Source organism: Marinobacter sp. DUT-3, assembly GCF_050379435.1.
Lineage (GTDB): Bacteria > Pseudomonadota > Gammaproteobacteria > Pseudomonadales > Oleiphilaceae > Marinobacter.
Window position 1 is genome coordinate 57672 of record NZ_JBNRMG010000005.1, and the last position, 57671, is coordinate 115342.

Here is a 57671-nt window from a genome sequence, read left to right on the forward strand (position 1 = left end):
GGGCCAGAACCGGCTGCCAGCAGGCGCTTCATGTGATATTCCGGGGAGGTCTGAAGCCAGCCACCGGCAACACCGCCGGCCACGGCCGTGGTATTGGCGGAAATACCGTCCAGATTGGGATCCGTTACTCCATAACGACCCAGTACCGGTGTTTCCACTTCCAGCACCCCCCTTTGCGCAAAAAAGCCGCGCACCCAGGCTAGCTGGTCTGCGCGGCTTTTCAGGGCGCTTAGTGAAGCCGAAGGCTGCCACTCGAACGCTCGGCTCATAACAATGGCCTTCAGCTGCTTTTGACGCGGCTGACGTACTCGCCGGAGCGGGTATCCACTTTCAGCACTTCACCAATGGTGATGAACAACGGCACGTTGACCACGGCGCCGGTAGACAGGGTAGCCGGTTTGGACCCACCCTGGGCGGTATCGCCTTTCATGCCGGGATCGGTGTCTACCACTTCCAGCTCGACAAAGTTAGGAGGCGAAACGGAGAGAGGTGCGCCGTTGTAAAGGGTGACCGTGTACACATCCTGCTCTTTCAGCCACTTCACAGTATCGCCTACGGCCTTGGCATCGGCAGGATACTGTTCAAAGGAACCGTCGGTGAGCATGAAGTGCCAGAATTCGCCGTCGGTGTACAGATACTCCATGTCCTGATCCATGACATCAGCCGACTCCAGGCTTTCGCCGGATTTGAACGTGCGCTCCCACACCCGGTTGCTCATCAGGTTACGGAGTTTTACCCGGTTAAAGGCCTGGCCTTTACCCGGCTTTACGAATTCGTTCTCAAGAATCACGCAGGGGTCGCCATCCAGCAAAACCTTAAGACCGCCGCGAAATTCGTTGGTAGAATATGAAGCCATGAAATGTTCACCCGAAAAGATGCGATTAAAAATTCAAGGGTCGCTATGATACAGCGAACCCCCACCCGTATAGAAGCCCGCCTGGCCGATAACGACTCCCGCAGCTGGCAACAGCTGCTGTCGGAGTCCGTGACCACGCCGGAACAGCTGCTCCGGCGCCTGGATCTGGACCCCGGGCAATGGCTGGCCGGCGCCGAGCGCGGCCACCGGCTGTTCCCCGTCAGAGTGCCGGAACCCTACCTGAACAGGATGGCACGGGGAAATCCCCGGGATCCGCTGCTACGCCAGGTACTGCCGCTGGCGATGGAAGACGAGCCCGCTGACGGTTATGTATCCGATCCGCTGCAGGAGTCCGACGCGCAAGAAACCACCGGGCTGATCCGCAAGTACCGCAGCAGGGCCCTGCTGATGGTGACCGGCCAGTGCGCCATTAACTGCCGTTACTGTTTCCGTCGGCATTTCCCCTATGATGAACATCGTATGTCAGCGGCCGACCGGGACCATGTCATTGACACGCTGGCGCGAGACTCGCAACTCAACGAAGTCATTTTCAGTGGCGGTGATCCTCTGGCCGTCAATGACCGGCTGCTGTCGGCCTGGGCGGAGGCGATCAGCACCATACCCCACATCCGGCGGTTACGGATCCATACCCGGTTACCGGTGGTGATTCCGCAGCGGGTATGTGACTCACTGCTGTCCTGGCTGTCAAAGACCCGCCTGCAAACGGTCATGGTTCTTCACGTAAACCACCCGGCGGAGCTGGACAGCCAGACCCGTCAGGCCCTTGGTCACCTGCGGTCGGCGGGCGTCACGCTGCTCAACCAGAGCGTCATTCTCAGGGGCGTCAACGACAGCGCGGACACCCTGGCAGAACTCAGCGAACGGCTTTTTGATTCAGGCGTGCTACCCTACTACCTTCACGCTTTTGATCCCGTGGCTGGCGCCCATCATTTTGATGTCAGTGACGAGCAGGCAAGAGAGATTGTGCGCACCCTGCTGGCGACACTGCCTGGTTTCCTGGTGCCCAGACTGGTGCGTGAGATTCCGGGCAAAGCGGGAAAAACGCCGATTGACCTGTTCGCGTGATCTGTTTGGCAAAGTTGGCCTGAATTCACTTGTGAAAGTTTGTCAACTCGTGAATTTCTCGCTTTTTGTTAAGCCTTTGCTATTTTACAGTTCAAAAAAACGGCTCTAACTAATGGAAGGCATCATCCTGAAACCCAATCTCCGCGTTCCCGAGCAAAAAACGGCGAGCCTCTCGTTCTGCGAGACGTCCCCGAAAGCTTTCCGGGACTGGGTGAACCAGTTGCCGATGGCCAATATTGGTGAAGCTTCGCGTCAGCTTTACCACGCCATCATCGAACTGAACCACCTTTTCATTGCACCTCAGCAGCGCTTGCAGTTCCTTGAAATGATCCGCCCGAAAATTCATTTCGTGTGCACGGAACTGTCACGCCACTATCTCGGGCTGTCTGTTGCACTGCCCGAAAAACAACGCAAGATCGCGAACCTGTCCCAGGCCCTGCAATTACACTCCGCCAGCGGTTACAAACTGTGCGTACTGGAGTTCCTGGACAACGGAAGCCTGGACAAGAATCGCAAAGCGGTTGCCACGTCGGTTCACCGCGCAATATCCGAACTGTCTGCCACCATCGTGCGCGCCCACCAGCTATACTGCCCGAGCCCTGCACACAGCTGGCTGGAATGCCATCGCCTGTTCCGTTTCGCCTATCGCAACAGGCTTGCTGGCATCAGCATTGACGATGACACCCTGAGTCATCGCCACAACAGCACCGTTGAGGATTGCTATAAGCGCATCCTTCTGCTCGGGTGTGCACGCCCAAACCAGCTGCGACAGAATGAGTTGCAGCACACATACGAACTGTTCGAAACCTGGACCCGGCACGTCGTCTGCGATCCTCACCCCGGCGAGGAAAGTCTGTTCGCGGTCAACATGGAGAAGGATACGCCTCCGGTCTATCGCAGCCTTCTGGAGCACGGCCCCGATGGGGACACCTTTGGGTTCGACACCCGCGAGTTATCGCGAATGCTGTCAGAAACATTAGGCGCGAGAGGGTCCCGCGGTCAGGGCAACAATGACCTCCAGCTTCCCCCCAGAGTCAATGAAACACTGCTGCAGCATCTGAGCCAGGCGCTGGGCATCCTCGCCAAACGCAACTTCAATCGCATCTCCAGCCAGGGCAAGCTGGAGGTCTGCGTCGGGCTGACTGCCGCGCATTACTTTGTCTCGGGCGAAAAACCGTTTAACGAGTTCATCAAGGGCAATGACAACGGCCAGCACGATGAGGAAAACCTGTTCATCCGCTCTGCCCGCCAAAAACAGGATGTCTGGGCCAGCGCCCACGATGCCGGCCCCGTGGACGATGTCCCCCGCTCGGCGGACACCCCCATCAACTACCGTGGCGCTTCCGCCAGGGCACCGCTGGCGGAAACCGGCAAGAATCGGCCTCAATCCCACCAGGCGCTGCTGGTCAATGCCAGTCCCGGCGGATATTGCATTGCCTGGGAAAGCAACGTTCCCCCTGCCCTGCAAACCGGTGAGGTTCTCGGGGTACGGGAACATTCCAGCCATCCCTGGAGCATTGCGGTGGTCCGCTGGATTCGCCAGGTCAAGCACAAAGGCACCCAGATCGGTATTGAACTACTGGCGCCCAGCGCCGCTCCCTGCGGTGTCCGGCTCATCCAGAAAGTGGGAGCCAGCAGTGAATACCTGCGGGGACTGCTGCTGCCGGAAATCAGTGTCGTCAATCAGGCCGCAACGCTGATCATTCCCAGGCTGCCGTTCCAGTCCGGCAGCCGTATCACACTGCTCCACGACGGCCGTGAAGACCCTGGCCAGCTGTCGCGGAAACTGTCTGCCACCGGCAGCATCAGTCAGTTTGAGCTCAAACTCCAGAATTCCGAGGCTCTCAGCGTCGGCACTCCCACTCCCACGTCGGGCACCAATGAGGATGAATTTGACTCTCTGTGGCCCTCCCTGTAGCTTCAGCATCGGTGCCGACCACGGGGGAGGCAATGCCCATGCGTATCACGAGACGTCTGACGAATGCAGAAAAAGAACGCCACCGTACACCTTCTGATTCTTGATCCCTCACAGAACGATGCTGAATCTCTGGTCAGCCTGCTGAGGAACTCCGGAAAAGCCACCAGGGCTCACCGCATCACCTCCGAGGAAGACCTCGAAGAAGCCCTTAAAAATGGCAACTGGGACCTGTTACTGGCCCGGGATATCGAACAGGAATTCGGCGCTGACGACGCACTGGCGATGATTCGTCGTATGGACAAGGATATTCCGTTTATCCTGTTAAGCGGCGAGTATGACCGGGACCGGACCGTATCAGTCATGCGTGCGGGCGCTCAGGACACTGTACCGTTTCAGTATACCGATCAACTGGTTCTCGTGGTGAACCGGGAACTGGCAGCCCTGGATGATCGTAGACGCCGTCGCGTCCTGGAGTCACATCTGCGGGAAGCCGAACAGCGGTGCCAGTTATTGCTGGAGAGCTCAAAGGATGCCATCGCCTATATCAACGATGGCATGCACATCTACGCCAACCAGTCCTATATGGAATTTCTCGGCTACGACGACATCGACGAGCTGATCTGCATCCCCGTGCTCGACACCCTGACCCCCGAAAGCCAGGACCGGTACAAGGAATTCATGAAATCTTTCGCCGAGAGCGGTAAAGATGGCATGACCATGACCTGCGTCGCCCGTCGCAGCGATGACAACGAGCTCAACGTGGTCATGTCGGTGTCAGCCGCCACATACGATGGCGAAGCCTGCACCCAGATCGTATTGCAGCCAGAACACAGTGACGCTGAGCTTGAGGAGAAACTGCGTCAGATCAGCAGCCAGGATCTGCTGACCGGACTCTATAACCGGCAATACCTGATGGACGCACTCGGTCAGGCGGTTGCCAACGCCGGCAAGAACAACGAAACCGGCGCCCTGGCCTACATTGCCCTGGATAATTTCATGAGCCTGAAGAGCCAGGTTGGTATTGCGGGCGCTGACCTGCTACTGGGCGACCTTGCCAACATGCTCCGCGAACACGCTCCCGAGAAGGCAACTCTGGCCCGTATGAGCGACGATGCCTTCTGTTTCCTGTGTCAACCCGGCGATGAAAAAGCACTGGCAAACCAATGTGAAGCACTGTGCAAAACCATCGAAGACCACCTGTTCGACATCAACGGCCGCACCGTCCAGCTGACGCTCAGCATTGGCGTGGCAGCGATCACCGAGAATTCGCCGAAAGCGCCGGACGTTCTTGGCCGGGCCCACACGGCCTCTGCCGAGCTCAGGAAAAAGGAGGGCCACGCCCACGGCAACGGTGTATTGGTATACAACCCGGCTGATTACGAGGCCCTTGATGACAACAACTCGGCGGAAGCCATCCAGAAAGCCCTGGACGAAAACCGCTTCCGTCTGCTGTTCCAGCCCATCATCAACCTCCGGGGTGATGGCGAAGAACACTACGAAGCCTTTGTACGGATGCTGGACAAGGACGGCGAGGAAGTCTCCCCGTATGGTTTCCTGCCACCGGTCGGCCCTACCGACATGTCCATCAAGATTGACCGATGGGTCATCCTGCAGACCATCAAGCAACTGGCCAGTCATCGCTCCCGGGGTCATGATACCCGTCTGTTCCTGAACATCACGGCGGAAACCCTGGAAGACAAGACCTTCACCTCCTGGCTGAGCGTTGCCCTCAAGGCCGCCAGGCTGCCGGGCGACTCGCTGATTTTCCAGATTCGCGAAGGGGACGCCAACAATTACATGAAACAGGCCAAGGAATTCTCCAGGGCCATTCATGAACTGCACTGCAAGATTTCCATTTGCCAGTTCGGCTGCGCCCTCAATCCGTTCAATACACTGAAGCACATCAATGTGGATTACGTGAAAATTGACGGCTCCTTCACCGAGGAAATCCAGAAAAGCGATGAAGCCAAGGAAAAGGTCAAGGAAATGGTCAAGAGCCTGCAAAGCTCCGGCAAACTGACGATTATTCCACTGGTGGAAAATGCCGGGGTGCTGGCAACGCTCTGGCAGGCCGGAGTGAACTACATCCAGGGCTACTACCTGCAGGCGCCGGTGCCTGAAATGAACTATGACTTCGGGGATCACTGATCCCCGTCGAGGGTTACTCCCTGAACTCGGTCTTGTCCAGACCGTGTTTCTTCATCTTGTCGTAGAGGGTTTTCCTGGCTATCCCGAGTAGCTCCATCGTGCCCTTGATGCTGCCCTGACAGGCGTTCAGGGCACTGGCAATGACCGAGCGCTCGAATCCATCCACCATCTCCGCCAGGCTCTGCTGACCCGCCACATCGGGTGCCAGCCCCTCGTCACTGCCCGCCAGGGCAACCGGTCCCATCAGCACGTAACGTTCAGCCAGATTCCTCAGCTCACGGACATTCCCCGGCCACTCATACTGCATCAGCCGGGCGGCCTGGGCAGCGCTGAGAGGAATGCTCTCACGGTCATGGCGGGCAGCAGCCACCAGCGCAAAGTGATGAAACAGCACGGGAATGTCTTCCTTGCGCTCCCTTAGTGGCGGTATGTCCACCTGGACCACATTGAGGCGATAATACAGATCCGCGCGAAAATCGCCGCCATCGCTCAGTTTTTTCAGGTCTTCCTTGGTGGCGGCGATCACCCGCACGTCCACATCCATCGGCTTATTGCTGCCCAGGCGCTCGACCTTGCGATCCTCCAGTACCCGCAACAGCTTGACCTGCAGGGCCACCGGCATGCTCTCCACTTCATCCAGGAACAAGGTGCCCTTGTGAGCATACTCGAACTTGCCGATCCGGGCCTTGTCGGCCCCGGTGAATGCGCCCGCCTCGTGGCCGAACAGCTCACTTTCGATAAGATTCTCGGGGACCGCGCCGCAGTTGATGGCGACGAATTTTTCCTGGCTGCGGGGGCTGTTTTCGTGGATGAAGCGGGCAATGGCGTCCTTGCCGGCCCCGGTCTCGCCCTTCAGTAACAGGTTGGCGGAGGTCGCCAGCACTGGCTCAACCCTGGCCAGAACGCCGCGCATGGCGGCAGACTCACCAAGCAGTCTTGGTCCAGGGCTCGCAAGGTGTCGCAACTGGGCTTTCAGGCGGCGGTTTTCCAGGGCCAACTGGCGCTTCTCCTGGGCATGGCGCAGCAGTTCAATCAGCTCATCATGGTCAAACGGCTTTTCAATAAAGTCATAAGCCCCCTGCTGCATGGCATTGACCGCCGTGCTGATATCCCCCTGCCCGGTCAGGATGATCACCGGGATGGCCTCATCCCGTTGGCGGACCGCCTCAAGTACCGCCAGCCCGTCCATGTCTGGCATGTTGTAATCACACAGCACCACGCCGTCAAAGTCAGTGTCGATATCAGCCAGCCCCGATTCCCCATCGGCAAAGCACGCCACGGTCATGTCGGCAAGGGCCAGAGTCTGGGCCATCACCTGCCGGATATCGGGATCGTCATCGATAAACACCACTGCTGGCCTGGTCATTCCAATGCCTCTCGCTTGTCCACTGTCAGGATGAATTCCGCACCCTGGCCGTCCTCCCGGTTCTGTCCGATCAGGCGACCGCCCAGGGCCTCCATGATCTGGCGGGAAATGGACAGCCCCAGCCCCAGTCCCTGCTTCATGGATTTGGTGGTAAAAAACGGTTCAAAAATCTGCTCCGAGTTGCCGGGAAGCCCCGGTCCGTTATCCCGGACCCGGCATTGCCAATCCCCTCCACCATCCTCTATATCAATCCGGATGAGCGGGGCGGACGCGCCTTCCACTGCATGAAGGGCGTTGGTCAGCAGGTTCACCATCACCTGCTCGATGCGAATCAGGTCACCGTGACATAATACCGGGGAGTCGGGACGCTGCCACTCCACACTGACCCCATCACTGGTTTCCTGTGCCCGGACAATCTTGAGCGCGGCGTCCACCGCCTGCCTAAGATCAATACTGGCGGGACGCCCTTCGGATTTTCGGGCAAACACCTTGAACTGCCGGGTGAGCTCCGCCATTTTGCCACACAGAGTCTGAATTTCCGTCAGGTTGGCGTTGACGGTCTCGGTATCGCCGCGCTCCAGGAACCGCTGGCTGTTACGCGCATAGGACTGAATCGCCGTCAGTGGCTGGTTCATTTCATGATTCAGTCCAGCCGACATCTGCCCCAGAACGGCAAGCTTGGCCGCCTGGATCAGCTCCTGCTGGATCTCCCTCAGCTCCTTTTCGGCCTCTTCCCGCTGGTGGATCTCCCTGATCAGCTTTTGATTGGATGCCTCAAGGTCGGCCGTGCGTTCCGCGACGCGCCGTTCCAGCTGGATGCCTCGCTGGGCCAGTTCCTTCTCCCTTCGGTAGCGCTCCTTGAGGTAAAGCCACGTCAGCACGACGCCCAGATACAACACAAGCCCCATTGCCAGGAAACGCAACTGGCTCCAGAGTACCTGACGCGTCCCCAACATGACCTCCAGCCCCCAGTCCAGTTCCGGCAGGGGCGTGTAGACACTAAGGTATTCCCGCCAGCCATTACCATCGCGAATGCGCACCCGCTGGGACTGCTCGGACACCCCGAACGGGGACCCGAGGTACTCGATAGCCATTGGGTTCAGCGGTTGCCCGGGGTACCGACTCTTTACCCTCGCCATATCCGCCTTGCCAACGTGGTCCTGGGGCATAAAATTGCGATAGAGCCATTCCGGCCTGCTGGAGAGGAAGCTGAACCCACTGCTGTCCAACACCACCATTTCCGCATCGGCAAAGGCTGCCGGTCGCTGCCATTGGGACTCCAGCTCGGTCACCGGGACTTTCGCCGCAACCACACCCAGCACTTCCCCTGTTCTGGACTGGATTGGGTAGGAAAAATACAGACCGCGAACGTCGGAGGTAGAACCAAGGGCAAAGTACAGGGCCGCCGCACCACTGTTAACCGCCTGGTAAAAGTAGGGGCGATAATCGAAGTTGCGGCCAATGAAGCTGTCCGCCCGATCGTAGTTGCTGGCGGCGATGGTGAGGCCGTCGCGATCCATCAGATACACGTCCGAACTACCAACGATCTCCGCCATCCGCTTCATCCGGCGGTTGGCGCTGGCGATCCGGCCGGGATCGCCGGGGCTATCCAGGGCTTCCCGCAATGCCGGATGTTCAGCCATCAGCCCCGGGATGGGGCGATAGCGCTTCAGCTCCCGGTCCACCAGCTGACTGTAGCGGAAGGCCTCCTTGAGACTTTCCCGCTCCAGCAACTGGTAACCAGACCAGGTTCCCAGTTGCCAGGACAGGATGGCAACGACCAGGAACAATCCAGCCAGCCAGTATCGTGCAGTCATCAATCAGGTAAACCCGGTTGCTCGATCATGGCTGACATTATGCAGGTCGCTCGCGGCAAGAGCCACAAGCGACCTGCCAGCCGTCATACCCGGGCCTCAAGACCGGGACTGGCCAGCTTCTTTTGGAGCAGGAAGGCTGCAATGGCAAAAGCCACACCGCCAAGGTCCGTCGTCAACCCGCCGGCGATCATCATCATTGCCGCCACCAGTAGCAACAGACGAACCACAGTCGCCGCCTGATTTCGCAGGAACCAGCCCTGCACGGCACAGGACAGCAGATAGACTCCCACCAGGGCCGTCATCAGGGCCCGCGCAATATCCAGCACACCGGCATCCATCAACAGGGCACCGTTGTAGAAGAACATGAACGGTACGATGAACGCAGCCAGACCAATGCGGAACGACTCCACCGATGTCCCCATGGCGTTGGCCCCGGAGATCCCCGCTGCCGCGTAGGAAGCCAGAGCCACCGGGGGCGTAATGGCGGATACCACGGCGAAGTAGAACACGAAGAAGTGTGCCGTAAGCGGATCAATCCCCAGCTTCACCAGGCCCGGAGCTACCACCGAAGCAGCAACAGCGTAGGCGGCCGTGGTGGGCATGCCCATACCCAGCAGCACCGAAATGCCCATGGCGAAGATCAGCGCCAGCAACTGACTGGTTTCGGCAACCCCCAGCAACAGGGATGAGAAACGTGCGCCGACGCCAGTCAGTGAGATAACCCCGACAATGACGCCGGCACAGGCACACACCACGATGATCTGCACCGACATGATGCCCGACAGCTCCAGCGCCTTGAGGATGGAACGAATGCCCATCTTATGGGGCGACAGCCAGCTCACCACCACCGCGGATGCCATGGCCAGGGTGCCGGCACGAATCACCGAATAACCCATGAACAGGGAAACAATCAGGATCAGGATGGGAGCAAACAGATAGGCCTGCCGCGCCAGCCGCTTCAGGGATGGCAGTTCATCGGAGCGCATGCCCCTCATTCCGGTTTTTGCCGCCTCCAGGTCCACCATGAAGTAAACCGACGCAAAATACAGGATGGCCGGAATGATGGCCGCAATGGCAATCTCGGTGTAGGGAATACCGGTGATCTCCGCCATGATGAAGGCACCAGCACCCATGATCGGGGGCATGATCTGACCGCCGGTAGAGGCCGCCGCTTCCACCGCGCCCGCGGTCTGCTTGCGATACCCCACTTTCTTCATCAACGGGATGGTAAGGGAACCGGTAGAAACCACATTGCCGGCGCTGGTGCCGTTGATCATGCCCATCAGCCCGGACGCGAAAATGGATACCTTGGCAGGCCCACCCCGGGAGCGCCCTGCCGCGGCAAAGGCAAAATTAACGAAGTAGTCACCGACCTTCGACGCCTGCAGGAAGGCCGCAAAGATGATGAACAGGATGATATAGGTGGAGGACACCGCAGTGGTTGGCCCCAACACACCGGCATCGGTATATACCTGACTGAAGAAACGCTGAACCGACAGTCCCGGATAGCTCAGGAAGCCCGGCAAATACGGCCCGGCGAATACATAACCGAGAAAGATCAGGGCAATGGCCACCAGGGCAAGGCCCGCCACGCGGCGGGTCATTTCCATAATCAGGGCGGTACCCGCGACGGCGGCGAAGGAGATTCCCAGCGGCGCAAACGATGTGCCCGTGGTCATTCGCATGGACGTGTTGTAAACCACCAGCAGGTAGCTGGCGACCGCAATGCAGCAGATCACCAGAACCAGATCCGGAACGCTGAACCGGGCCCGGTCACGGCGATGGAACCAGCTCACCAGGATCCCCAGACCGGTAGCCGCCAACAGCGGCCACCCAAAGTGCCAGGTCTCAAGCTCCACAGGCAGTCGCATGGCGCCGCCCTGCACCATTTCATACATCCGCCCGGTCTGCACCAGGGCGTAGATAGCAGGCACCAGTAACACACCCGCCGCCAGGGTGGTCCAGCGCCGGCCAGCGGGGGTGCGGCCTTCAGTGAAAGCCGCGCCCGAGAACAACAGGTAGCCCAGAATCAGCGCGCCACACACATGCACGATGCGGAAGGACCAGGTTTCCAGAGGTGAAATATTCAGGGTATACAGGTGAAACGCCGAGTACACGATTGCAAACAGCGTCACCGCCCAGAGCATCCAGCGACGGTAAAGGCGACGATTCGCCTCCACCGCTTCGTCATCCACTCCATGGACAAGCAGTTCATCCTCGGCACCGGTAGTCGCAACCGGCGCCTGGCTTTGTTGTGATGAGGTAGTCATAGCAGATTCCCGGATGAGATTACTTGATCATGTCAGGTTCGATGGAGTAGCCGTTCTCGGTGAACCAACGGGCAGCACCGGGATGCCAGGGCAATACGGTGTTGTTGACATGGTTTTCCGGGACGCTGGTGCGCGCCGCCTTGTGGATGGACACCATCTTGTCGTTGTTCTCCATGGTCAGCTTGGTGATCTCATACACAAAGCTTTCCGGCATCTCACAGTTAGCGGTCGCAAAGTTCCACATGGAGACCGCCTGGGAATCGTCCGACAGGGACTGGTAGGTGCTTTCAGGAATGCTGAACGGCGATACCGGGAAGGCATCGGTGACGGCCTTCAGTTCCTGTTCATTGAACTCGATGATATTGATAGAGGATTGCACTTCCAGCTGGCTGACGGCAGGAATCGGAATACCGGCGGCGAAAGCCACCACATCGATCAGGCCGTCCTGGAGTTGCCCGCCCAGATCGGACCAACTGCCGTTGCGGCGTTCAAAGTCTACGCCCAGGGTTTCCATCATCCGGGGAAAATAGGAATCCGATGTGGAACCGGCGGGACCGAAACCGATGCGGGCACCGTCGGGAATGTCGGAAATGGAGGTGATATCGGAATCCGCCAGAACGGTAATGGAGAATGGCGTCTGGTACATCGGGAACATGGCACAGACGTTGTCCATCTTCATCCCGGGCATAAGAGGGCTCTTACCGTTGACGGCCTCGCTGGCCGGCCCCATGGTAACCAGGCCGAACCCAAGGTCGCCGGTATGCACCAGGGCCATGTTCTGAACCGGCCCGCCGGTAATCTCGGCGCCCCCGGACACTCCCAGGTTTTCAGCTATGAAATTCGCCCAGCCTGACCCATAGGCGAAGTAGGTGCCGCCCTGACTGGCGGTGCCGACCGTGAAGTTTTCCGGCCAGTCCGACCGGTCCTGAGCCAGTGCGGACCCGGTCATCAGGGCGGTGGTGGTCAGGGCAATGAAGGTGTGGTTCAGACGATTGCTCATGGCGTGCTCTCCAAATGATCGTTGTTGTGAGTATTCCGGAGTCGAACAGGACCCCGGCCAACCATTCAAAGCAACCGCCAAGCCAACTATATATCACATTGATATTTTTCGTTTTTTTGGATTTATTCGGGGAGTTCTGGGTGGATAACCACCCAGGCAGGAATCCGCAATGGGTGGAAACCCACCCATTGCCGGATCGTTACTGGTCTTCGCTTTCCCGGTACCCGATCAGATAGAGGATAGCGTCCAGCCCCAGGGTGGATATGGAATGCCGGGCCGACTCCTTGACCAGGGGTTTGGCGCGGAAGGCGACGCCCAGGCCGGCCTGACTGAGCATGGGCAGATCGTTGGCGCCATCACCCACGGCGATCACCTGCTCACGGGAAATGTGCTCCCGCTCGGCAATCTCCAGCAGCAGTTCAGCCTTGCGCTTACCGTCGACGATCTGACCGGACACACGACCGGTTACCTTGCCGTTCTCGATTTCCAGCTCATTGGCATGGATATAATCGATACCCAGTTTGCTCTGCAAATGACGGGCAAAATAGGTGAAACCGCCGGACAGGATCGCGGTGCGATAGCCCAGGGACTTGAGGCGACTGATCAGGTGCTCTGCCCCCTCGGTCAGTCGCAGGCGGCTGGCAATGCCCTCAAGCACTGATTCGTCCAGTCCCTTGAGCAACGCCAGGCGCTCGGCAAAACTCTGACTGAAGTCCAGTTCACCCTGCATCGCGCGCTCTGTGATCTCCGCCACCTGATCGCCGACGCCGGCCTCAAGGGCAAGCTCGTCAATGACCTCGGCCTCAATCAGTGTGGAGTCCATATCGAACACCACCAGACGCCGGTTTCGGCGGAAAATCGAATCCTCCTGGAACGCGATATCCACGTTCATTTCGCCGGCAATATGCAGGAAGTCTGCCCGCAGCTGCTCCAGGTCCGACGGTGTTCCCCGCACGGAGAATTCCACGCAGGCAATCCGGTTCTCGATCGGGTTCAGGGAGGGCCGTGCCGACAGGCGGGTGATATTGTCAATGTTCAGACCATGCCGGGCCGTGATGGCCGATACCCGGGCAATCTGCTCAGCCTTGATATCCCGGGACAGCAACGTGACGATGTAGCAGGCCCGGTTCCTGGCCGCCGCCCAGGTCTGGTAGTCCTCCTCCGTGATCGGCGCGAAACGCACCTGCAGGTCCAGGGCATGCAGGCGAAACAACAGATCACGAATCACCGGAGACGACTTGGAGGCATCGGGAATCTCAATGAGAATCCCCCACGTCAGGTGATCGTGGATCACCGCCTGGCCGATATCCAGGATACGGACATCATACTGCCCCATAATCCCGGTGATTTCCGAGGTGAGACCAGGCTTGTCACGCCCGGAGACATTAATCAGGACCAGTTCACTCACTGTCGGAGAACTCCTCTTCCACGCCATTGCCATCGGCCGACGTCACTTCAATGGAATCCACACGCTGCAGACCCCGCGGTAATTTGTGGCCACGACGGCCGCGCTCACCGAAGTAATGCTCGAGATCGCTGAACTGTAGCCCCATCTTCCGCTTTCCGGCCCGGATCTCGAGAGTATCATCCTCCGCAAACACCGCCACCGCAACGACGTACTCCTCGCGGTTCTGCACCCTCGCGGACGGAATACTGATGATCTTGTTACCCTTGCCCTTGGCGAGTTCCGGCAGTTCGTTCAGCGGGAAGACCAGCATCCGCCCTTCATTGGAAATCGCCCCCAGGAACAGCGGCCTGTCGGTCGCGGGCACCACCACCGGAGGCATAATCTTCGCGCCCTTGGGAACGGTAACCACCGCCTTGCCATTGCGGTTCTTGCTGATCATGTCTTCGAGGGAGGTCACAAATCCGTACCCCCCATCGGTGACCAGCAGGACTTTGCGGGCTGGCTCGCCCATCAGCAGTCCGGAAAAGGTCGCTCCGGATGGCGGGTTGATGCGCCCGGTCAGGGGTTCACCCTGGCCGCGAGCGGAAGGCAGGCTGTGGGCCATCAGGGCATAGGCCCGCCCGGTAGAGTCCAGGAACAACGCCTGCTGGTTCTGCCGGCCCTTGGCCGCCATGGCAAACCGGTCACCGGATTTGTAGTTCAGCCCCTCCGGCTCAATGTCGTGACCCTTGGCAGCCCTTACCCAGCCTTTTTCGGAGAGCACCACAGTGACCGGATCGTTGGAAACCAGGTCGACCTCGCTGAAGGCTTTCGCCTCCTCACGCTCGACAATGGGCGACCGCCGGTCATCGCCATAGGTTTCGGCATCCGCCTGCAACTCGGCCTTGATCAGTTCACGCAGACGATCCTCGGATCCCAGGATAGCCTGCAGCTCATCCCGTTCCGCGGACAGCTCGTCCTGCTCACCGCGGATCTTCATTTCCTCGAGCTTGGCCAGATGCCGCAGTTTCAGTTCGAGGATGGCTTCCGCCTGCTCCGCCGACAGCCCGAACCGGGACATCAGCTCAGCCTTGGGCTTGTCTTCGGTGCGGATAATTTCAATGACTTCGTCGATGTTCAGGTAAGCGATCAACAGGCCTTCAAGGAGGTGCAGTCGCGCCAGAACCTTGTCAAGGCGATGCTGGAGGCGACGGGTGACCGTGGTGCGGCGGAAACTCAGCCACTCGGTCAGCATGGTCTTCAGGCCCTTGACTGCGGGACGGCCGTCGTTGCCAATGACATTGATGTTTACCCGGTAGGTTTTTTCCAGGTCGGTGCTGGCGAACAGGTGGGCCATCAGCCCTTCCAGGTCAACCCGGTTGGAGCGCGGTACAATCACCAGGCGAGTCGGGTTTTCATGGTCCGATTCATCCCGCAGGTCCGCCACCATGGGCAGTTTTTTCGTCTGCATCTGCTGGGCAATCTGTTCCAGCACCCGCGACCCGGACACATGGTGTGGCAGATCGGTCACCACGATCTCACCGCTTTCGCGGATCCAGCGTGCCCGCATCCGCAAGGAACCGCGACCGGTCTCGTACATCTGGCGGATGTCTTTTCTCGGGGTAATGATCTCGGCCTCGGTCGGGAAATCCGGCCCCTTGACGTGTTCACACAGGTCATCAACCGTGGACTCGGGCTGATCCAGCAAGCGAATACAGGCCGCTGTCACTTCCCTGACGTTGTGGGGCGGGATGTCGGTGGCCATACCCACCGCAATGCCGGTGGTGCCGTTAAGCAACACATGAGGCAGCCGCGCCGGCAGCACCGAGGGTTCTTCCATGGTGCCGTCGAAATTGGGCACCCAGTCAACTGTGCCCTGCCCCAGCTCACTCAGCAGTACATCAGCAAACGGCGCCAGGCGGGATTCGGTGTAACGCATGGCGGCGAAGGACTTGGGGTCATCCGGGGAACCCCAGTTGCCCTGACCATCCACCAACGGGTAACGGTAGGAGAATGGCTGGGCCATCAATACCATCGCCTCATAACAGGCGCTGTCGCCGTGGGGATGGAATTTACCCAGCACATCACCCACGGTGCGGGCAGACTTTTTATACTTGGAGGTGGATTTGAGACCGAGCTCGGACATGGCGTACACGATTCGCCGCTGAACCGGTTTGAGCCCGTCCCCGACGTTTGGAAGCGCACGATCAAGAATGACGTACATGGAATAGTCGAGATAGGCCTTTTCCGTGTAGTCCCTCAGTGAAACCCGCTCAAAGCCTTCATCCGTTGTCTGGAACTCTGGCATGGATGCCTCTTTTACCTGTTGTGAATTCTACTGACTCGTCTGCCCTTGACCGGATCTGTCCGGTTCGAGTTTGAGGGCACATTATATGGACGCGGGCAGCGATACACCAACAACCACAACGCAATATATCCACGGCCACAGGATCGGGAAGGTATGAACGCCGGTTTCCAATAGCGGAATTCCCGCATGGAGACTGTGTAATGGTGGCCGTATGCTCGCCTGCAGTGAGTAGATGACCGTTTTCACCTTTGAGCAAGCGGAACACTATGAAACCGAATATGAAAGCCTGTGGGCAGGCCATGGTGACCGCCATGGTCAATGCGGTGCTCGCCCTGGCACTGATGTTACTGGTCGAGTTTGCCATCAGCGGCACGCTTCACATGGCAGAGCCCTATCTGTGGGCAGGGCTGTTGATCTGGCTGGTTATCTTTGTTGCCCAGTTCTGGAGGCAGCGCCATCTGTGCCGCTGCGGGGAAGAGAGGAACGCGGGCTGACGCAACGCCAGCCCACGCAGATACCACGATTACTGACGGATACCTTCCACCGAAATTTCGATTTCAACCGTTTCAGACGCTTTGCCAAGATCCATGGGAATACCGAAATCGGACAGCTTCAGCTCGGTTTCAGCCTCAAAGCCCATGCGATAACCACCCCAGGGGTCTTCACCATGGCCCAGCAGTTCCGCATCCAGGGTAATTTCCTTTGTCACGCCGCGCAGGGTCAGGTCACCGATAATATCGGCCTCATTGCCATCATCGTCCAAAACCACGCGCTTGCTCTTGAAGGTAGCCTGCGGATACTCATCCACGTAGAGGAAATCCTCGCTGCGCAGGTGCTTGTCACGTTCTGCATGATTGGAATCGACGCTGGCAGGGTCGATGGTCACCTCAACAGAGCTGTTCTCGGGGTTCTCGGCATCAAAGACAAACTGCCCGTCAAAATCGTTAAAGCGGCCATACAGCCAGCTGTAGCCAAGGTGCGAAATCTTGAACGTTACGAACTGGTGGTTCCCCTTGGTGTCAAAGGCGTATGTGCCACTGTGCTCTGACGCTTGGGCGCCTGCAATCATGGACATGGAAACGGCTGAAGCCAGCAATACTTTTCTCATAGTGATCTCCTGTGTGAAAAAGCCCGATAGAGGCCAAAGATAATTTACATACCGGAGGCGGCACTCAGTGGCCAACCCCCAACATACGGCGCAAGGTATTGTCCTTGTCCATAATGTGATGCTTGATCGCGGCCAGGGCGTGGACACCCGCCAGGACTACGATGGCCCATGTACTCCAGTAGTGGACATCGCCGGCTACATCTTCCATTCCCTTTATCTGGCCAGTCACGGAAGGCACTTCAAACCAGTTGAACACACTGATCGACGACCCATCGGCGGTGGAAATGAGATAACCGCTCACCATGGCTACAAACAACAGGATGTAGAGCAGTCCGTGGGCAAGGTGGGCAGATATGACTTCCCAGCGGGTATGGCTGGGCAATGGGCGGGGAACCGGATTAGCGAGCCGCCAGACGACCCGGAACAGGACAACGATAAACAACAGGATCCCGATACTCCGGTGAATATCCGGCGCCTGGCGATACCACTCATCGTAGTAGGACAGACCGACCATGTAATAGCCCAACCCAAACAGCCCGAACACGGCAAGGGCTACCAGCCAATGCACAATAATACTGACGACGCCAAACTGGCTGGACGAATTGCGGACTTGCATGGTCTGGATATACCCCACTCCCTGATGAATCGAAATTCCTGAACACAGTCTAAGAACCAGCCACTTTAAAGCCAACCCAAATGTTTTGTACGCCAACGTCAGATTTTCTGACCGAGATCCAGGCTCAAAGTTTCCGGCCACCCCGAATTAGCCAGACGGGACACCGCGAGCGGGCAGTCAGAACTATGCCTTTGGTCTGATACGGGTTTTACGGATTGTTGATAACCTGAACTAAGATAGACTCAGTACATACTTAACCACCCCCCTGGCACACCCGCCGGGTGACTGACTGAACAAGAGGCATGAACATGGAACTTGAATTCGACGAAAGCGTAGTCGTACCGAGCAATAACTGATCCCCTGGCGGCCCACCCATGGCCGCCGGATCCTTTTTTTCCAGAATGACAAAACGCCCGATCAGGCCCGATTTTCCGTTTTTTCCATTAATCAGTGGCAAAACCACGGTGTTTTTGGCAACCTTCCCGTCATCACAGGGCCAACCTCTCAGTTTGTGACCAGGCACCTGTAATCTGTATTTACAGTTCGGTCAGCTTATGTACAGCGACCGATGCATTCGTCTATAGATTCAGTACAGCCTATGTCGCGATCCCTTCCTGAAAAGCTGGCAGCGCCGGATGTAGATTTGCTGTCCCCCATGCTCAACAAGGAAGGTGACTCATGGACAGCGGACTATCAGGGACTGACCCTGAAAACCGCACTGCAGCCTATTTACAGTATTTCCCATAAACGGGTGGTGGGTTATGAAGCCCTGATCCGGGCCTTTGATACGGACAACGCCGCCGTACTGCCAATACACCTGTTCCAGCTGCCCACGTCCAACGCCGAAAACCTGTTACTCGACAGGCTCTGCCGATATCTCCATATCCGCAACTACACCGGCTTTCATGACCAGCTCAACTGGCTGTTCCTGAATGTTTCACCACAGGTGGTCACCAGCGGCACTCAGGCTGATTCCTTCTTCGGGCAGTTACTGAAAAAAACCGGCTTGCCCCCGCACCGCATCGTGATTGAAATTGTGGAACAGCCAACGGACGATGCCGACAGGCTCCGGGAAACGGTGGCGTACTACAAAAAACTTGGTTGCCTCACCGCCATTGATGACTTTGGCGCCGGTCATTCAAACTTTGAGCGTATCTGGAACCTGTCTCCGGACATCGTGAAACTGGATCGCAAACTGCTGACACGGGCCACCGAAGACGACAAGGCGCGGCAAATCCTCAACGGTATTGTTTCTCTTTTACACCAGTCCGGCTGCCTGGTACTGCTGGAGGGCGTGGAAACAAGAGATCAGGCTCTGATGGCCATTGATGCCGGCGTGGATTTTGTGCAGGGTTACTACTTCAGGAGGCCGAGCATTCTGCTGGAGGAGATTTCAACCAGAGCAGCGGACATTGACCGACTGCTCAGCGAGTACAAAAGCCAGAGCCTGGTCACCAGTGACCCTACCCACCAGTTGATTCACTACTTCTCCGACGACTTCCGCGAGGCCATCGCCAGGCTGAACAAGGGTACAGGAATGCAACAAGCCTGCCTGCGACTGCTTGAACACCCGGCCGTTTCCCGGTGCTACCTGGTGGATGACAAGGGCGTCCAGATCGAGGACACCCTGATATCCGAAACCACGGCACGCAGCCTGGATCCGCGGTTCCGTCCGCTGGAAAGCACCACCAGTGCAGACTGGTATCGCCAGCAGTATTTGCGACAGGCTCTGGCGCAACCGGAGAACCTCCAGGCAACCACCCCCTATCTCTGCATCACGGGTGCCTATATGTGCGTCACGCTGTCTCTGGGCTATTACTACCGGGGGGAATTGAGGGTACTGTGCTGCGACCTGATCGCCAATTCAACCCGCGGCATCAGCCAATCGGGCTGATGCCGTATACCAGGCCGATGACCGCTACGGTCAGCAGGCCGATGAATACATTCATCGGCAGCCCAACTTTCACGAAGTCCATAAAACGGTAACCACCGGGGCCAAACACCATCATGTTGGTCTGATACCCCAGGGGCGTGGCAAAACTGGCCGACGCCGCCATCATCACAGCAATCACAAACGGTTCTGCGGGAACGCCAAGTACGCCGGTCATCGACAGGACCACCGGAATCACCAGAACTGCTGCCGCATTATTGGTAATAACCTCGGTCAGCACCGACACGGTGAAATACACCAGGAAGATGGTCAGCAAGGGATGGCCATTGCTCAGCCCGAGGATCCCCTCCGCCATATACCCGGCCGCCCCGGTCTGTTCCAGGGCCGCACCCAGGGCGAAGGCTGCCGCAATGGTCAGCACCACCGGAACGTCCACCGCTTTCTGGGCCTGGCCAACAGAACAGCAACCGCTGAGAATCATCAGGGCGGCGCCCATCAAGGCGGCATTCAACATACTCAATACGCCAAAGGCCGCAGATCCGACCAGCACCAGCAGGATGCCCCAGGACAGCCAGGCCCGGTCATGTCTCGGGGTCTCGGTTTCCAGGTCATTGATCAGCAGGAAGTCCTTGTTGTAGCGCTGCCGGGTCACAAAGGCCGGACGGGCTTCAAGCAACAGCACGTCTCCGGGTTTCAGGCGGATGTTGCCCAGGTTCCCCGATACCCGCTCACCGCCCCGGGCAACCGCCAGTACCACCGCACCGTAACGATCACGGAAGCGGGCGTCGCGGATGGTCAGGCCCAGCACCTCGGACTGCGGTGACAGCGCCGCTTCCACCAGACGACGCTCTGCCCGGTCCTTGCTCAGGCTCGGCTCATCATCGTGTACCGAGGGCACAATACCGTTAATTCGCAACAGGTCTGAAATCGCCTGGGTATCCCCGGCAAACACCAGCCGGTCCCCGCCCTGAAGCCGCTCCTCGGACGGCACGGCGGTCACCACGCTGCCATCACGCTCGATTTCGACCAGGTACAACCGCTCCAGCTCCCGCAGGCCCGCCTCGCCGACACTCTTGCCCACCAGGGGCCCGTCGAAGGCCACCGCCACCTCCAGGGTAAACTCCCGCATGGAACCAAACTTCTGCTGGTCCTTGCGATCCGGCAACACGCGGGGCAATACCAGGAGCATCACCGCCACACCGATCGCCGCGACCGGCAGGCCGACGGCGGTGATGGAGAAAATCGAAAAGCCCTCTTCCCCGGTCAGCTGCTGGTACTGGCCGTTCACCACCAGATTGGTGCTGGTACCGATGAGTGTCAGGGTGCCGCCGAGAATCGCCGAATAGCTCAGGGGAATCATCAGCTTGGATGGGGAGATTCCAATCTTGCGGGACCAGGCGTGAACCGCCGGGATCATCGTGGCCACAACCGGCGTGTTGTTGAGGAAGCCACTGAGAAGCGATACCGGCAATGCGATGCGCGCCTGCGCGGAGCGGACGCTTTTGGGGGAACGCAGAAGATAATGGACCACCAGGTCCACACCGCCGGAATGATGAATGCCGGCGGCCACCACAAACATGGCAACCACCGTAATAAGGCCGCTGTTACTGAACCCTGCCAGAGCCTGGTCGGCTGTCACCACGCCACTGGCACTCAGCACGACGAGCACTCCCATCATCACCAGATGGGGGCCGAACCGTCCTACACTCATGAGCACCAGCGCCACGCCCGCCAGGCTCAACGCAAACCAGCCCTGCCAGTCCATAGATCCTGCTTCCCAAAGTTAAAGGGAGCAGGATAACGACTTTATGGAAGACTGAGAAAGAATAAAGGATGCTGTTTAAAGCACTATTAGCAATATCAGACCGCAATGTCCGCCATGTTGCCATAGGTTTCCAGCCAGGAACGCCTGTCCGACGCGCGCTTCTTGCCCAGCAGCATATCCATGCGGGAATCGGTATCGTCACCGTCTTCAATGGTAAGCATCACCAGACGGCGGGTGTCCGGCGCCATGGTGGTTTCCCTGAGCTGGAGCGGGTTCATCTCACCCAGACCCTTGAAGCGGGTGACCGAGATTTTGCCTCGACGGTTCTCCGCTGCCAGCCGGTCGAGGATGCCCTGCTTCTCATGCTCGTCCAGGGCATAAAAAGTTTCCTTGCCCAGATCCACCCGGTACAACGGAGGCATGGCCACAAACACGTGCCCCGCGCTTACCAGCGGGCGGAAGTGTTTGACGAACAGGGCGCACAGCAAGGTCGCGATATGCAGCCCATCGGAATCCGCGTCTGCAAGGATACAGATCTTGTTGTACCGCAGGCCCGCCAGATCGTCGGAACCGGGGTCCACGCCGATGGCCACGGCAATGTCATGGACTTCCTGGGACGCCAGAATTTCCCCCGAATCCACTTCCCAGGTATTCAGGATTTTACCCCGCAGCGGCATCACCGCCTGGAATTCCCGGTCACGGGCCTGCTTGGCGGAACCACCTGCGGAATCACCCTCAACCAGGAACAGCTCTGACCGGTTGGTATCACTGCCGGAGCAGTCCGCGAGCTTGCCCGGCAAGGCCGGACCCGAAGTCACTTTTTTACGGGCAACCTTTTTCGAGGCCCGCAGGCGACGCTGGGCGTTGTTGATAAACAGTTCGGCCAGGATCTCCGCCACATCGGTATGCTGGTTCAGCCACAGGCTGAACGCGTCCTTGACCACCCCGGAAATGAATGCGGCTGCTTCCCTGGAAGACAGGCGCTCCTTGGTCTGCCCGGAGAACTGCGGCTCCTGCATCTTGAATGACAATACATAGGCGCAACGCTCCCAGATATCCTCCGGAGACAGTTTGACGCCACGGGGCAACAGGTTGCGGAACTCACAGAACTCCCGCATGGCTTCCAGCAGGCCGGTACGCAACCCATTGACATGGGTACCGCCCTGGGCGGTCGGAATCAGGTTCACGTAGCTTTCCATCACGGCTTCGCCACCTTCCGGCAACCACTGGATCGCCCAGTCCACGGCTTCCTTGTTACCGGAAAAACTGCCGGTAAACGGATCCAGCGGAACCGCTTCGATGTCCGCAAGGGCGGTGCGCAGATAGTCCCGCAGCCCTTCCTCATAACACCATTCGTCTTTCTCGCCGGTCTTTTCCTGTACGAACGTCACCGTCAGACCCGGGCACAACACCGCCTTGGCCCTGAGGTTATGACGCAGGCGACTGACCGAAAAGTTGGGGCTGTCGAAATAGCTGGCATCCGGAGTGAACTTGAGACGCGTGCCAGTGTTGCGCTTGCCGACCGTATCAATGACTTCCAGCTCGGAGACCTTGTCACCGTTGGCAAAGCTCATACGGTGTAATTGGCCGCCACGCTTGATCGTCACTTCCAGGTGGGTAGAGAGGGCATTCACCACGGACACCCCTACCCCGTGCAGACCACCGGAAAAGTTGTAGTTGCCCTGGGAAAACTTGCCGCCAGCATGCAGCCGCGTGAGGATCAGCTCAACCCCCGACAACCCCTCTTCCTTGTGAAGATCCACCGGCATGCCACGACCATCATCCTCGACGCTCAGGGAGCCATCGGCGTACAGCACCACATCAATCCGGCGGGCGTGACCGGCCAGCGCCTCGTCCACACTGTTGTCGATCACTTCCTGCGCCAGATGGTTTGGACGACTGGTGTCGGTGTACATTCCCGGGCGCTTGCGGACGGGATCCAGACCACTCAGGACTTCAATAGCGTCGGCGTTATACTGTTGCTGGCTCATAGGCAGGAAGAGACTCCGCGGATTTGTTATCAAACTGGCCCATAGCTTAGGGATTCACGGAGAAAGATCAACGGTTGTTTTGTGCCCCGATGACAAACCCGGCGCAGGCATACTCCGGGCAGCATCGTCAGGGGCGACGGGGAACTAGCGTTTGCGGGTCAACGTCTCCATTCCCCTCCCAGACACCTGCAAACGGTCCCAGGCATCCGGAGTGACGGCGATGACCGCACAAGGCGTTGTCAGTGCCTGGGTCACCATGGCTCCAGCGGAAGGCTGCCGGACGTTAACCGCAAGCTCCAGGACATCATCGTTGATGGCAGACGAATCAAGGGTAACCCCGTAACCGCCCGTCGGCTTCTGCCCCAGCCCAACCAGCACCAGATGCTCCCGTTCAAAGTCCACATTGGCCAGGGCATCCAGCGCCAGATTCTGGGCAGGCAAACGGGATAACCGCTCCAGCTGGTCGTAACGTTCTACATAGACCACCCCGGGCGCGGTCAATCCGCAATGGTCTGACTGGGTCACCTGTCGGGCCAGAGGCGCCCCTTCTGATGTTTCAGAACGACTGACAGTAGCGGCACACCCCGCAAACAGCAGGACGCTTACCACGAAACCAACTCTGGCATAACGTAACTTCAACGATCTGTCTCCACTTGACGTACGGGCTCATCCTGATCACCTGAATCAGTTTTCAGGCGGTACCCCTCGAAACCGTATCGGGGCATGCCCATAGCGGCAATGGTGGGGCGCCTGAAACTGGTGTTCAGTGTGACACCGGACAGGGGCTCACCGCCAATGACGATTTTTTCAGGCAAACCGTTGACCGGATACTCGGCGCAGGCTTCGCCGTTTTCGCAGATCAGTCCGTTGTTGTCCATGTCGGTGCCCGCCACCAGGAAGTACTCTCCGGGCGCCACATCATCGAATGCAAACTGATACTGACCTTCTGCCACGTTAACGACGGTCTGTGCAATGGTTTCCCGATCGTCGTCGGTGCTGACCAGCAGGACATAGTGGCGCCCTGCGTCCAGATCTTCCGGTGAACCGCCAAACTGCAGTGTGACCGGGATGGTCAGAGGGCTTACTGTAGGTTCATCTGAATCATCTGTGTAGGATATCTCAATGTCAGCCCTATACGACTGGGACTCATCCAACCCGGACGTGTCTACCGATACGGAGACGGGGTCGGATGTATTCACCGACACAGGCAGCTCACCCAGGTCAATACTGAGCCATGAAGGCAATTCAGCCACACTGTTAATCGTGATGCCCGCATTGGAAGGATACTTGGCGAAGGTGAATTCCTGACGGTTGACCACTCCGTTGAACTGCAGACTTGAGGGGCTTGCCGCCAGTATGGTTGAAGTGTCGCCATCAAGAGCCGCGTCCACCGCTTTAAGAGCGTCGATCAGACCTGCGCCGTATTCTGTGCGATTCGGTGGCGGGCTCGTCAATTGGCCACCCGCAAGAAACTGGAAGAAAAGATCGGGGGTCATGTCCGCGTCCACGGATTTCATCAGGGCATAAACCCCTGCCACATGGGGCGCTGCCATGGATGTGCCCTGAAGGCCAGCATATCCGGGTACGAAGTTACCTCCATCATCCGTTCCCCAAGTACTTATAATCAGTCCATCATTGCTACTTGCATTCCCGCCTGGCGCGACCAGATCGACAGACGGCCCGACATTGGAGTAAGGAGCACGCTCACCCGACCGCCCCACTGCACCAACACCCACCACATTGGCAAATGCCGCTGGAAAAGTGGCTTCGTCGGTTCCCTCATTGCCCGCAGCCGCGACAACCAACTTGCCAGCCCCGTAAGCCCGGTCAATGGCGTCTTCAAGGCTCTGGCTCGGGCCTAGCCCTCCTAAGCTCAGGTTGATAACATCAATCTCGTTTCGGCCAGCCGCCCAGTTGACGGCAGCGATCAGGTCAGCGGAATTTCCGAAGCCTTCCTTACCCAGCACACGCACCGGCAGGATATTGGAGTTCGGGGCTACGCCAATCCCTCCTTCACCGTTGCCATCAACGCTGCCAGCAATTCCTGCCACATGGGTACCATGGAAGTTGCTGCTCTGGGACTTGCCATCGCCGGGATCCGCGGGATTGGTGTCGCGACCATCCGGATCGCCAAAGCGGTCGTCTATATCCAGCTCGGCAGACACATAGTCCATGGTCGCATTCAGAATCAGCACATTGTCGTCTATGTCAGGATGCCAGTTATCCCTGGTTCCGGGCGTTGCGGTAAACAACCCAGTATCCATCACTGCAATACCAATGCCCGTGCCGCCATCCGGAGCCACCTGCCACGCTAATGGCAGGTTAATCAGTGGGTGATTCCACTGGCGTGAATACAGCGGATCGTTATTCGTCTGGATCTGTTGTGCGTGATAAAGGTAATTTGGCTCCGCCACCGCTACATCCGGGCTCTCGCGAAGTTCCCGAATCCAGGTAACTGTGTTTTCTCTCGACTGCTTCGAGGATTGCGCCGAGAAAGCGGATACAGGAGCCCCACTATTCTGGCGGACGCGCCAAGAGCCCCCTCCCAGACTATGGGCCTGGTTGGCCGACATAGCCCTTGCCACGGCTTCACTGCCGGTCTGCGGCATTAACGATGGTTTAAAGGTGACGATGGCCTCGCCAAGCAGGAAATCCGGTTCCACATAACGAGTGTTCATCACACTCGCCGCGCCTTCATCGGCCAGCGTCAAAACATAACGAAAAGGCGCTCCCCCTGACGTGCCTACTTCAAGGAAATAGCCACCTTCCGGAAAGCTCTCAGGCACCGTGTTTGACTGCCCAACGTCCAGATCCTCTTCCAGAGATCCATCTGAGCTGACCAGCTTCAGGACTGGCTGGGGAGGCAGAGTACCAAAGGAAAAATATGCGTCCGGCGATTCGAAGACCTGAAGAGCAATGCGGTCTCCCGGCGCCAACCTGACGGCATAGATATCGGTCCGGTCTTCAAAATACTCAAAAACATCCTGTGTTCCGGTGTTGTAACGACCCGATGACGCGCTGAGATAACCGCCGGTCACGGTGGTGCCCGGCAGGTCCTGAGCGGCGCTCCGGGAATCGTTGGTTACGCTTTCACCAACACGGATATCGTCTGCGGTATCCAGATCAACCCTTGTGCGGCTCTCCAGTGATATCACACCAGATATATCGGGCGCCGCCTCGTCGGAGGAACTACCGCCGCCACCGCCACCGCCACCGCCACAACCGGATAACAGTCCAGCCAGGAGTAAACCACTGATTCCCAAACGCTCTGTCGCCATCTGCACCCACCAGACTCCTGTCATTGATACGTGTTTCGTATTAAAGCATACAACACAGTGTCGCCAGTTATCTGACGATTTCTGTTGCCATTACGTTCCCAAGCGAAACCCGGATGCAAAAAAACCGCCGGCAGGTTACCCCACCGGCGGTTTCTGATGCATAACTACACCCACTTTACAGGGCGTAGAACAACATCGGCACGAAGGCTGAAATCAGCAGCGTCGGCACCATGACCGCCAGGGGCAGCAACAGGCGCTCGTAACGGTGCCAGAACGAGCCTGTACGTTCCGCAGCCAACACTTCCGTTTCACCGACCACCTGACGGGTCAACAGATGGTTCAGTGCTACCGGCGGACTGAGGTAACCCAGCTCGAACGCCACCAGGCAGACAATCCAGAAGTGCAGCGGATCAATACCCAACTGAATGGCTGGCTGAGCAATGGTTGCCGACACCAGGACGACCGCGCCGAATGGATCCATCACCATACCAATGACAGTAAGCATGATCACAATCACCAGCATGGCTATCCACGGACTTGTGAGGTCTTCCGGGAACAGGGCGTGAACAATGTCAGACCGTTCCAGAATCCCCCCCAGACAGATGGAGAAACCGATCAGTGCCAACAGCGCACCAATATGAACCGCGGCATCACTGGCCGCCGCGGTGCTACGGCTCCAGAACGCCTGGGATCGACTTTCTCCATCGTTCCGGCTGTCCTTGCCGGCGTCCAGATAGACCAGAGCCAGGATCACCAGCGGCATGATCATCGGGGCACTGTACTCATTGAAGCCCAGTCCCAGAATGATCCAGATGGCCAGAATCACGCCGATAGCCACTGCGGCATAAGGTACCAGTGGCCGGAATTGCTTCAGCGCTTCCCGGAAGGCGCCCGGTGCAGGGCGTGGCTTCCAGTTGCCCTGAGTCTTGCACACAATGATAGAGAACAGCGTGGCTGACATCATGAATACCCAGAAGCCCCAGCCATACATCTCGGTCGTTGTGACTTCCTTGTTCAAGGCAGCGACCACAACAATCAGCAGGCAAGGGTTCAACACCACACCCAGGCTTCCTGACATGGCAGTCGTTGCCAGAGACAACTGACGACCGGCGCCGGCGCGCCGCAGTTCATCGTAGACCACACCACCAACAGCGAGAATGAAGATACCGGACGCCCCGGTAAACGCTGTGGGGAATGCCGTGGCAAAGATCATCACAGACGCCAGCATGGGCGCAGGCAACTGGAACGGCTTGATGATGTTCAGCAACAACTCAGGTATGCGCGTCTGCTTCAGTGCCATACCCACCAACACGTACAGACCGATGTTGATGAACATGGACGACAGATTGGTCATCATGCCGAAGTAGATGGCAAGCCCCGAGGAGTATCCGTCCACGAAGAAGAAATAGCTCATCGCGATCAGGCCCATCGCGCAATAGAGCGGCAGAACCAGGCCAGAGGATGCTCTCAGGCTGCCCGCCTTCATTCGCTCCGGGACATTGATAAAGCGCGCCAGGTTAATCACCATGAACAGCCCGAATACAGCAGCCCAGGCATTCTGAAGTACGATGTTATCTTCCGATCCGGGCGAACTCTCCAGCTTCCCGACGTACGAAAGCAGGGAGAAAACCATCATTCCGTTAACGGCCAGCTGCACACCCTGACTCAATCGCCATTCCGCACGGTTGCGAGGCAACCTCAAAGCAATGTGATCGGCATCCAACGCGGAAATCGCGGCGGCCATCGCAAACATCGCAATGAACAGGAACTTGGTCAGCTCGATGTTTTCCAGCAGGAACGAAGCGAAGCCCTGCTCCACTGTCTTGAACACCGACAGGGCGGCCGTGGCGTTCTTCTGATTCTCGGCGTACACCTGAAACTTCTGTTCGCAAAGCGCCAGATTCCGTTCCAGGGATTCCCGGATGGAGGCTGCGTTCGGCGGGGAACTGAATAGATCGTCGGGATCAGGCTCGTAGGCATCAATCCGCTTCTGCACCTGGGCCTCGACATCCATCGTCCTGTCACACGTGGGTTCGGTCGCGTCCGGATTAAGCAGATAGTAGTTCGGCCAGGTCTGCTCCCCCACCCAGAGCATTCTGGAGTGGAGGGAGTTCCCCATGCCGAGGAGAAGTGTGAAGATCAGGAGCAGCAAGAGTATTACCCCATGCATACGATGCATGGGGTAAAGGGTCTTGGCACCTGCTGTCGAAAGCGCTTGCCAGTTCATGAAGGATCAGCCTTGATGTTATTTTATTATTCGCGATCGCTTGCGGTGCATTCAGACGCAGACGGGTTACTGGAGCAGCGAATCTTGCTGAGCAGGCTCATCATCTTGGGATGGTAAACCTTTTCTGCACCATGGCTGCCGTCACGAAGCTGGAGACGGTTTTCGCGGAACATTTCCTGGTAACCCTGAATGTCTTTTTCAGGGATGCGAATCCACTTCTCCTCGGGAATGGCTTCTTCCTGGCTCTGAATCAGGTCCATGGCCTGACCATACATACCCCAGGCCACTTCACGGGATTTCTGAGCCGTTTCGTCATCCAGAACACCTTCACGGGCAATCACCTGGATGGTGAGCTGGGCCAGCGGGTAATCGACAATACCGCCGTCTTCCCCGATGCCCTTGTACAATTCCAGGGCCTCGTAGGCGAATGCGGGGGCGTATGCGGTATCAACAGAACCGTTGTTGAACTTGCCGGCAAAGTTGGTGATATCGGAGGGAACCACCGTGGCTTTTACGTGGTTAACCATGTGAATGGCGTCTTTCTGGTAGTCCAGGGTCGCCATCCGCTTACCGGCTAACTCGCCCGCGGTATCGATACTGCGATCGTTCACAAACAGGTAACCGGCACCGGCAGGCACAATGCCCAGCACTTCGTAGCCGTTCGACTCCATCAGTGGGGCGGCCTTGGGGGTTGCCAGGGTTGCCAGCGCGGTCTTCAGATCACCGTAATCCGGAATCGCGCCAACGGCACTGAGGCTACCGGTGAACCTGTTGAAAGGACGAGTACGAAGGTCCGTGGCCGCAACCGCATCACACTGGCCGGAGTTGAAGTCACCTACCGCGACACCCTCATCGGTGTAGGGGCGCAGTTCAAAATCCACACCGTGGGCTTTCATCTCAAGGGCGTAGTCCTTGACCATGTTGAACATGTCACCGTTGGCGCCGATGACATCAAACACGCACATCTTGATAGGCTCGGCTGAAGCAAACGGTGCAGCAGCAACGAGTGACAAGGCAGCAAGGGATTTGCGGATCATAACTGACCTCCGGGTCATTCTTGTGTTTGTAAGGGTCTTCATTGGCTGAAGCTGGACGCCTGCTTACAGCAGATCGTCCAGGTTCATGGTTTCAACTTCTTCTTCGCTCTCCGGACTCATCTTGCCGAAGTGGCGACGGGGGGTCCGGTAGCCGTACTCGGCTGTCCAGTGCTTGTCGGATGAGAACTGAATGACGTCACGGGCGACTTCATCCAACAACCGATAGTCATCGTTGACCTCAATGGTGTTGTCTGCCTCTGCAAAACGTGCGATCAGATCTTCCAGAACTTCCGGCTTACCAAAAGTTTCCGCGGCCACGGCTTCCAGCGCCATGGAGATCCGGAAACCAGCTTCGACGGAAAGCCTGGAGCTGTTTTCCAGAACTTCCCACGGGTCCGGAGACAGCGCCGGCCGGGTATCCGGCAGCAGCAGCCAAACCAGACTGCGAATGGCGTTCGGCGTTCCACCCCACTTTTCATTATCCAGGCAGGTTGCAGCGCGTTCAGCCTGGGGCGCAATATTGCGGGGCACACCCGCCATGGCGCCAGAGTTGGCATCGTTGACAATCGCCTGCAGACCGGTCAGAAGTCCGACCATGAATGTCAGTTCGTCCTGATCTTCAAACAGGAACGGACACTCCAGCTCTTCCGCAGCGGGATCAAAATCATAGGCGGCCATGGCACGCTGGAACGCGATGTAACGGCGCTTTGCGGTTTCCGCGTTCAGGCGTTTCGCCCGCTCACGGGCATCCTTCGCCGCAGGCACATTGCCGGCGTAATCCTCACGCAGGTATTCCAGCTCGGCTTCCCATGCCTGGTATTCCGAACAGTTACCCGCCAGCAGCATCAGCAGGGAACCGGTACTGTCCGGTGCGGACGTGACTCGGGAAAACGAATACAACAAGGGATCAATGCCTTCACCCAGGGCACAGGCCATTTCCGGGTCAGACATCTGCAGTACGTAAGGAGTTGCTTCTCCTTCCGAGTAGCTGGAGAGCACCACGCCTGTGGTGGAATAGATCGGGTTCGCCGAGCAGCCGGCCAGGAAGGCCAGAGCGGCCAGAATCATCAGCTTGTTGCGCATGGCGACCATGCGCCCAAGGGATTTAACCAGTGAAGAGATCATAATTCGCCCTGTGTTCTACGTTGTTTTTATAAGTCCGGGGTGACTCGTAACCACCCCGAGTATCTTCATCGATATGAAGAATGCGGTGAATCTTGTCAGACAAAAATGGCTCGAATGCCGATTTGGTTATGCCGATCAGGCCAATGGCCCGCACTGAAAGAAAGAATATGAAATTATTTTGATAAAAAACAAGGAGTTTGAAAAACACCCTGTTCGAGTACATTTGTACCACCGACAGAAGTTCTGCTGAAAGTTCTACAGAGAGTTCTGGCGAACGGTTCGTTTTTATTCCGCCAAACCCATCATCGCGACGACCTGATCGGTCAATCCATCCAGGCTCATGCCACCATCCGGCCGATACCAGGTCACCGTCCAGCTTAGAGCGCCGGTCAGCATCCGGCGCACCACAAACGGATCGGCCTTCAGCTGCCCTTCACCGTTCATGGCCCCCAGCACATCGAGCCATAACTGTTCATAGATGTCCCGGAGCTCCAACACTTCCGCCCGGGCCCCTTCGGAGAGGCTGCGCCACTCAAATACCAACACGGCCATGGCCTCGCCAGTCTGGCCATTGATGGACTCCAGTTCGGCGCGAATAAGGGCGCGAAGTTTGCCGCGATGGGTTCTCTCTGCCTCCATGGCGGCCTGCATCAACGCGGTATTGAGACGAATGGTTTCCACCATCACCGCTTTGAGAATGTCCTCTTTGGTGCGGAAATGATGAAACAGACTGCCAGACTGGATACCGACCGCGGCCGCCAGGTCCCTCACTGTCGTGCGCTCATAGCCTTTGTCACGGAACAGCCGGGCGGCCTCCCGCAAAAGCCGGCCGCGGGCCCCAGCAGGGTCAGAAACCAGGTTTTCAGCAATAAGGGAACGGAGGATGGCGTCTTGGGTCACAGGCTTTTCCAGCAATAGAAACAATTTCGTCATTCTACCCGCAATTCTCCTGTTTACAAACCAAGCGCTTGCTTGGTATTGTCATTTTTATCATTGGAGAACCCCGTCGGGTCTCGTCACCCGAACGGCCACAAAGAACAAGGCAAACACCATGGCAGATTCCCCGAAAGCCGTTCGCATCGGCTGCTCCGCCGCCTTCTGGGGCGACACTGAGACTGCAGCAGCCCAACTGGTCCGAAAAGGCAACATCGATTACCTGGTGGCGGACTACCTGGCCGAAATCACCATGTCCATCATGGCTGGCCAGAAGATGAAGGATCCCTCCCAGGGCTATGCGCGGGACTTCGTCCAGACGGTCATGGCGCCACTTCTGGGTGATATCAAAGAGAAAGGCATCCGGGTGCTGGCCAACGCCGGCGGCGTCAATCCCGTGGCGTGCCGCGATGCCCTGCAGGCGTTGTGCGAAAAAGCCGGCGTGGAACTGAAGATTGCGCTGGTGCTGGGCGATGACCTGCTGATGAAGAAGAAACAGCTGGCGGAGACCGGCATCACCGAAATGACCACCGGCCAGCCCATGCCGCCAATGATGGTCAGCCTCAACGCCTATCTGGGTGCACCCGGGTTGGTGGCAGCCCTGGAACAGGGAGCCGACATTGTGATCACTGGACGCGTGGCGGACAGCGCTCTGGTACTGGCACCGCTGGTACACGAATTCGGCTGGAACTGGAGCGACTACGACAAACTTGCCCAGGGCAGCCTAGCCGGCCACCTGCTTGAATGCGGAGCCCAGTCCACCGGTGGCAACTTTACCGACTGGCACGAAGTGGCCGACGGTTACGCCGACATGGGCTTCCCCATTGCCGAAGTCAGCGCCAATAGCGATTTCCTGATCACCAAGCCCGAAGGCACCGGAGGCAAAGTCAGCCGTGGTACCGTGGCTGAACAGCTGGTGTATGAAATTGGCGATCCCCGCGCTTACCTGCTCCCGGATGTGACCTGCGACTTCACCGGTGTGGAACTGACCGAGACCGGCACCGATCAGGTCACGGTACGCGGCGCCCGTGGGTTGCCACCTACGGACAGCTACAAGGTATCGGGAACCTGGCCGGATGGCTTCAAATGCACGGTGACCTTCCTGCTCGCCGGCATTGACGCAAAAGCCAAGGCGCAGACTGTCGCCGATGCCATTCTGGCCAAAACCTCCCGCATGTTCAGCGAACGCGGTCTGCCGGATTACACCGAAACCAGCGTTGAATTGCTGGGCACGGAAGCCACCTATGGCGCCCACGGCCAGCGACAGGATTGCCGGGAAGTGGTGGTCAAAATCAGTACCGCTCACCCCAAGAAAGAAGCACTGGTGCTCTTCTCCCGCGAAATCGCCCAGGCGGCCACGGGCATGGCACCCGGCATTACCGGCATTGTCGGCGGCCGTCCGACTGTGTGGCCAAAGATCCGCCTTTACTCCTGCCTGGCGCCAAAATCCGAACTGGCAGTAACCGTTGATCTGGCGGGTGGCAACCACACGGTAGACGTCAACACCGAAGGCGGCTTCGACCCGGCCCAGCTCACCGAATCGTCCGCACATCCTGATCTGCCGGACACCGACACCACTGTACCCCTGATCGACCTGGCCTGGGCCCGCAGCGGTGACAAGGGCGACCACAGCAATATCGGCGTGATAGCCCGCCACCCGGACTTCGTGCCCTTTATCGAAGCGGCGCTGAGCGAATCCGCCGTGGCCGACTGGATGGCCCATACCCTGAATCCCGAAACCGGCAAGGTGACCCGCTGGGCCCTGCCCGGTTTTCATGCTTTCAACTTCCTGCTGGAACACAGCCTTGGCGGCGGCGGCGTCGCCAGCCTGCGTATTGACCCGCAAGGCAAGGCCTTCGCCCAGCAATTACTGGAATTCCCTGTGCCCGTTACCCGGGCCGTTCTGGAAAAAGGACAACGCTCATGAGTTATCAATCCATCTTTCACCCGGACCTGTTCAAGGGCCAGACCTACATTGTGACTGGCGGTGGCTCCGGCATCGGTCGCTGCACCGCCCATGAGCTGGCCGCCCTTGGCGCCCATGTCGCGCTGGTAGGCCGCAAGGCCGAAAAGGTTGAAGCGGTGAAAGGCGAGATTACCGAGGACGGCGGCATCGCCACCGCCCACGTCTGCGATATCCGCGAGGAAGAGTCCGTTAAAACCACGGTGGCCGAGATTCTCGAAGAACACGGCGGACTCAATGGCGTGGTCAACAACGCAGGCGGCCAGTTCCCCTCCCCGCTCGCCGGCATTAACCAGAAAGGCTGGGAAACCGTGGTACGCACAAACCTCACCGGCGGCTTCCTGATGGCCCGCGAGGCCTACACCCAGGCGCTGTCCAAAACCGGTGGCGCCATCGTCAACATCGTTGCCGACATGTGGGGCGGCATGCCCGGCATGGGCCACTCCGGCGCCGCCCGGGCCGGCATGGTGAACTTCACCCAGACCGCCGCAGTGGAATGGGGAACTTCCGGGGTGCGTGTGAACGCTGTCGCCCCGGGCTGGATTGCCTCCAGCGGCATGGACAACTACCCGGAACACATGAAGCAGTGGATTCGCAGCCTGGGCGATAACGTGCCCCTCAAGCGCATGGGCACCGAGGCCGAAGTCAGCGCCGCTATCTGCTTCCTGCTGAGCCCCGGCGCGGCTTTCGTCAGCGGCGATTGCCTGCGCATCGACGGCGCCGCGTCCCAGGGTGGCCGGGTATGGCCATTCCCGAAGGCGAAGAACAACGAACCGTTTAACGGCTTCCATCGGGCCACCACCCCCAAAGTGCTGGGCGAAGACTGAGGAGTAAGCAATGCAGGTCATTGAATCCACCGTCAGCCCGCAATCGGACGACTTCCGTGCTAACAGCGAAGCCATGGAAGCCCACATCACTACGTTCCGGGATGTGGAACAAAAGGTTCTGGATCTGGCGGAAGCGGCTCGGGAGAAGTTCACCAAACGGGGCAAACTGCTGCCCCGGGATCGCATCAACCGCCTACTGGACCGGGGCACCCCGTTTCTGGAACTGTGCTCCCTGGCCGGCTACAAGATGCACGACGACAAAGACGGCAGCCTGTCCGGTGGCGGCATCATAGCCGGCATCGGCACCGTCAGTGGCATTCGCTGCCTGGTGGTCGCCAGCAACAGCGCCATCAAGGGCGGCACTATCACGCCTGCCGGCCTGGACAAAACCCTGCGCCTGCAGCAGATCGCCATGGAGAACAAACTGCCGGTGGTGTCCATGTCTGAAAGCGGCGGCGCCAACCTGAACTACGCCACGGACATTTTCGTACTCGGCGCCCGCGGCTTCGCCAACCAGGCCCGCATGTCCGCCGCCGGCATTCCCCAGGTAACCGTGGTCCATGGCAACGCTACCGCCGGCGGTGCTTATCAGCCGGGCCTGTCTGATTACGTCATCGCCGTGCGCGACCAGGCCAAGATGTTCCTCGCCGGTCCGCCGCTGCTGAAAGCCGCTACCGGTGAAGTGGCCACCGACGAAGAACTGGGCGGTGCGGAAATGCACGCCCAGGTAGCCGGCACCGCCGAATACCTGGCCGAAGACGATGCCGACGGCATCCGCCAGGCGAGAAACATCCTGGAAGCCCTGCCCTGGAACGAACAGTTGCCGCCGCAGCGGGAATTGCAGTGGGAAGACCCGCTGTACCCGGCGGAAGAACTGCTGGGCGTGATCCCGGCGGATTCCAAGAAGCCCTACGATGTTCGCGAAATTCTGGCGCGCATTGCCGATGGCTCGAAGTTCATGGACTTCAAGAACGAATTCGACGACCAGACCGTCTGCGGCACCATCCGCATCGAAGGTCATTCCGTCGGCATCATCGGCAACAACGGCCCGATTACCCCGGCCGGTTCCGCCAAGGCAGCCCAGTTTATCCAGCTCTGCGATCAGGCGGGCACGCCGTTGCTGTTCTTGCACAACACCACCGGTTTCATGGTGGGCACGCATTCGGAACAGAACGGCATCATCAAACACGGCTCGAAAATGATTCAGGCGGTGGCCAATTGCCGGGTGCCAAAGGTCGCCATTGTGATCGGCGGTTCCTATGGTGCCGGTAACTATGCGATGTGTGGTCGCGGTCTGGACCCGCGTTTCATCTTCGCCTGGCCCAACAGCCGCACAGCGGTCATGGGCCCGGCCCAGGCCGGCAAGGTGATGCGCATCGTGGCGGAGGACAAGCAGCGCCGGGGAGGCATGGAGCCGGATCCGAAGACGCTGGATTTTCTGGAGCAGGCCACGGCCAAGAAACTGGAAGATGGATCGACTGCCCTGTTTGGCACAGCCCGGTTGTGGGACGACGGCCTGATCGACCCGCGGGATACACGGCGGGTGGTGGCTCTGGTTCTGGATGTTTGCCGGGAGGCTGAGGCAAGGCAGTTGCGGCCTAATACCTTTGGTGTGGCTCGCCTGTGATGGGGGGAGCCCGCCTCTAGGAGATTTAAGTTTGGAGGTGGAACCGGTTGGAAGTGAGTGTCCAAAAACCGCTACGAGCACATCCATGTGCGCTTCTCTCGGGCCATCCTTGGCCCTCGAAATTTTTGGACACTCACTTCCAACCGGTTCTTCTGAGCCAAGCGTTATCGCCGTATTGGAGCATGCTTTTCCAAAGGGCACGACAGAAAAACAAACGTAGGTCGGATTAGCCGCAGGCGTAATCCGCCCAACACAATCCGCCAATCTGTCGGATTACGCCTGCGGCTAATCCGACCTACAAATGAACAAAACTTTCAGCAAACTGCACCACATTTGCAGACAAAAGCGGGTGTGGGGGACCGATTCCAGAAAATCTCGGAGGCCATGGATGGCCGGAGCGAAGCGCACAGGGATGTGCTCGTAGCGGTTTTCTGGAATCGGTCCCCCACAGCCGCCACCCAAGCTAACAAACGTGCACCAATCCAACGAAAGCACGAACTTTCTATCTGTAGGAGAACAACAACATGAAATTCACACCCGAACACAAGGCCCTGAGGAAAACCGTCCGCGATTTCGTCGAGAAAGAGCTCAATCCTCACATCGAAGAATGGGAAGAAGCCGGTGAATACCCCATCCATGAAGTCTTCAAAAAGCTAGGCAACCTTGGCCTGCTGGGCATTCAGAAGCCTGAAGAATATGGCGGCATGGGACTGGATTACAGCTATAACCTGGTGGCGGCGGAAGAGTTCGGTCGCACCCTCTGCGGCGGTGTGCCGCTGTCCATCGGGGTGCAGACTGATATGTGCACCCCCGCTATAGCCCGATTTGGCTCCGATGAGTTGAAACGGGATTTCCTGGCTCCAGCCATCGCGGGGGACATGGTGGGCTGTATCGGCGTCAGCGAGGTCGGTGCCGGCTCAGACGTCGCGGGGCTCAAGACCACCGCGAAGAAAGATGGGGACGATTACATCATCAACGGCTCCAAGATGTGGATCACCAACTCACCCAAGGCCGACTTCATCTGCCTGCTGGCCAACACATCCGACGACAAACCACATAAGAACAAGTCCCTGATTGTGGTTCCCATGAACTCACCGGGCATCAGCTTCAGCAATCACCTTAACAAGCTGGGGATGCGTTCCACGGAAACGGCCCAGGTGTTCTTCGACGATGTCCGAGTGCCACAACGCAACCGCATTGGCGCGGAAGGCACCGGTTTTATGATGCAGATGATGCAATTCCAGGAAGAGCGCATGTGGGCCGCCGCCAACATGATTCTGGCTCTGGAAGGTTGCATCGATAAAACGATCGAATACTGCCGCGAGCGCAAGACCTTTGGTCAGCCACTGATCGACAACCAGGTGATCCACTTCCGCTTCGCCGAGTTGCAGACTGAGATCGAGGCCCTTCGCGCCCTCACCTATGAAGCCTGCGAACTCCACATCAACGGCAAAGACGCAACGCGCCTGGCTTCCATGGCCAAGCTCAAGGCTGGCCGTCTGGGCCGCGAGGTAACCGACAGTTGCCTGCAGTACTGGGGCGGCATGGGTTACATGTGGGACAACCCCCTGTCCCGCGCTTACCGCGATGTTCGCCTGGCGTCCATCGGCGGCGGTGCCGACGAAATCATGCTGGGCATCATCTGCAAGATGATGGGAACCCTGCCGGGTAAACGCAAAGACTAACATTTGGTGCCAGACCGGCAGCGCGGTATCACTGCCCAGGACACGCCTACAAGTACGTCCCTGTAGGGCTCGATTCGGGCCATCCCTGGCCCTCAACGGTCCTGGACAGTGATACCGCGCTGCCCGCCCCAGACAATATACGTGGAGTCATTTGATGGACCAGCTACCACATTGCGAAACGCTGCTACTGGAAATCCAGGGCCCGAACCTGCACGTCACCATCAACCGCCCGGACGTGCGCAACGCCATGAGCCTGCAAATGGTGGCGGAACTGTCGGCGGTATTCGCACAAATCGAAACCGACCTCAGCATACGCGCTGTGGTCATCCGGGGAGCCGGCGGCCACTTCTGTGCCGGCGGCGACATCAAAGACATGGCCGGCGCCCGTGGACAGGACGCCGGTGACGGCGAAGCCGATCCGTTCTACCGCCTGAACCGGGCCTTCGGCCAGATGATCCAGCAGGTCAACGAATCCTCAAAGGTCGTCATCGCCATCACCGAAGGCGCGGTGATGGGCGGCGGATTCGGGCTGGCCTGTGTATCAGACGTAGCCATCGCCGGGCCGACCGCCAAGTTCGGTATGCCGGAAACCTCCCTCGGCGTTATCCCCGCACAGATCGCACCGTTTGTGGTCGAGCGCATCGGCCTGACTCAGGCCCGTCGATTGGCGTTGTTGGGTCTGAGAATTGATGTGGAAGAGGCGTGCACGCTCGGGATTGTTCACCAGGTTGCTGCTTCGGAGGAGCTGATCGACGAATTACTCGGCCAGGCCCTTGAGCGCGTTCGTCACTGCGCACCAAAGGCAACAGCAGAAACGAAGGCGTTGCTCCACCGTGTTGGCCACGAATCCATGAGCGGGTTGCTGGACAGCGCCGCAGAGAAATTTGCCGCAGCCATTCGTGGCGATGAGGGCGCTGAAGGAACAATGGCCTTTATGCAAAAACGCCCTCCGAAATGGGCAGGCGACGCCGAATGATCGCGGGAGCACCTGTGCCGGGGGAGTGCCTCCAGAAAATTTCGAAGGCCAGGGATGGCCTGAGAGAAGCGCACATGGATGTGCTCGTAGCGGTTTTCTGGAGGCACTCCCCCGGCATAGGTGCGGACAGGCACCATCACAAGAGACAAGCACCATGTTGAAGAAGATCCTAATAGCCAACCGAGGCGAAATAGCCGTCCGGGTCATCCGCACCGCCAAGGCCCTGGGGTACCGGACCGTCGCCATTTACTCCGAGGCCGATGCCCGCGCCCTTCACGTACATGAGGCCGATGAAGCCGTGTGCGTTGGGGCCGCCCAAGTTAGCGCGTCTTACCTGAATGTCGACGCCATCCTCGAAGCCGCCAGGAAAACCGGCGCCGACTGCATCCACCCCGGCTACGGCTTCCTCTCCGAGAACGCCGCCTTCGCCAACGCCTGCAAAGACGCCGGCCTGATCTTTGTTGGACCGCCAGCAGACGCCATCGAACTCATGGGGAGCAAACGGCGCTCCAAAATCGCCATGCAGGAAGCCGGCGTGCCCGTGGTCCCCGGCTACGAAGGCCCTGTCGAAGGTAACACCGCCAGCGATGACGAACTCATCGGCGCCGCAGGCGACATCGGCTACCCGCTGATGATCAAAGCCTCCGCCGGCGGCGGTGGCCGGGGCATGCGCCTGGTGAAGGAAGAAGCAGAATTGGCGAACAACATCAAACGCGCCCGTTCCGAAGCCAAACAGGCCTTCGGCGACGACGAACTCATCCTCGAAAAAGCCGTCATCGAACCCCGCCACGTGGAAATCCAGATCTTCGCCGACCGTCACGGCAACGCCGTCTACCTCGGCGAACGGGACTGCTCCGTGCAGCGGCGCCACCAGAAAGTCGTGGAAGAAGCCCCCTCTCCTTTCGTCACACCGGAACTGCGACAAGCCATGGGTGAAGCGGCCGTTAAAGCCGCTCTGGCCTGCAGTTACGAAGGCGCCGGCACCGTCGAATTCCTGGTCGACAAGGATCGTAACTTCTATTTCCTGGAAATGAACACCCGCCTGCAAGTGGAACACCCGGTCACCGAACTCATCACCGGACAGGATCTGGTGGCCTGGCAACTGGCCGTGGCCGAAGGTCAGCCCCTGCCCCTGCAGCAGGACGAAATCCAGCTCAATGGCCACGCCATCGAAGTGCGACTGTACGCGGAAGATCCCGCCCACGATTTCACACCGCAAACCGGACCACTGTATGCCTTCGAACCCGCTGAGGGCGAAGGCCTGCGTTTCGACACCGGCGTGCGCTCCGGCGACACCATCACGCCCCACTACGACCCCATGCTGGCCAAAGTGATCGCCTGGGGCCAGAACCGGGACGAAGCACGCCGCCGGCTGATTCGTGCCCTGGAAGACACCACTGTGTTCGGGGTCACCACCAACCGCTACTTCCTCAGCCGCATCATCGCCAACGAGACTTTCGGAGCGGGAGAAGCCACCACCGCCTTCCTGCAACAGGCCTTCCGCGATGATCCGTCACTGGCACCATTTGCCCCGGGTGTCCGCGAACTGGCCCTGGCCGCCTGCGTACTCGACCATGGCATTTCGGGCCAGAGCGCCTGGAGCAATGCACCGGCGACCATGACGCCAATGAAGCTGGACACCGGCGAGAAAACCATCGAGCTTCTGGTGCGAAAGGCCGGAAACACAGTGTCTGTCAGCCATGGCGACAGTCATTACCAACTCGTCCTGGAAAGCCTCGGCGATGGCCTGTTATGCATCATCGACAACGGCATACGTCAACGTTGCCAATATCACCGCGAAGGGGATTCCCTATATTTGCAGGCGTTCGGGCAAGCCTGGTCGGTGCGGGACGTTACCCACCAGCCGGCGGCGGGCGCCAACGGCGTCGGCAGCGGCAAGGTCCAGGCCTCCATGGATGGCGCCATCATTGATGTGCTGGTAACGGCGGGCCAGACCGTCCAACAGGGCGAAACTCTGGTTATACTGGAAGCCATGAAGATGGAACATCCGGTCAAGGCGGATCGGAATGGTGTGGTCGGCGAGGTGCTTGTCAGCAACGGCGACCAGGTCAAGCGTAGCCAGCTACTGGTGAATATCAGCGCTGGCGAGGCGACAGAACAGGAGGCCAGCGCATGAACAGCCTGAACAACCGAACGGTTTTTATCACCGGTGGTAGCCGGGGGATCGGCCGGGCCATTGCCCTGGCCTGCGCCAGACAGGGTGCGAACGTGGTGATCGGGGCCAAGTCCGACACGCCACACCCGAAACTGCCCGGCACCATTCACAGTGTGGCGGAGGAAATTCGTGCCGCCGGCGGACAGGCGCTGCCACTGGTGCTGGATGTGCGGGACGAGAAACTGGTAGGCCAGCGTGTGGATGAAGCCGGCGAACATTTTGGCGGCATTGATGTGCTGGTGAACAACGCCGGCGCCATTCGGCTGACCGGCGTGGAAAACCTCAAGGCCAGCCGCTACGACCTGATGCATCAGGTCAACGCCCGCGCGGTGTTCGTCTGCAGCCAGGCGGCATTGCCCTGGCTGAAGGCGTCGGACAACGCTCATATCCTGAGCCTTTCGCCGCCATTGAATCTGGACACCAAATGGTTCGCCCAGTACGGACCCTACACGACAACAAAGTACGCCATGACCATGCTCAGCATGGGAATGGCAGAGGAATTCAACCGTTACGACATCGCCGTCAACTGTCTGTGGCCCAAGACCCTGATTTCCACGGCGGCCATCGAGTATGAAGTGGGTGGCCCCGAGATGATGGCACAGGGCCGCAAACCGGAGATCATGGCCGATGCCGCGGTCAGCATTCTGAACCGCCCGGGCACTAGCGTGACCGGCCAGGCGCTGATCGACGAAGACGTCCTCAGGGGCGATGGCGTAACCGATTTCGAACAGTACCGATACGCCGCAGGTGACAAGCCGCTGCTACCGGACCTGTTCCTGGATTAGCCCCGGCGGCGAATGGTGTCCCGGGGCATGAATGACAAAATGACAACTCAAAACCCTTACGGATAACACCATGAGTCAAGACAACGTTTCAGCCCGTGACATCGTCCGCAGCATTCCGGGCATCGTCCGCCGCTTCCCTTCCATCGCCAAGGGCTACTATTACTACTCAGTCAAGAACGAAAATAAAGAACTGACGCTTGGCACCCTGGTGGAGCGCAACGCGGAAAAATACCCGTCCCGCACTGCCATCGCCTACGAAGATCGCAGCGTCACCTGGTCCGAGTTCAACGCCTGGGCGAACCGCATCGCCAACTTCCTGCTGGCCCAGGGACTGGTCAAAGGTGAGTCCATCGCCGTCTTCCTGGAAAATCGCCCGGAAATTCTGGCTGTGGTGGCCGGTGCCGCCAAGATCGGCGTGTCCTGTGCCATGCTCAATACCTCCCAGAAAGGCAAGGTGCTGGAACACAGCGTGAACCTGATCAAGCCGCGCATGGTGGTGGTTGGCGAAGAGCTGGTAGAGCCGTTCGATGCTGTAAAGGATGACCTGCTAACCCGGCATCGTACGCCGTTCCTGTTCCTGGCCGACACCAACACCCTGAACATCTTCGGCGACGCCCCGGAAGGCTACGTCAACATGGCGGAAAAAGTGAGCGCCCACGGCGGCACCAATCCGGTGCTGAGCAACCCGCCGAAAATGGGTGACACAGCGATTTACCTGTTTACCTCCGGCACCACCGGTCTGCCCAAGGCCGCACCCGGTAGCCACCGCAAATTCGTGAAAGCCTACGGCGGCTTCGGCCTGATGTCCCTGGCCATGGAACCGGACGATGTTCTCTACTGCACACTGCCGCTGTATCACGGCACCGCATTGCTGGTGTGCTGGGGCTCCGTACTGGCTGGCGGTTCCTCCATCGCCCTGCGCCGCAAGTTCTCCGCCAGCGCCTTCTGGGACGATGTACGCCGTTACAACGCCACCACCTTCGGCTATGTCGGGGAGCTCTGCCGCTACCTGCTGAACCAGCCCGCCAGCGAGCAGGACCGCAACCACAATCTGACCAAAATGATCGGCAATGGTCTGCGCCCATCAATCTGGAAAGAGTTCAAGCAGCGCTTCGGCATTGAAACCGTGGCGGAACTTTATGCCTCCAGCGAAGGCAACATCGGTTTCTCCAACTTCTTCAACATGGATAACACCGTGGGCTTCTCCACTGCCCCGTACAAACTGGTAAAATTCCACGAAGGCACCCGCGACCCGATCCGCAACGAGAAGGGCTACATGAAGGAGGTTCGCAAGGGCGAGCCGGGCCTGCTGATCGGTGAGATTACCAAGAAATGGTCCTTCGAGGGTTACACCCAGAAAGAAGCCACGGAAAAATCCATCCTCCGCGATGCGTTCAAGAAGGGCGATGCCTGGTTCAACACCGGCGACGTTCTGAAGGAAATTGGCTGCGGCCACCTGCAGTTCGTAGACCGCATGGGCGATACCTTCCGTTGGAAGGGCGAGAACGTGTCCACCACGGAAGTGGAGAACATTATCGACGGCTCCGGCATGGTGGAAGAAGCCATTGTCTACGGTGTGGAAATCCCCAAAACCAACGGCAAGGCCGGTATGGTCACTCTGGTACCCCACAGCAACGGCAGCGAATTTGATATCAATAAGCTGTTCGCATACCTGAAGGAAAACCTGCCCGCTTACGCGATTCCGGTGTTCGTGCGCGTGACCCACGCCATCGAGAAAACCGGTACCTTCAAGTACCGCAAGGTGGACATCCAGAAAGCCGGCTATTCCCTCGGCAAACCTGGCGAGGAGGTTTATGCCTGGCTGCCCCGTACGGACGGGTATACGCGGCTTGATGAGAAGCTGGTTTCTGAGATTGATGCAGGGAAGGTTAGTTTCTGACTTTGGAGGGGCCTGCTTCTTTGGGCCCTAGCCTGTTTTTTCTGGGGCGCCCACCAGCGCGTTCGGACATTTCAGTTATGTCCGATCAAATTCAAAAGCGTAGGTACGTAGGCCTGATATATCCGAGAAGTTTACAAGCCGTGTCGGGCAGGCCTTCCCAAAAATCTTGGAGGCCATGGATGGCCGGAACGAAGCGCACAGGGATGTGCTTGTAGCGGTTTTTGGGAAGGCCTGCCCGACACGGCGTCACCACCACATCAAGCAGGCTACAATAACCGAACTCCCAATCTGCCGACCCTAGCCGACCTTAAGCACCACCTTCCCGGTAGCACGACGTTCGGTTAAGGCACCAAGTGCCTTGGCGTAGTCCTCGAATTCGAACACTTCGCTGATCTTCGGATCGATCTTACCTTCGGCGTAGAGCTTCATCAGCTCCATCATGTTCTGGGCGCTGGCCTCTGGTTCGCGTTGGGTGAAGCTACCCCAGAACACGCCGACCACGGAACAGCCCTTCAGTAGCGTCAGGTTCGCCGGGATCTTGGGGATATCGCCGGCGGCGAAGCCGATGATGAGGTGGCGGCCGTTCCAGGCCATGGCGCGTAGGGCCTGTTCGGTGAAGTCGCCGCCGACCGGGTCGTAGATTACATCCACGCCTTTGCTATTGGTGAGCTTCTTGACCGCTTCTTTCAGGGGCTCTTCGGTGTAGTTGATCAGCTCATCGGCACCGGCTGCTTTGGCCACCGCCAGCTTCTCCGCGGAACTGGCCGCGGCAATGACGCGGGCGCCCATGGCCTTGCCCAGCTCCACAGTGGCCAGGCCCACACCGCCGCTGGCACCCAGCACCAGCAGGGTTTCACCCGGCTGCAGGTTGGCGCGTTGTTTCAGGGCGTAGTAGGAAGTGCCGTAAACCATGGAGAAGGCGGCAGCCTTTTCGTCCGGCATGGCATCAGGTACCGGCAGCAGGTTCTGTTCCGGCGCCACGATTTCCTCGGCGAAGGCACCGTAACCGGTCAGGCCGGCGACCCGGTCGCCCGGTTTGAAACGGGTAACCTTCTCGCCCACCTCAATCACTTCGCCGGCCATTTCACCACCCGGTGAAAATGGCAGCGACGGTTTTAGCTGGTACTTGTTTTCGATGATGAGGGTATCAGGGAAATTCAGACCCGCCGCCTTGACGCGGATTTTCACGCCGTGGCCTTTCACGTCGGGACTTGCTACATCTTCGATCACCAGCTTTTCTGCTGGGCCGTATTCTTTACAGAGGATGGCTTTCATAGTGACTCCATTGTTATTGGGAAAACATCAATGCCGTTTTTGATTCCCATCAAGCTAAACAGAGTCACTCCATGAAGCAAATAAAGATATCTTATCCATCCGCATTAGGGTTATTTATAGCCTGTGATTAGCCAGGGATGAATCCAGCATGAATTTAGGCTATCCTTCGCGCACTCAAACCCGGCTGGTTCGCCGCTGTTTCCTGTCTTTCACGGTCTGTTATGTTCGATATCATCTATTTTCTTGAAATGATTGGCGTTGTTGCGTTCGCCATTTCAGGAATGATTGTTGCGCGATCCAAAAATATGGATCCCGTGGGGGTGTTCACCATCGGGTTCATCACGGCACTGGGCGGCGGAACCCTGCGGGATCTGATGATGGATAACCATCCGCTGTACTGGATCAAGCACCAGGAGCAGCCCATCCTCATTCTCGCCATGGCCATTGTGTTCAGTTACTGGCGGCGGGCGGAAAAAATCCGTGAATCACGAATCGTGTTTCCCGACGCCATCGGCCTGGGCATTTTCTCCATTCTTGGCGCCCAGTTGGCGCTTGATCTCGGGCATTCGTGGTTTATTGCGTCCCTGCTCGGCGTGATGACCGGCACCTTCGGTGGCGCACTGCGGGATACCCTGTGTAACGAGGTTCCGTTCATTTTCCGCAAGGACCAGATTTACGCATCCATCTCGTTCGCCGGTTGCTGGCTTTATTTTGTGTGCCAATGGTTCATGGAAAGCGAAACCATTGCCCTGAGCGTGGGCCTGTTGTTTATCGTTATTGTGCGCATGCTGGCTGTACGCTTTGACATCCGGCTTCAACGCGATCCCCATGGCTGAGGGGAATCCGTAATGATGAACCTCCAATCGTCCCTTGGCCTGACGCCTCTCAGCCGGTAAGATTGCCGTTTTTTCACACAACTCAGTAATATCGACTCTCTTCAAACCCGAAACCCTACCCAGCACTCAGTGAGGCAGACCTCCGTCATGCTCGAGCGATTATTTCAATTAAAGGCCCACGGCACCGATGTCCGTAAAGAGGTGGTGGCCGGCATTACCACCTTCCTGACCATGGCCTATATCATTGTGGTCAACCCCAGCATGCTGGAAGCCGCTGGCATGGATTACGGTGCGGTGTTTGTGGCTACATGCCTGGCTGCAGTCATCGGCACACTGATTATGGGGTTGTGGGCCAACTACCCCATTGCCCTCGCACCGGGTATGGGACTGAACGCGTTCTTCTCGTTCACCGTGGTGGGCAGCATGGGCTACAGCTGGCAAGTGGCCCTTGGTGCCGTGTTCATTTCCGGTTTCCTGTTTTTCCTGCTGAGCATTCTCAAAGTCCGGGAATGGATCATTAACAGCATTCCGCTCTCCCTGCGCTTCGGCATTTCCGCCGGTATTGGTTTCTTCCTTGCTTTGATCGCCCTCAAGAACGCCGGCATTGTGGTGGATAACCCGGCCACACTGGTGGGCATGGGCGACGTCAAAGGCCCCGAAGCCCTGCTGTTCTTTGGCGGTTTCGCGCTGATCTGCGCCCTGGCGTTCCGTCGGGTCACCGGCGCGGTGATGATCGGCATTATCGCAGTCACCGTGATTGCCATGATGCTGGGCATGGTTGATTACAATGGCTTTGTCTCCGCGCCGCCGAGCATGGCGCCCACCTTCATGCAGCTGGACCTTGCCGGTGCCCTCAACGTGGGCATGATCAGCATCATCTTTGCATTCCTGTTCGTGGACCTGTTTGACACCTCCGGCACTCTGATTGGCGCAGCCCAACGCGGCGGCCTCCTGGACAAGGACGGCAAGCTGCCCCGCCTTGGCCGTGCACTGATGTCCGACTCCGTCGCGACCATGTCGGGTGCGGCGATGGGCACCTCCACCACGACCAGCTACATCGAATCGACCGCGGGCATCTCCGCCGGCGGTCGCACCGGGCTGACCGCCGTGGTGGTCGCCGCCCTGTTCCTGGCCTGCCTGTTCCTGTCACCCATTGCCAGCGTCATTCCGCCCTACGCCACCGCACCGGCGCTGCTGTTTGTAGCGGTATTGATGACCTCCGGCCTGAAGCTCATTGACTGGGACGATGTCACCGATGCCGCGCCAGCCGTGGTGACCGCGCTGATGATGCCGCTGACCTTTTCCATTGCCAACGGCATTGCGCTCGGCTTCATCACCTATGCTGTACTGAAAGCACTCAGCGGCCGCTGGTCTCACCTGAACGCCAGCGTGATCATCATTGCCGTTGTTTTCGTGTTGAAATTCATGTTCCTGGACGTGGCGTAAGCCGCTTCCAGCGTTTTCCGGACAATTTATGGATTACTTTGCAGAGAGCATCAAAAAAGCCATCCGCACGGTGCCTGACTGGCCCAAGCCCGGCGTGGCCTTCCGTGACATCACCACGGTTCTTCAGGATCGCACGGCCTTTCGCAAGCTGATTGACGCCTTTGTTCACCGTTACCATGGGCAGAACATCGACGCCGTCGCCGCCGTGGATGCCCGCGGCTTCATCATCGGCTCGGCACTCGCCTACGAACTGAACGCCTCACTGGTACTGATCCGCAAGAAAGGCAAACTGCCCTTCGATACCCTGGTGGAAGATTACGAACTGGAGTACGGCACCGCGTCCGTGGAACTCCACAAGGATGCCTTCAAGCCTGGCGATAATGTAGTTCTGGTGGACGACCTGATTGCCACCGGCGGCACCATGCTGGCTGCCGCCCGGCTGATTCGCCGTATCGGCGCGGAGATTGTCGAAGTGGCGGCAATGATTGACCTGCCGGATCTCGGCGGCTCCCGCAAGCTGCAGCAAGAGGGATTGCAGGTATATACTGTTTGCTCCTTTGAAGGCGACTAGTAAACAGGAGACGGCCATGCCCGACTATCAACACCACTGGAAGGACGGCACCCCCGTTCACCTGCCCCTTGGCAAGATTGTCTGCATTGGCCGCAATTACACGGAACACGCCCGGGAACTGAACAACCCGGTACCCGACGAGCCGCTGCTGTTTATCAAGCCCTCCACGGCTGCAGTCCACATGACTCGACCGCTAGACTTTCCCCGGGACCGGGGGGAAGTTCATTTCGAGACGGAACTGGCGGTCCTTATTGGCCGCCCCCTCACCAACGCCTCCCCCAGCGAGGCAGAAGCCGCGATTCTGGGCTTCGGGCTGGCGCTGGATCTGACCCTGCGGGATGTCCAGACTGTGCTGAAAGAGAAGCGCCACCCGTGGGAGCGGGCCAAGGCCTTTGACGGCGCCTGCCCCCTGTCGCCCTTCATTGCAGCGGATAAACTCAGAAAAGACCACCTGACGTTTACCCTCGACATTGACGGACAGCGCCAGCAGACTGGCAACACCCGTGATATGCTCAACCCGGTCATCCCCCTGATTGCCCATATGAGCAGCCAGTTCACGCTGATGCCGGGAGACGTGGTGCTGACAGGAACGCCGAGTGGCGTGGGGGCACTCGCATCCGGACAGATCCTGTCCCTTGAACTGGAAGACGCCCTGTTTGTCGAAACCCGGGTGATTTAGCGTAAGATTGGTACCAAACGTTTCCGCCGCTCAGGACGTACTCAGTACATGGCTAAAAAACCGGTGACCTCCCGTAGTGGACGATTCTTCAGACTCGCAGGCATGACCGCATCCGTCGCCGGGCAATACGCCGGGCAACGGGCCCGCCGCCTGTTTCGTACAGAAAACGACGAAGGCGCCCAAAGCGAAAGCTACACCCGCATGGCCGACCAGATTGCCGATACGCTGGGGGAGCTGAAAGGCGCGGTAATGAAGGTGGGGCAGATTGCGTCCCAGACCCAGGATTTCCTGCCCAAGGAATTCTCCGACGCCCTGGAACGTCTGCAGAAAGAAGCGCCGCCGATGCCGTTCGATGTGATCGTCGCACAGGTGGAAACCGAGCTCGGCAAACCGGTTCCGGAGCTGTTTGAATACCTGCAGGAAACGCCCTACGCTGCGGCGTCCATCGGCCAGGTCCACCGGGCGCGTTTGCACGATGGCACCGATGTGATTGTTAAAGTCCAGTACCCCGGCGTGGACGAATCCTGCGACAGCGACCTGAAGCAGTTGCGCCTGGCCCTGAAACTCGGTGGCCTGCTGAAGATGCCGAAAGAACACGTGGACCAGCTGTTCGGTGAAATCCGTGTCCGCCTGAAGGAAGAACTGGATTACGAGAACGAAGCCCGCAACCTTGAGGAATTCCGGAAGTTTCACGCCAAGGATGACTGGATCATCATTCCCCGGGTTTTTGACAGCCACTCCTCAAGACGAGTGCTGACCATGGAGCTGGTGGAGGGCGATCACATCAACGCCGTCACCCCCGCGAAGTACAGCCAGGACACCATCAACCTGATCGGCCACCGTATCTTCACCATGATGGCTGACCAGCTGTTCCGCTTTCAGTGTATCCACGGTGACCCCCACGCGGGCAATTTTGCCTACCGACCCGACGGCTCCATCATCCTGTATGACTTTGGCTGTGTGAAGAAACTGAAGCCGGAGATTGTCGAGGCCTACCGCAAGGCGCTGGTGTCCGCACTGGACGAAGATTACGCCGCCCTGGACCTCCACCTGATCGCCCTGGGCGCACGGGTGGACTCACAACCGGCAGTGGACGAAGCCTACTACGCCATGTGGCGGGACATTCTCATCGTGCCCTTCAATCAGAGCGAGCCCTACGACTTTGCGGAATCCGACATCCACAAGCAGGTAGCCGCCAAAACCACCACGGTGTTCAAGTACCTGGACTATTTCAAACCGCCGGTAGAGAGCATCTTCATCGACCGGATGATCGCCGGGCATTACTGGATGCTGAAACGGCTGGGGGTGCAGGCGGCGTTCCGCGACGAACTGGAGAAGTATCTGGGCCGGGGTTAGAAACGGGAAGTGCATGCCGGCTCATCAGACTCATTCATTCTCCAGATGTAGGGCGACGCATTGTAGATAATGCAGCCCCGAACAAGGGTCAGCCGCAGCATCCTGTCCCCCTCTCCCCAGATCTGCGTTTCATCACCCCTCCAGACGACTTCCGCCCTTGCCGTCAGATGCACCGCATGGCCTCGCTGGAAATCCAGGAACAGCAGGCCGGCACGAGGGTCAACCGCCAGGTTGCCAATGGTGTTAAAGAAGTTATTGCCCACATAGTCCGGTACCAATAAGCGATGCTGGTCATCGAGTCCGATAAATCCGGGCTCGCCACCCCGATGGGAAACATCGACACCGCGATTGGCCCCCGGTTCTCCGTCATTGAAGGCGCTGGCGATAAAAAAGGTATCAGCCGCACGAATCAACTGGACCACAGGCCCGATCAGGGTTGTGAACGACTCCCGAACAAAATCACCGTAGCCTTCGTTCGGGACAGGGTAGCGACGCCGGATGTACTTTGCACAGTTACCAAAACTCTGCTCGACCGAGAGTGCAATGCGTCCCCCTTCGCGCTGGGCAATGGTTCCATTGGCCCGGTTACGACGCCGTGTTTCAAGCTGGATGCCCAACAACCCGACACTGGAGCCAAGGTACAGACTGGAGGCCAACGGATCATGGGAAGGCAACTGGGCATCAATTGTTAATAGCCGCTCGGCGGGAGACTGGATAAAGCCTGGTTTGCCGAACAGAGCCGTTGCCCAAAGTTCACCGGCCATATCCTGCGCACCAAGAATCACCATCGGCAACTGCGTGAAAAATTCCCGGTGCTGGTCCGGCATATAGTCACGAATCACCCGCGCACCGATCGTCGCCATCTTCTCCCGCACCCCCGCGCGGGACTGCACTGCGAGCTCTCCCTGGTGCCAGACACCATGCGCCGCCGTATCGTCTGCCATCATCCCGCACCTCCGCAATCACGCTGCAATAAATTCGACCCTGAGGCCACCCGGGATCAAGCACATCATGTGTCTGGCGCACGACTGCCCCAGGGGCTGGGGCTCAAATTCGATGCCTACCCCATGGACTCCTGACAACCGGTGAAACAACACTTCCAGAGTATCTACATTGGCAACATGCAAGGCGAAATGATGCAGTCCGATGTTAGAGTGGCGATCGAAGGGGATCGCTAAATCCGGCTCTCTTGCCTGCCACAGGGTGAGCATAATATGACCGTCACTGACGAATATAGCCGGATAGTCCGGCACCTCACCCACCACACTGAAATTCAGTTGTTCCCGAAAGAAGGCCGCAACTTCGTTGATGTCCTTCACCGTCAACCCCAGGTGGTGGATACCCTGAGTGGCCGGGGCCGATGTTTGTACTTTCCTTTCACTGTCAAATACTTGGTTCATGATAGAGGGTCCTGTGGGTGACCGGCATACACCGCAGGTGAACAGACCTGTTCACCTGTGATTTGAGCTTAATTGAACAGATCTGTTCATGTCAAGCACTACCCGGTGATATAATTTCACCACTGAATTTCCTGACAAGGTCTGCCCTGTGCCCCAACCCCGTAAGCAACTTCTGATCGACACCGCCTACCGCCTGTTCAACGAGCACGGCTACCATGCCACCGGGATCGACTGGGTATTGGCCGAATCCGGTGTCTCGAAAGCAACCCTGTATAAGTATTTCCGCAGCAAGGAGGAGTTAATTCTTGCCGTGCTGCAGCAACGTCACGAACAACAAATCGCGCTGATCCAGCGCACCCTGGAACAGGCCAGTGAAAAAGGGGAACCGCCTGCCCTGGCGATCTTCGATGCGCTGGATAACTGGTTCCGGTCGGAGGGGTTCTTTGGCTGTAATTTCATCAACGCCAGTGCGGAATACGCCCAGGAAGGTGACGCCATTTACCAGTTTGCAGCGGGGCACAAAGCCCAGGTCCAACAGTTAATCGAGAACAGCCTCAGCACCGGGGGAGAAGACAAAACGCACCTGGCTGCGCAGCTATCGTTGCTGGTCGACGGCGCGATTGTCTATGCGCACACGCGGGGAGATAAGAATGCCGCCAACCTGGCGAAGAAAATGGCGGCACGTTTACTGGCCGGTAAGCAGACCTCAGAAATACCCCAGTAGCCGCCCGAGGCAAAGCGCCGTTCCCCAGGCCACCAGTGAAATAGCCGCCGGCAGTCTCGCGACGTCGGTTTTCCACGGCCCACCACCCCGTGTCCACCAAGCCAACCAAAGTGCGTTGGTGAAGCCCAGCAGTACCACCAGCATCTTGGCCTGGAACCAGGGGGAGGCCACGTATTCCGTGGCGCGGGTGGAAAACAGCAGGGTCCCGCAAACCACCGCAACCACCAGCCCCGTCGCGGACGTTGTCCGCAACACCCTCCAAAGCGGAGCCAGGGGCAGATTGCGCCACAGGCCCAGCAGCCGCAGATCCAGTGGCACGATGCCACCAACCAATAGCGCGACCCCCAGGATATGGCCGGCGTTGACCAGCGGATACACCCACACCGAGTTACGCAGCGCCGTGGCCAGCCCGGAGGCTTCCAGGGCAGTCAGCCAGGATTCCATGGGCCAGTCTCAGCGAGCCGTCAGGAATCACGCCCGGGGTAGAGGTCGTAGTCCTCGCCATCGACCACCACGCGCTCTGCCTTCATCAGGCGCTCCCCCTCCCGGGCGGAACGGTGTCCATGAACGGTGATATCACGGCCCTCGCTGAGCTGTTCATCCGTCAACCCCGCTCGCATATTGCGCCAGGGCTGCCCGACTTCGATCACCCATTCCTCGCCATCCACATCAATGGTCACCTCGCCGTGGGGATTGCCCAGACTTACCCCGGTAATGGTACCGGTGATTTCAAATTCCTCATCCGTGGCCCAGCCCCAGCCGTGATGGGCCAGGGACGCAGTGGACCACGCCAGCAGGGCGCCAATGAGCAGCGCCAGGTATCCGGATTGGTTGCCTATAGTCATCATTATTTCCTCCTGGACAAGTGCCGGACTTTTCCATGGGATACAGACAACAGTAGGCTATGACCGCTGCCGAGAGGAAATGTTCAATCGACGATACTCCCCCGGCCGCACGCCAAACTGCCGCTTGAACGCCAGGCTGAACGCCGCCTCGGACTTATACCCGATACTTTCGGCAATGGCGGGCAGCGAATCATAGCCCTCGGTGAGCATGCGACTGGCCTTCTGCAGACGCACGAACATGATGTATTGCAGTGGAGTCATGTTCGCCAGTTCCGTAAACCGGTTGGAGAACGCCGAGCGGGACATGTTGGCCACCTGGCCCAACGACTCCACGGTCCAGTCCGTCTCCGGAGTCCGGTGAATCTCTGACAGCACGGTACTGATGCGCGGATCGGTAAAGGCGGACAGGAAAGGAATGTGCCCCTTGGTCGATGCCAGGGTGGTGCGGATCACCTGGATAAAAATGATCTCTGACAGCCGGTCAATAATCGCATTGGCCCCGGCCTGCATACTGGCGGCTTCATGGGCAATGAAACCGATGACGCTGTCCAGCCACCTGGCGTTGTAACTCTGATCGCCGGTGACCCGCAACAGGGTTGGAAGATTATCAAGCAAAGGATGGTTCTCTCGGTCGTCGAAGGCAAACTCACCACAGACCAGACAGCAACCGGCACCGCCCCCGCCGAAGACCAGAGGGCCACTACCCGGATAGGCAATTTCCTGGAAGACATCATCCAGATCCGTTGCTGGGGTATCCGGAGAGTCCGCGAGGATATGACTGGCACCGTGGGGGATGATGACCAGGTCACCGTTGGACATGAAGATGTCGTCGTCCATGTCTTCAACCCGCAGCCAACATTGGCCACGTATCGCGATGTGGAAACGCGCCACCCTGCCCTGGGATGGCACCTTGATACCCCAGGGCGCCGTTAGCTCGGTACGGAAGTAGAGGCTGCTCTTCATACGCAGCGTATTGAGGATATCGGTAAGCGCGTCCATAACAACCAAAGCACCATTCAGTATGAAAACAGGGCCATTCAGCATGGTTCGTATCGCCGATACTGAAATCATACACCACCAAGCACTGGAAACTTATTAGTACTTAAAAAAATACGATTTAGTATTTAAATCGGCTTTTTAAGCATTAACAGTTTTACATCTCTAGCCAATACTGAACCACGAGATCGACATCCCAGTCGTCTCGACCGGTGATCTTCACCAAGCTGTATAACCAACAAGCAAATGGAGATTTAACGTTATGAACATCAAACGCACATTCTTCGCCCTGATCACACTGTTGTGTGTGTCCTTTGGCGCCAACGCCGGGAATTACCCGCACAGTACTCCCGCGGTCCAGGGCTACGACGTGGTGTCATACCAAACCGAAAAGCGCCCCGTTCGCGGTAACGGCAACTACGTGGCGGAGTACGACGGTGCGATCTACCAGTTCTCCAGTGAAGAGAATCAGAAGCTGTTCGAGAAAAGCCCCGAAAAATATGCGCCAGCCTACAACGGCTACTGCGCATATGGTGTATCGGTAGGCAAGAAGTTCACTGGCGATCCGGAAGTCTGGCGGGTTGTTGACGGCAAGCTGTATCTGAACCTGGACCACAGCATCCAGGACCTGTGGATGGAAGACGTTCCGGGTCATATCAAGACCGCCAACACCAAGTGGACGAAAATCAAGGACAAGTCACCGGCTTCGCTCTGATCGCCAAGTCAGTTGGAGGCAGTACGGGGGGCATGCCCCCCGGTTTTACAGAATCACACAGATCCGCTAGAAGGAAAGGCCTTTCACCCACTCCAGCACACCGTCACTCGCCCCCTTGCAAATAACCCGGGCCCGCGACACCGAAGCCGGCTCACCGGGGTCAATCACCGTAATGGGCACGTCGACGTCGACTTCATAGACCAGGCCGGCGGCGGGATAGACTTGCAGGGAGGTGCCAACAATCAACAGGTGATCGGCGGTACGAACTACCTCTGCCGCCTTCTCCAGCATCGGTACTTCCTCACCAAACCAGACGATATGGGGTCTGAGCTGGGCGCCCTCGTCGCAGGTATCACCGGGGCTGATATCCCGGTAGCCGATGTCATATACCAGCTCCGGAAAGCGGGAGCTGCGGGCCTTGGTTAATTCACCGTGCAGGTGGATCACGCTGGAGGAGCCACCGCGTTCGTGAAGATCGTCCACATTCTGCGTGACCACCGTGACGCGGTAGCGCTCTTCAAGCTCCGCTAACAGCCGGTGCGCTTCATTAGGCTCGGCTGACTGAAGCTGGCGACGGCGCTCATTGTAGAACCTCAACACCAGTTCCTGGTTGCGCTCAAAGGCTTCGGGGGTGGCCACATCGTAGACACTGTGCTGTTCCCACAGCCCGCCGTTGTCACGGAAGGTGGAGAGTCCGCTTTCGGCGCTGATGCCAGCGCCTGTCAGTACGACGATGTGATCTTGCATCAGTCGAAAATCTTGCCCGGGTTGATGATGCCGTTGGGATCGAAAACCTGTTTGATACCCCTCAGGTAGGCGATCTCCGCTTCACTGCGGGTGTAATGCAGATAGGGCTTCTTGGTCATGCCCACGCCGTGTTCGGCGGAGACACTGCCCTGGTACCGTTCGACAATCTCGAACACCCACTTGTTGACCTGCTGGCACTTCTCAAAGAAGTCCTCTTTCGCCATGTCTTCCGGCTTGAGGATGTTCAGGTGCAGGTTGCCATCGCCGATGTGGCCGAACCAGATGATTTCGAAGTCCGGGTAATGCTCGTTCACCACGGCGTCGATTTCCTGCAGGAAGCCCGGCACCCTGGAAACCACCACGGAAATGTCGTTCTTGTAGGGCGTGCGCGGCGCGATGGATTCGGAGATCCGCTCCCGCAACTGCCAAAGATTGTTGGCCTGGGTTTCGCTCTGGCTGATCACGCCGTCCAGTACCCAGCCGCTCTCCACGCACTGCTCGAACAGGGTCATGGCGTCATCCATCACCTGATCGGACACCGCTTCGAACTCCAGCAACGCGTAATACGGAGCCTCGGTTTCGAACGGTGCCTGCACCTGGCCGTGGGCCAGCACGTGCCCCATGGCTTCATGGGAGAAGAACTCGTAGGCGGTCAGGTCGATCTGCTTCTGGAACGTCTGCAGCACGTCCATGGTGTTGGTCAGGTCATTGAGACCCAGCACCAGCACGGTCAGGTTGTCCGGTTTGCGGGACAGCTTCATGGTGGCTTCAGTGATAAAGCCCAGCGTGCCCTCGGCACCGATAAACAGGTGACGCAGGTCGTAACCGGTGTTGTTCTTTTCCAGGTCCTTGTTCAGGTCCAGGATATCGCCCTTGCCGGTCACAACCTTGAGGCCGGCTACCCAGTCACGGCTCATGCCGTAGCGGATCACCTTGATGCCGCCGGCATTGGTGGACAGGTTGCCGCCCAGCTGGCTGGAGCCGGCAGAGGCGAAGTCCACCGGGTAATACAGGCCATTGTCTTCCGCGAATGTCTGCAACTGCTCGGTCACCACACCCGCCTGACAACGCACGGTGCGGTCACTGGCACTGAAATCCAGGATCTGGTTCATGTTATCGAACGCCACCACCACTTCACCGTTGGCGGCAACCGCGCCCGCGCTCAGGCCGGTACGGCCACCGGACGGCACCAGTGCCACCTGGTTGTCATTGGCGAAGGTCACCAGTGCCTGCACCTGCTCCGTTGTTTTTGGCAGCACAATGGCCAGCGGCTTCGGCGGGTAGATTTTGGTCCAGTCCTTGCCGTAGTTTTCCAGGTCTGCCGGATCGGTCAGCACTTTACCGGGGGCATCCCCTGCGGCAATCAGCTCTCTCAGCGAAGCGATAATCTGTTCGGAATTCATGAAGCTATCAGTCTCGTAAGGGTTGGACGGCGGGCCTGCATTCAGCGAATCACGGGGCAATTGATTCAGGCAATCCGACGCGCTGTGAAAATCTGCGTTTATGGTATCATACCGCCCCTGTTCTGTGAGCCAGCCCGACGATCCTGGCTCCAGGTCATTTCACGTGACGAAAGGTTCGGAAGCAAGCCCATGTCAAATACGTCTCTCGAAAAGAGCAAAATCCGGATCCTGCTGCTGGAAGGCGTGCATCAATCTGCTATTGATACCCTGAATGCCGCAGGCTACACCAACATCGAGTACCTGACTCACTCGCTGGCCGAGGAAGACCTGATTGAGAAGATTGCCGACGCGCACTTCGTCGGGATTCGCTCGCGCACCCAGCTGACCGAGAAAGTATTTGATGCCGCCCAGAAATTGGTGGCAGTGGGTTGTTTCTGTATCGGCACAAACCAGGTAGACCTGCAGGCGGCTACCCGCCGGGGTATCGCCGTATTCAACGCGCCCTTCTCCAACACCCGCAGTGTGGCCGAGCTGGTGCTGGCCCAGGCTATCCTGCTGCTGCGTGGCGTGCCCGAGAAAAGCGCCAAGGCTCATCGTGGTGAATGGCTGAAA

General features: G+C 58.4%; 47 protein-coding genes (2 of these 47 cut by a window edge). 21 read left to right on the plus strand and 26 right to left on the minus strand.

Features of this window, described 5'->3' with window-relative positions; genetic code table 11:
• Nucleotides 1–269: the 5' end (the start) of an EF-P lysine aminoacylase EpmA gene (epmA, locus tag ACQUWM_RS10740; protein ID WP_428922145.1), read on the minus strand. It extends 706 nt beyond the left edge of the window; 269 of the gene's 975 nt are visible here — the first part of the coding sequence; the start codon lies at nucleotides 267–269; its stop codon lies off the left edge, out of view.
• Between the two features lie 11 nt (nucleotides 270–280).
• Nucleotides 281–856, minus strand: a complete 576-nt coding sequence (gene efp, locus ACQUWM_RS10745) for an elongation factor P (RefSeq protein ID WP_406988829.1) — start codon at nucleotides 854–856, stop codon at nucleotides 281–283.
• Nucleotides 857–901: 45 nt separating this feature from the next.
• Here efp and epmB point away from each other — a divergent pair, with 45 nt between their 5' ends.
• From epmB to ACQUWM_RS10760, 3 genes are all read left to right on the plus strand, one after another.
• On the plus strand, nucleotides 902–1942 hold the full coding sequence (gene epmB, locus ACQUWM_RS10750) for an EF-P beta-lysylation protein EpmB (protein WP_428922146.1): 1041 nt from the start codon (nucleotides 902–904) through the stop codon (nucleotides 1940–1942).
• 112 nt (nucleotides 1943–2054) lie between these two features.
• On the plus strand, nucleotides 2055–3860 hold the full coding sequence (locus tag ACQUWM_RS10755; protein ID WP_428922147.1) for a GTPase: 1806 nt from the start codon (nucleotides 2055–2057) through the stop codon (nucleotides 3858–3860).
• A 63-nt stretch (nucleotides 3861–3923) separates the two neighbouring features.
• The gene (locus ACQUWM_RS10760) at nucleotides 3924–6008 is read left to right on the plus strand and encodes an EAL domain-containing protein (RefSeq protein WP_428922148.1); all 2085 of its coding nucleotides are present in this window, start codon (nucleotides 3924–3926) and stop codon (nucleotides 6006–6008) included.
• Between the two features lie 13 nt (nucleotides 6009–6021).
• Here the strand turns inward: ACQUWM_RS10760 and ACQUWM_RS10765 are convergent, their stop codons facing one another.
• From ACQUWM_RS10765 to parC, 6 genes are all read right to left on the minus strand, one after another.
• On the minus strand, nucleotides 6022–7374 hold the full coding sequence (locus ACQUWM_RS10765) for a sigma-54-dependent transcriptional regulator (RefSeq protein WP_428922149.1): 1353 nt from the start codon (nucleotides 7372–7374) through the stop codon (nucleotides 6022–6024).
• Nucleotides 7371–9191, minus strand: a complete 1821-nt coding sequence (locus ACQUWM_RS10770) for a sensor histidine kinase (RefSeq protein ID WP_428922150.1) — start codon at nucleotides 9189–9191, stop codon at nucleotides 7371–7373. Before ACQUWM_RS10770 ends, ACQUWM_RS10765 begins: the two co-directional genes overlap by 4 nt.
• Nucleotides 9192–9274: 83 nt before the next feature.
• Nucleotides 9275–11461, minus strand: a complete 2187-nt coding sequence (locus ACQUWM_RS10775; protein ID WP_428922151.1) for a TRAP transporter permease — start codon at nucleotides 11459–11461, stop codon at nucleotides 9275–9277.
• A 19-nt stretch (nucleotides 11462–11480) separates the two neighbouring features.
• Entirely contained in the window at nucleotides 11481–12461 is a 981-nt protein-coding gene (locus tag ACQUWM_RS10780; protein ID WP_428922152.1) for a TAXI family TRAP transporter solute-binding subunit, read from the minus strand.
• Between the two features lie 199 nt (nucleotides 12462–12660).
• A complete protein-coding gene (gene serB / locus ACQUWM_RS10785; RefSeq protein WP_428922153.1) occupies nucleotides 12661–13869 on the minus strand; it encodes a phosphoserine phosphatase SerB in 1209 nt (402 codons plus the stop codon).
• Nucleotides 13862–16156, minus strand: coding sequence for a DNA topoisomerase IV subunit A (gene parC / locus ACQUWM_RS10790; protein ID WP_428922154.1), 2295 nt, complete (start codon nucleotides 16154–16156; stop codon nucleotides 13862–13864). Before parC ends, serB begins: the two co-directional genes overlap by 8 nt.
• 266 nt (nucleotides 16157–16422) lie before the next feature.
• Here parC and ACQUWM_RS10795 point away from each other — a divergent pair, with 266 nt between their 5' ends.
• Complete coding sequence (locus tag ACQUWM_RS10795) at nucleotides 16423–16650, plus strand: hypothetical protein (protein WP_406988815.1); 228 nt, start codon at nucleotides 16423–16425, stop codon at nucleotides 16648–16650.
• Nucleotides 16651–16679: 29 nt separating this feature from the next.
• Here the strand turns inward: ACQUWM_RS10795 and ACQUWM_RS10800 are convergent, their stop codons facing one another.
• Both ACQUWM_RS10800 and ACQUWM_RS10805 read right to left on the minus strand, forming a co-directional pair.
• Complete coding sequence (locus ACQUWM_RS10800; protein ID WP_428922155.1) at nucleotides 16680–17264, minus strand: YceI family protein; 585 nt, start codon at nucleotides 17262–17264, stop codon at nucleotides 16680–16682.
• Nucleotides 17265–17328: 64 nt separating this feature from the next.
• A complete protein-coding gene (locus tag ACQUWM_RS10805; protein ID WP_428922156.1) occupies nucleotides 17329–17880 on the minus strand; it encodes a cytochrome b in 552 nt (183 codons plus the stop codon).
• Nucleotides 17881–18478: 598 nt separating this feature from the next.
• On the opposite strand from ACQUWM_RS10805, the gene ACQUWM_RS10810 reads away from it, so the two are divergent.
• Nucleotides 18479–19774: an EAL domain-containing protein gene (locus ACQUWM_RS10810; protein WP_428922157.1), complete on the plus strand. Its 1296-nt coding sequence runs from the start codon at nucleotides 18479–18481 to the stop codon at nucleotides 19772–19774.
• Here the strand turns inward: ACQUWM_RS10810 and ACQUWM_RS10815 are convergent.
• The 8 genes from ACQUWM_RS10815 to ACQUWM_RS10850 form a co-directional block, all read right to left on the minus strand.
• Nucleotides 19758–21536, minus strand: coding sequence for an SLC13 family permease (locus ACQUWM_RS10815; protein WP_406999206.1), 1779 nt, complete (start codon nucleotides 21534–21536; stop codon nucleotides 19758–19760). The genes ACQUWM_RS10810 and ACQUWM_RS10815 overlap by 17 nt on opposite strands.
• 95 nt (nucleotides 21537–21631) lie before the next feature.
• Nucleotides 21632–23527 (minus strand): DNA topoisomerase IV subunit B, encoded by a 1896-nt coding sequence (gene parE / locus ACQUWM_RS10820; protein WP_428922158.1) that lies wholly within the window; start codon nucleotides 23525–23527, stop codon nucleotides 21632–21634.
• Between the two features lie 144 nt (nucleotides 23528–23671).
• Nucleotides 23672–24166, minus strand: coding sequence for a protease complex subunit PrcB family protein (locus tag ACQUWM_RS10825; protein WP_406999210.1), 495 nt, complete (start codon nucleotides 24164–24166; stop codon nucleotides 23672–23674).
• Nucleotides 24163–26805 (minus strand): S8 family peptidase, encoded by a 2643-nt coding sequence (locus tag ACQUWM_RS10830; protein WP_428922159.1) that lies wholly within the window; start codon nucleotides 26803–26805, stop codon nucleotides 24163–24165. Before ACQUWM_RS10830 ends, ACQUWM_RS10825 begins: the two co-directional genes overlap by 4 nt.
• A 175-nt stretch (nucleotides 26806–26980) precedes the next feature.
• Nucleotides 26981–29032, minus strand: a complete 2052-nt coding sequence (locus ACQUWM_RS10835; protein ID WP_428922160.1) for a TRAP transporter large permease subunit — start codon at nucleotides 29030–29032, stop codon at nucleotides 26981–26983.
• Between the two features lie 26 nt (nucleotides 29033–29058).
• Nucleotides 29059–30069 carry a putative solute-binding protein gene (locus ACQUWM_RS10840; protein WP_428922161.1) on the minus strand — a complete coding sequence of 337 codons (1011 nt, stop codon included), beginning with the start codon at nucleotides 30067–30069 and terminating at the stop codon, nucleotides 29059–29061.
• Between the two features lie 63 nt (nucleotides 30070–30132).
• A complete protein-coding gene (locus ACQUWM_RS10845; protein ID WP_428922162.1) occupies nucleotides 30133–31194 on the minus strand; it encodes a hypothetical protein in 1062 nt (353 codons plus the stop codon).
• Nucleotides 31195–31479: 285 nt separating this feature from the next.
• Complete coding sequence (locus tag ACQUWM_RS10850) at nucleotides 31480–32127, minus strand: TetR/AcrR family transcriptional regulator (RefSeq protein WP_428922163.1); 648 nt, start codon at nucleotides 32125–32127, stop codon at nucleotides 31480–31482.
• Between the two features lie 118 nt (nucleotides 32128–32245).
• Here ACQUWM_RS10850 and ACQUWM_RS10855 point away from each other — a divergent pair, with 118 nt between their 5' ends.
• From ACQUWM_RS10855 to ACQUWM_RS10890, 8 genes are all read left to right on the plus strand, one after another.
• The gene (locus ACQUWM_RS10855; RefSeq protein WP_428922164.1) at nucleotides 32246–34054 is read left to right on the plus strand and encodes an acyclic terpene utilization AtuA family protein; all 1809 of its coding nucleotides are present in this window, start codon (nucleotides 32246–32248) and stop codon (nucleotides 34052–34054) included.
• Entirely contained in the window at nucleotides 34051–34917 is an 867-nt protein-coding gene (locus ACQUWM_RS10860; protein WP_428922165.1) for an SDR family oxidoreductase, read from the plus strand. The genes ACQUWM_RS10855 and ACQUWM_RS10860 overlap by 4 nt, the downstream gene beginning before the upstream one ends.
• A gap of 10 nt (nucleotides 34918–34927) precedes the next feature.
• Nucleotides 34928–36544, plus strand: a complete 1617-nt coding sequence (locus tag ACQUWM_RS10865; RefSeq protein ID WP_406999226.1) for an acyl-CoA carboxylase subunit beta — start codon at nucleotides 34928–34930, stop codon at nucleotides 36542–36544.
• A gap of 524 nt (nucleotides 36545–37068) precedes the next feature.
• Complete coding sequence (locus tag ACQUWM_RS10870) at nucleotides 37069–38229, plus strand: acyl-CoA dehydrogenase family protein (RefSeq protein ID WP_406999228.1); 1161 nt, start codon at nucleotides 37069–37071, stop codon at nucleotides 38227–38229.
• Nucleotides 38230–38383: 154 nt separating this feature from the next.
• A complete protein-coding gene (locus ACQUWM_RS10875) occupies nucleotides 38384–39205 on the plus strand; it encodes an enoyl-CoA hydratase/isomerase family protein (protein ID WP_428922166.1) in 822 nt (273 codons plus the stop codon).
• A gap of 154 nt (nucleotides 39206–39359) precedes the next feature.
• Nucleotides 39360–41342 (plus strand): acetyl/propionyl/methylcrotonyl-CoA carboxylase subunit alpha, encoded by a 1983-nt coding sequence (locus ACQUWM_RS10880; protein ID WP_428922167.1) that lies wholly within the window; start codon nucleotides 39360–39362, stop codon nucleotides 41340–41342.
• Nucleotides 41339–42166, plus strand: a complete 828-nt coding sequence (locus ACQUWM_RS10885) for an SDR family oxidoreductase (RefSeq protein ID WP_428922168.1) — start codon at nucleotides 41339–41341, stop codon at nucleotides 42164–42166. The genes ACQUWM_RS10880 and ACQUWM_RS10885 overlap by 4 nt, the downstream gene beginning before the upstream one ends.
• Nucleotides 42167–42236: 70 nt before the next feature.
• Nucleotides 42237–44066: a long-chain-acyl-CoA synthetase gene (locus ACQUWM_RS10890; RefSeq protein WP_428922169.1), complete on the plus strand. Its 1830-nt coding sequence runs from the start codon at nucleotides 42237–42239 to the stop codon at nucleotides 44064–44066.
• A gap of 297 nt (nucleotides 44067–44363) precedes the next feature.
• Here the strand turns inward: ACQUWM_RS10890 and ACQUWM_RS10895 are convergent, their stop codons facing one another.
• Nucleotides 44364–45341 carry an NADPH:quinone oxidoreductase family protein gene (locus ACQUWM_RS10895; protein WP_428922170.1) on the minus strand — a complete coding sequence of 326 codons (978 nt, stop codon included), beginning with the start codon at nucleotides 45339–45341 and terminating at the stop codon, nucleotides 44364–44366.
• A gap of 221 nt (nucleotides 45342–45562) precedes the next feature.
• On the opposite strand from ACQUWM_RS10895, the gene ACQUWM_RS10900 reads away from it, so the two are divergent.
• The 5 genes from ACQUWM_RS10900 (at nucleotide 45563) to ACQUWM_RS10920 (ending at nucleotide 50229) form a co-directional block, all read left to right on the plus strand.
• Nucleotides 45563–46177 (plus strand): trimeric intracellular cation channel family protein, encoded by a 615-nt coding sequence (locus ACQUWM_RS10900; RefSeq protein ID WP_406999239.1) that lies wholly within the window; start codon nucleotides 45563–45565, stop codon nucleotides 46175–46177.
• Nucleotides 46178–46324: 147 nt separating this feature from the next.
• On the plus strand, nucleotides 46325–47623 hold the full coding sequence (locus ACQUWM_RS10905) for an NCS2 family permease (RefSeq protein ID WP_428922171.1): 1299 nt from the start codon (nucleotides 46325–46327) through the stop codon (nucleotides 47621–47623).
• 28 nt (nucleotides 47624–47651) lie between these two features.
• Nucleotides 47652–48194, plus strand: a complete 543-nt coding sequence (locus ACQUWM_RS10910; protein ID WP_406986806.1) for an adenine phosphoribosyltransferase — start codon at nucleotides 47652–47654, stop codon at nucleotides 48192–48194.
• A gap of 16 nt (nucleotides 48195–48210) precedes the next feature.
• Entirely contained in the window at nucleotides 48211–48873 is a 663-nt protein-coding gene (locus ACQUWM_RS10915) for a fumarylacetoacetate hydrolase family protein (RefSeq protein WP_406986808.1), read from the plus strand.
• A 48-nt stretch (nucleotides 48874–48921) separates the two neighbouring features.
• The gene (locus ACQUWM_RS10920; protein ID WP_428922172.1) at nucleotides 48922–50229 is read left to right on the plus strand and encodes an ABC1 kinase family protein; all 1308 of its coding nucleotides are present in this window, start codon (nucleotides 48922–48924) and stop codon (nucleotides 50227–50229) included.
• Here ACQUWM_RS10920 and ACQUWM_RS10925 read toward each other — a convergent pair.
• Entirely contained in the window at nucleotides 50226–51176 is a 951-nt protein-coding gene (locus tag ACQUWM_RS10925; protein ID WP_428922173.1) for a pyridoxamine 5'-phosphate oxidase family protein, read from the minus strand. The genes ACQUWM_RS10920 and ACQUWM_RS10925 overlap by 4 nt on opposite strands.
• A 15-nt stretch (nucleotides 51177–51191) precedes the next feature.
• Nucleotides 51192–51629, minus strand: coding sequence for a VOC family protein (locus ACQUWM_RS10930; RefSeq protein WP_428922174.1), 438 nt, complete (start codon nucleotides 51627–51629; stop codon nucleotides 51192–51194).
• Nucleotides 51630–51777: 148 nt separating this feature from the next.
• On the opposite strand from ACQUWM_RS10930, the gene ACQUWM_RS10935 reads away from it, so the two are divergent.
• Complete coding sequence (locus ACQUWM_RS10935) at nucleotides 51778–52353, plus strand: TetR/AcrR family transcriptional regulator (RefSeq protein ID WP_428922175.1); 576 nt, start codon at nucleotides 51778–51780, stop codon at nucleotides 52351–52353.
• Here the strand turns inward: ACQUWM_RS10935 and ACQUWM_RS10940 are convergent.
• The 3 genes from ACQUWM_RS10940 to ACQUWM_RS10950 are packed head-to-tail and all read right to left on the minus strand — an operon-like array spanning nucleotide 52336 to nucleotide 54197.
• Nucleotides 52336–52797, minus strand: a complete 462-nt coding sequence (locus ACQUWM_RS10940; protein ID WP_428922176.1) for a hypothetical protein — start codon at nucleotides 52795–52797, stop codon at nucleotides 52336–52338. The two genes, ACQUWM_RS10935 and ACQUWM_RS10940, sit on opposite strands and share 18 nt — an antisense overlap.
• A gap of 20 nt (nucleotides 52798–52817) precedes the next feature.
• A complete protein-coding gene (locus ACQUWM_RS10945; RefSeq protein WP_428922177.1) occupies nucleotides 52818–53201 on the minus strand; it encodes a DUF6152 family protein in 384 nt (127 codons plus the stop codon).
• A gap of 54 nt (nucleotides 53202–53255) precedes the next feature.
• On the minus strand, nucleotides 53256–54197 hold the full coding sequence (locus tag ACQUWM_RS10950) for an AraC family transcriptional regulator (protein WP_428922178.1): 942 nt from the start codon (nucleotides 54195–54197) through the stop codon (nucleotides 53256–53258).
• Nucleotides 54198–54456: 259 nt separating this feature from the next.
• Here ACQUWM_RS10950 and ACQUWM_RS10955 point away from each other — a divergent pair, with 259 nt between their 5' ends.
• Complete coding sequence (locus ACQUWM_RS10955; RefSeq protein ID WP_428922179.1) at nucleotides 54457–54909, plus strand: YHS domain-containing (seleno)protein; 453 nt, start codon at nucleotides 54457–54459, stop codon at nucleotides 54907–54909.
• Nucleotides 54910–54975: 66 nt separating this feature from the next.
• Here the strand turns inward: ACQUWM_RS10955 and ACQUWM_RS10960 are convergent, their stop codons facing one another.
• Nucleotides 54976–55656: an SIR2 family NAD-dependent protein deacylase gene (locus tag ACQUWM_RS10960; RefSeq protein WP_428922180.1), complete on the minus strand. Its 681-nt coding sequence runs from the start codon at nucleotides 55654–55656 to the stop codon at nucleotides 54976–54978.
• Nucleotides 55656–57059, minus strand: coding sequence for an FAD-binding oxidoreductase (locus ACQUWM_RS10965; protein ID WP_428922181.1), 1404 nt, complete (start codon nucleotides 57057–57059; stop codon nucleotides 55656–55658). Before ACQUWM_RS10965 ends, ACQUWM_RS10960 begins: the two co-directional genes overlap by 1 nt.
• A gap of 189 nt (nucleotides 57060–57248) precedes the next feature.
• Here ACQUWM_RS10965 and serA point away from each other — a divergent pair, with 189 nt between their 5' ends.
• Nucleotides 57249–57671, plus strand: partial view of a phosphoglycerate dehydrogenase gene (gene serA / locus ACQUWM_RS10970; protein WP_428922182.1) — the 5' end (the start) only. The gene runs 807 nt beyond the window's last position; 423 of the gene's 1230 nt are visible here — the first part of the coding sequence; it begins with the start codon at nucleotides 57249–57251; its stop codon lies beyond the right edge, outside the window.

Coding starts and splice junctions, on each gene's coding strand:
- efp (WP_406988829.1), bottom strand. CDS start 856: ATGGCTTCATATTCTACCAACGAATTTCGCGGCGGTCTTAAGGTTTTG.
- epmB (WP_428922146.1), top strand. CDS start 902: ATGATACAGCGAACCCCCACCCGTATAGAAGCCCGCCTGGCCGATAAC.
- ACQUWM_RS10755 (WP_428922147.1), top strand. CDS start 2,055: ATGGAAGGCATCATCCTGAAACCCAATCTCCGCGTTCCCGAGCAAAAA.
- ACQUWM_RS10760 (WP_428922148.1), top strand. CDS start 3,924: ATGCAGAAAAAGAACGCCACCGTACACCTTCTGATTCTTGATCCCTCA.
- ACQUWM_RS10765 (WP_428922149.1), bottom strand. CDS start 7,374: ATGACCAGGCCAGCAGTGGTGTTTATCGATGACGATCCCGATATCCGG.
- ACQUWM_RS10770 (WP_428922150.1), bottom strand. CDS start 9,191: ATGACTGCACGATACTGGCTGGCTGGATTGTTCCTGGTCGTTGCCATC.
- ACQUWM_RS10775 (WP_428922151.1), bottom strand. CDS start 11,461: ATGACTACCTCATCACAACAAAGCCAGGCGCCGGTTGCGACTACCGGT.
- ACQUWM_RS10780 (WP_428922152.1), bottom strand. CDS start 12,461: ATGAGCAATCGTCTGAACCACACCTTCATTGCCCTGACCACCACCGCC.
- parC (WP_428922154.1), bottom strand. CDS start 16,156: ATGCCAGAGTTCCAGACAACGGATGAAGGCTTTGAGCGGGTTTCACTG.
- ACQUWM_RS10795 (WP_406988815.1), top strand. CDS start 16,423: ATGAAACCGAATATGAAAGCCTGTGGGCAGGCCATGGTGACCGCCATG.
- ACQUWM_RS10800 (WP_428922155.1), bottom strand. CDS start 17,264: ATGAGAAAAGTATTGCTGGCTTCAGCCGTTTCCATGTCCATGATTGCA.
- ACQUWM_RS10805 (WP_428922156.1), bottom strand. CDS start 17,880: ATGCAAGTCCGCAATTCGTCCAGCCAGTTTGGCGTCGTCAGTATTATT.
- ACQUWM_RS10810 (WP_428922157.1), top strand. CDS start 18,479: ATGTCGCGATCCCTTCCTGAAAAGCTGGCAGCGCCGGATGTAGATTTG.
- ACQUWM_RS10815 (WP_406999206.1), bottom strand. CDS start 21,536: ATGGACTGGCAGGGCTGGTTTGCGTTGAGCCTGGCGGGCGTGGCGCTG.
- parE (WP_428922158.1), bottom strand. CDS start 23,527: ATGAGCCAGCAACAGTATAACGCCGACGCTATTGAAGTCCTGAGTGGT.
- ACQUWM_RS10830 (WP_428922159.1), bottom strand. CDS start 26,805: ATGGCGACAGAGCGTTTGGGAATCAGTGGTTTACTCCTGGCTGGACTG.
- ACQUWM_RS10835 (WP_428922160.1), bottom strand. CDS start 29,032: ATGAACTGGCAAGCGCTTTCGACAGCAGGTGCCAAGACCCTTTACCCC.
- ACQUWM_RS10840 (WP_428922161.1), bottom strand. CDS start 30,069: ATGATCCGCAAATCCCTTGCTGCCTTGTCACTCGTTGCTGCTGCACCG.
- ACQUWM_RS10845 (WP_428922162.1), bottom strand. CDS start 31,194: ATGATCTCTTCACTGGTTAAATCCCTTGGGCGCATGGTCGCCATGCGC.
- ACQUWM_RS10850 (WP_428922163.1), bottom strand. CDS start 32,127: ATGACGAAATTGTTTCTATTGCTGGAAAAGCCTGTGACCCAAGACGCC.
- ACQUWM_RS10855 (WP_428922164.1), top strand. CDS start 32,246: ATGGCAGATTCCCCGAAAGCCGTTCGCATCGGCTGCTCCGCCGCCTTC.
- ACQUWM_RS10860 (WP_428922165.1), top strand. CDS start 34,051: ATGAGTTATCAATCCATCTTTCACCCGGACCTGTTCAAGGGCCAGACC.
- ACQUWM_RS10865 (WP_406999226.1), top strand. CDS start 34,928: ATGCAGGTCATTGAATCCACCGTCAGCCCGCAATCGGACGACTTCCGT.
- ACQUWM_RS10870 (WP_406999228.1), top strand. CDS start 37,069: ATGAAATTCACACCCGAACACAAGGCCCTGAGGAAAACCGTCCGCGAT.
- ACQUWM_RS10875 (WP_428922166.1), top strand. CDS start 38,384: ATGGACCAGCTACCACATTGCGAAACGCTGCTACTGGAAATCCAGGGC.
- ACQUWM_RS10880 (WP_428922167.1), top strand. CDS start 39,360: ATGTTGAAGAAGATCCTAATAGCCAACCGAGGCGAAATAGCCGTCCGG.
- ACQUWM_RS10885 (WP_428922168.1), top strand. CDS start 41,339: ATGAACAGCCTGAACAACCGAACGGTTTTTATCACCGGTGGTAGCCGG.
- ACQUWM_RS10890 (WP_428922169.1), top strand. CDS start 42,237: ATGAGTCAAGACAACGTTTCAGCCCGTGACATCGTCCGCAGCATTCCG.
- ACQUWM_RS10895 (WP_428922170.1), bottom strand. CDS start 45,341: ATGAAAGCCATCCTCTGTAAAGAATACGGCCCAGCAGAAAAGCTGGTG.
- ACQUWM_RS10900 (WP_406999239.1), top strand. CDS start 45,563: ATGTTCGATATCATCTATTTTCTTGAAATGATTGGCGTTGTTGCGTTC.
- ACQUWM_RS10905 (WP_428922171.1), top strand. CDS start 46,325: ATGCTCGAGCGATTATTTCAATTAAAGGCCCACGGCACCGATGTCCGT.
- ACQUWM_RS10910 (WP_406986806.1), top strand. CDS start 47,652: ATGGATTACTTTGCAGAGAGCATCAAAAAAGCCATCCGCACGGTGCCT.
- ACQUWM_RS10915 (WP_406986808.1), top strand. CDS start 48,211: ATGCCCGACTATCAACACCACTGGAAGGACGGCACCCCCGTTCACCTG.
- ACQUWM_RS10920 (WP_428922172.1), top strand. CDS start 48,922: ATGGCTAAAAAACCGGTGACCTCCCGTAGTGGACGATTCTTCAGACTC.
- ACQUWM_RS10925 (WP_428922173.1), bottom strand. CDS start 51,176: ATGATGGCAGACGATACGGCGGCGCATGGTGTCTGGCACCAGGGAGAG.
- ACQUWM_RS10930 (WP_428922174.1), bottom strand. CDS start 51,629: ATGAACCAAGTATTTGACAGTGAAAGGAAAGTACAAACATCGGCCCCG.
- ACQUWM_RS10940 (WP_428922176.1), bottom strand. CDS start 52,797: ATGGAATCCTGGCTGACTGCCCTGGAAGCCTCCGGGCTGGCCACGGCG.
- ACQUWM_RS10945 (WP_428922177.1), bottom strand. CDS start 53,201: ATGATGACTATAGGCAACCAATCCGGATACCTGGCGCTGCTCATTGGC.
- ACQUWM_RS10950 (WP_428922178.1), bottom strand. CDS start 54,197: ATGGACGCGCTTACCGATATCCTCAATACGCTGCGTATGAAGAGCAGC.
- ACQUWM_RS10955 (WP_428922179.1), top strand. CDS start 54,457: ATGAACATCAAACGCACATTCTTCGCCCTGATCACACTGTTGTGTGTG.
- ACQUWM_RS10960 (WP_428922180.1), bottom strand. CDS start 55,656: ATGCAAGATCACATCGTCGTACTGACAGGCGCTGGCATCAGCGCCGAA.
- ACQUWM_RS10965 (WP_428922181.1), bottom strand. CDS start 57,059: ATGAATTCCGAACAGATTATCGCTTCGCTGAGAGAGCTGATTGCCGCA.